Here is a 52449-nt window from a genome sequence, read left to right as displayed (position 1 = left end):
CGGCCAGAGCTCTTTCTTTCGCCGCGACTGGTGCGACCGTCGAGGAGATCTCACAGTGACGGTCGGCGACGTACACACCCGAGAGCGCAACGGCGTGTGGGAAAACATTGTCGAGGGTGAACTCGACCGGAAGTGGGTGTTCACGGACGCGTCTCAAGCCATCGCGAACGGAGAACGCGTCGCGAAGGACCTCCGCTCGTCGCACCTCGTCCACTCGTCGGAAGATTCAGACACGCAGGGGGTGGAGGTTCCTCCCTACGTGCAAGGCGCATGAGCCGTCGAGCAAGAAGCCCGGGAGGGCGCTCACCAATTTCAGCCGGAGCTCGCGATGGAAGCCTTATCTCAAGTTTGCCGCGATGACCGTCACCGGCATGGTGGTGATGTACTGGGCGATGTTCGCTGGAATCTGGGAACTGGGGCATATCCCCTCAGCGAAAGCCGGATCTTCGTGACGCTCACCATGGGCGGGACGGTGGTGCTGATGTGTCAATCAGTCAGACACAACGCGAGGAGATCCTGGACATGCTCTGGCTGATCGACGACATCCGCGCGAACGGACCGGCCCGCACCGAATCTGATGCCATCGAACGTGAGGCACCGGCATTCGCTCGCGCAGTGGAGCGGTCGCGGGACGGAGGAGATGCCGATGTGGTTCGATGACTGGCCCGGGGTGGCCCGGGTGGTTCTTGTGGGACTGGCGTCCTACGTGAGCGTTGTGGCGCTTATCCGCCTCGCCGGAAAACGCGCGCTCACGCAGCTGAATGCGTTCGACCTCGTCGTCACGGTCGCACTCGGTTCCACCCTTGCGACCATCCTCCTGTCGTCCGATGTCGCGTTCGTCGAGGGAGCAGTCGCGCTCGCGCTCCTCCTGGCACTTCAGGTGATTGTGGCGTTCGCAACCAAACGGTTTCCGGCTCTTCGGCGCGTGGTCACCGCGAAGCCAGCCCAGCTCGTGCGGGACGGTGTCATCGACGACGATGCCCTCCGACGACATCGCGTCGCGCGCGCCGATGTCCTTCAGGCGATCCGGTCGAGCGGACATGGCGACGTCTCGTCCGTCGGTGCGGTGACCCTTGAAAGCAATGGCACCATCAGCGTCATCTCACGCGCGAACATCGGGAACGCCTCAGCACTGGATGACGTCAAACCATCACACGGTGAACGGCCCCCTGCGCAATCCGGGCCGAAGTAAGAGCAGGAGCTGACGCCCTCCCCCATCTCGCCGAACGGTTGTGATTATCGGCCGCCGTGATTGCATTATTCGATGACCTCGCACTTCTCGTCAGACGGCCGGACGATTCGACTTCTGCTGGGGTCAGACGAGGTCGTCATCCGCCGGAAGTACGAGGTGGCGAGCATCCTGAACGACATCCTCGTCGCTGGGTGGTTCGTCGTCGGCAGCGTCCTCTTCTTCTGTGACGACACCAAGACGGCCGGCACCTGGTTCTTCCTGCTTGGCAGCATCCAGTTGTTGATTCGTCCCATCATCCGACTTACACGCCACGTGCACCTGCGCCGCTTCGACCGCAGCAGAGCGCACGACACGACCGCGGACTACTGAAACACGGTTGACTATCGCTATGACCGTGTCCTCCCCTACCACCCTCGCGCTCCTCCGGCGGCTCATGCGCACCGTGTGGGTCCGGGCGGTCGTCTTCACTGTGGCGGCGATGCTGTTCGCCCTCGCCGCCGGTGTCGTCGGATCCGTCATCCCCTTCGAACTTCGCGTCGAACTTGGGCAGAACTCGGTCGACTCCCTCCTGCAGATCATTGCGACCGCCATGCTGACGGCGACGACGTTCTCGATCACGGCGATGGTGACGGCGTACTCGTCGGCCACCACCATCGCCACGCCCCGGTCGACGAAACTTCTCATCGCCGACCCGACATCGCAGAACGCGCTGTCGACCTTCGTGGGCGCATTCGTCTTCGCGCTCGTCGGCATCATCGCCCTGTCGACGGGGTACTACACCGAGCAGGGACGTACGATCCTCTTCTTCGGGACCCTCGTCGTTATCACGGTCATCGTCGTCACGCTCCTCCGCTGGATTGGCCACCTCGCGCGATTCGGCCGGATGGCCGATGTGATCGACCGGGTCGAGGATTCCGCCACGCGCAACCTCACCGAATTCGCGAAGCACCCGACCTACGGCGCCCATGAGCTCAGGAGCGTACCCGCCGACGCCACCCCCGTCACCGCACTCGACGGCGAATACGTGCTCAACGTTGACGTGGCGGCTCTCGATACCTTGGCCGAGAAGCACAACTGCAAGATCTACGTCACCGCAATTCCCGGCACGGTCGCCGATGTCCGGCATCCGCTCGTGCACATCCGCGGGAACGTCACCGACGACGTCGACAGCGGGGTTCGGAGCGCGTTCATCCTGGGCCGCCACCGGGATTACGACCAGGACCCGCGCCTCGGCGTGATCGCCCTGGCCGAGATCGGCAGTCGGGCTCTGTCCCCCTCGACGAACGACCCGGGCACCGCCATCGAGGTCATCGCCGCTTTGCAACGGGTGCTGACCGCCGCGCTCCAGGCACGGGAGCAGAACCGTGGCGTCGAGTACCCGCGTGTGTGGATCGCACGACCGACCGTCGACGAACTGGTGACGGATGCCTTCCGCCCCCTCGCGCGCGACGGCGCGAACTTCGTTGAGGTGCAGATACGGCTGCAGAAGTGCCTGGAGGCTTTGCGCGACACGGCGCCCGACGAGGCAGTCGCGTTCCGCCGGATGGCCGACGACGCGTTCAGGCGTACGGCGTCGGGGCTCAGCAGATCCGACCGGCATGCGGTGCGGTCGGCGCTTCCGTAACCCCCCCTAATACACCTTCCTCGCCGTTGACGACAGCATCTTGTTCGTTGACGCTGCGAGGCGGCGACTGGAGCTGATGACCGAGACATCTTCGAACACCCCCCGGATTTCGCTCCCCGGGTCTGTCGCCCTCGGGACCGGTGTCATGATCGGCGCGGGCATCTTCGCCCTGGTCGGTCAGGTTGCCGGACTAGCCGGTGCGTGGTTTCCCCTCGCGCTCCTGGCCGGTGGTGTCGTCGCTGCGCTCAGCGCGTACTCGTACGCACGGTACTCGGCTGTCAACCCGAGTTCCGGTGGCATCGCGATGCTCCTGAAAGATGCCTACGGTCCCGGGGTCGTCGCGGGTTCCTTCTCGATGTTCATGTACGTGTCCATGGTCGTCGCCGAGAGCCTGCTCGCTCGCACCTTCGGGACATACTTGCTCACACCGTTCGACCTGCAGGATTCCACCTTCCTCGTGGCAGTGTGCGGGGTGGCCGCCATTCTCGCGGCCGCAGGGGTAAACCTGATCGGCAACCGCGTCGTGGAGGCCTCAGCCCTCACTACCGCCCTTCTGAAGATCGTCGGCCTCGGCGTCCTGGCTATCGGAGGTCTGTTAGCAGCATGGCTGGGCAGCGGCGCCTCTACCGCGGGTGGGAACGAAGGAGCTTCTGTCGACCCGCTGGCGGCTGTGGGGAGCGTCGCGCTCTGCGTCCTGGCCTATAAGGGCTTCACCACGATCACCAATCAGGGTGATGACCTTCGTGAACCGAAGAAGAATCTCCCCCGCTCCATCTACCTGTCCCTCGCCGTCTGCGCGGTGCTCTACCTGCTGATCGCGCTGTCCGTCGAGGCGAGTATCGGCGCGGAGGGTGCCGCTCGTGCGCGGGACTACGCGCTCGCTGAAGCGGCGAATCCCCTGTTCGACCGGTGGGGTGTCTGGCTCACCGTAGCGGTCGCAGTGATCGCAACGCTGTCGGGCCTGCTCGCCAGCCTCTACTCTGTCTCCCGCCTCTACGGGATGCTGCAGGAGATGCACCAAGCGCCGCGCCTCCCCTGCGCCATCACCCATCAGCCCCTGCTGATCACCGCGGCCGCAGCGCTGCTCCTCACCTTGATCTTCGACTTGTCGCAGATCGCTTCGCTGGGCGTCTTCCTCTACCTCACGATGGACATCGTGGTGCAGTGGGGAATGCTCCGGCGCCTGCGCGAAAAGACAAGAACACGTTCCTGGCCACCACTGGCGACAATCGCCGTCAATCTCGTCGTCCTCATCCCCTTCACCATCGTGAAGGTCCGTGACGACCCCATTGCCGTGGCAGCGGCCGCCGCCATCGCCGGTGTGGTTGTGATCGCACAGACCGTTGCCGTCCGGCGTCGGCGCCGGGCGACCGCTGCCGACGGTGAGAGACCGAGATGACGGGAGCGCACGTCGACGATCGAACCGGCTCGGTCGCTGCGGTTCGAAAAGGCGGAGGGTTCGTGAAAGTCAGCCGATAATGGGTCGCTCGCTCGCGTACGTGTACATCACGTTGCGGTGCCGGACGGCCAGTGCGGCGGCGAGGCCGATCGGTCCGATCCGGCCGGCCAGCATGAGCACCGACAGCAGGTACTTGCCGAAGGGGTCGAGTTCAGCCGACAGTCCCACCGAGAGTCCGCAGGTCGCAAAGGCCGAGATGACTTCGAAGAGGATGCGGTCCAGCGGTGCGTCGTGCGTCAGAGTGAGCAGCGTGGTCGCCGTCAACACGAGGGAAGCGCCCAGGAACGTCACACTAATCGCGACCCGGAGGATGCTGTCGGGAATCGTGCGCCGCGCCACCCGGACATCCTTGGTCCCGCGTGCCTCCGCGACGATCGCGAGGAAGAGGACGGCCAGAGTCGTGACCTTGATTCCGCCCGCGGTGGACGCGGATCCGCCGCCCACGAACATGAGCGCGTCACTGAGCAGCAAAGTGGTCGTCGTCGACGCCGCCGACTCCGTGATGGCGAAACCGCCCGATCGCATCATCGTCGAAGCGAACAGGCCGTGGAAGATTCTCTCCCCCGGCGACATTCCGCCGACCGTAGCCGGATTCGACCACTCGAACACGGTCCACGCCACCGCACCGACGAGCATCAGGATGACCGTGGTCGACAGAGTGAGCTTGGCGTGGAGGGTCCAGCGGGAGTGGTCCCATCGGTTCTTGATCAGGGTGAGGAACACGGGGAACCCGAAGGAGCCGACGAAGACACCGACCATGATCGGGACGAGCACGAACAGGTTGCCCTCGTAGACGCCGAGACCGCCCACATGCGTCGTGAAGCCGGCGTTGTTGAAGGACGAGACCGCGTAGAAGACCGCGTGCCAGATGCCCTCCGCCCATCCCTCCGCGACGATGAAGGGCGGGGCGAGCACGACGGCGAGGACGCCCTGCACGCTCAGCGTCGTCACCACGACGATCGTCAGCAGGTTCCGCACCTCGCCGAGCTCGGGGGCACCGATGTTCTGTTGCGCGAAGACCCGTCCCCCGAGTCCCAGCTTGCGGGTCACAGCGCGCGCGAGCAGGAGAGCCAGCGTGATGACGCCGAGTCCGCCGACCTCGATGGCCACGAGGATGACACCGAGCCCGAACGGCGACCACACGGCGGCCGTGTCCACCGTGGTCAAGCCGGTGACGGTGATGGCGGACACCGCTGTGAACACGGCGTCCTGCACGGAGATCGACCGGCCTTCGACGGTCGCGATCGGCAGTGCGAGCAACGACGAGAAGACGGCTGCCGCGGCGACGAAGATGGCGACCGCGGCCTGGGCCGGGGAGCGTCTGAGGAAGGCCTCGACAGTTCGGAGGCTGGACCTGGCCCGCCCTCGGGCGAGCGCCGCGTCGCTGCGCGGATCCGGACCGAGAGTCATGGGTGCTCACGGTAGCCCACCCCTCCGCCCTCGCATAGTTCTCTCGGCCCCGTCGAATAGAATGGCCGCGGCGCGTCGGGAAGTCTGGTCGACATCTCTGTCTCTCGACCCCTCAAAGGAATCCCTATGACGGCGCCCAGCTCTGTCCGCACCGACCTGCGCGCCCCCCGGTGGCGCGGCTATGCCGAAGCGGCGAGGGTGTCCGCGATTCTTCGCAAGGAGGCCGTTGGGGGCGCGCTCCTCGTCGTCGCAGCGGTCGGGGCCATCGTGTGGGCCAACTCACCGGCATCCGACAGCTACTTCGCGTTGCGCGACTTCCGCTTCGGCTACGAGCCCTGGCACCTCGAGCTCTCTCTGGGCGCGTGGGCGGCCGACGGGCTCCTAGCAATCTTCTTCTTCCTCGTGGGTCTGGAACTGAAGCGCGAACTCGTCGTCGGCGACCTGCGACGCGTCAGCACGGCTGTCGTGCCGGTCACCGCCGCGATCGGCGGCGTGGCCGTGCCGGCGCTGATCTATGTGGCGGTCGTCCGCGGCCAGGAGGGACTGGCCCAGGGTTGGGCGATCCCCACCGCAACCGACATCGCCTTCGCCGTCGCGGTGCTCGCTCTCGTCGGTTCGCACCTTCCCAGCCCCCTCCGCATCTTCCTGCTGACCCTCGCCGTCGTGGACGACCTCCTCGCCATCGGCATCATCGCGATCTTCTACACCGAAGAGATCGCAATCGTGCCGCTGCTCGTGGCGGCCGGTGTCGTCGCCGTCTACGGATTCGTCGCGCAGCGCTACCGGTCACTGTTCGCGAACCGCCCCTTCGCCGCCTGGCTCGTGCTGCTCCCGATCGGATCCGTCGCGTGGGCGTTCCTGCACGCGTCCGGCGTGCACGCCACCATCGCGGGCGTCGCCCTCGCCTTCACGATCCCGGTCAAGCCCGCGCGCGGCGCGACCGACGGCCCTCGTGCCACCGACCTGGCGCACGAGTTCGAGCACCGGTTCCGTCCGCTGTCCGCCGGCTTCGCTGTTCCGGTGTTCGCGTTCTTCGCCGCCGGTGTGGCCGTCGGCGGCGCGGACGGCATCCTCCGGGCCGCGACCGATCCGGTCGCGCTCGGCATCGTCGCGGGACTCGTGCTCGGCAAGCCCATCGGTATCCTCCTCGCGGTGCGCACCCTGACCCTCGTGACGAAGATCCGCCTGCACCCTGCGCTGCGATGGGTTGACATGCTCGGCGTGGCGCTGCTGGCGGGTATCGGCTTCACAGTGTCGCTGCTCATCGCCGAGCTCAGCTTCCCGGCCGGGTCGACCGAGGGCGACGACGCCAAGGTCGCGATCATGGTCGCGTCGGTCATCGCCGCTCTGATCGCTTCGGTCATCCTGGTCGCCCGCAATCGTCGCTACCGCCAGATCCAGGCGGAAGAGACGATCGATGAGGATGCCGACGGCACGCCGGACATCTACCAGGACGCGCCTCGCGCGAAATCGAGGACGGCGGAGTAGGGTCTGTCGCGCAACGAATGGTGAGCCGGGAAGTCTGGTCGGCAGCGGTCGGACGACCGTTCCCTTCGAATGAAAGCTTGTGATGGAACATTCGGTCCTCACTCTCGGCGACACCGATACCTCCGTGGCCCGGGGAATCACGGCGCTGACCAATGCTCAGTACGCTCTGGACGGACACGGCAGCGAGCGTCCTCGTGCAGTGCTCGCCTTCGCGGATCTGCGAGACCACACTCGGCAGAGCGGGAAGGTCAGGCTCCGCGCCATCGCTTCCCTGGCGGCCGTCGAGACGAAACGGCATACCGGCATCCGTCATCTCGTCTTCGCCGTCATGCTGGCTCCGCGCCACGTATCCGCGTTCGATCGCATCGCCTTATCGCTGGGCGCGCGCGTCCACGCCGACCTCGAGCGCGACAACGCGCGCGATGTCGAGGTCACCTTCCTCAATGTCAGTGAGTGCGGCGACGTGTCCACCCTCACCGAGCGTCTGTTGGATCGGTGCGATGACCCGGTGGGCCAGCACGGCGTCGTGGTCCTCGACTGGGACGACATCAAGGACCACTCCATCCGCCGGGCCGCCCGGGATCAGTACCTCTAGCCTGCATGCGTGCCGCGGGAGTTCCCGAGTTGCGACGCCGACCGTAGGCGCGATCCGCAGGGTGTTTCGCCTACGCCGTCAGTGTCATCGACCCTCATCCTTGTCTCCTGCTCTCCACTGTGGCCGTCGAGTTGACGCGACGTGTCGAACGTGATTCGGGGCATAGTGGGAGCGTGGTCGGCAGCAGTGACGTGGTCCCTGACGTGAGGCTTGATCTTTGCTGTTGCCCTGACCTCGCTCATCATCGTGCTCACGTGGGCCGACGCTCGCGCGGTCTTGGCAAAAGACGAGCGCCCGGGCATAGGGCGCTTGCTGTTGACACTGCTAGTGATCGTGGCTGCCCTGGTGATCTACGTCTCCGCGCTCGCGGACAATCCGATCACGTCCGGGCTACCTGGCGGGACCACGGCAGGTGGAGTAGCAGTTCTCATCGCCGCTGCGTTCCTTTCGATCGTGGGTCCCCGGCTCGGCCTTGAACGCACCAGATGACGAGCTGAACGGCCGGTGCAACCACCCGCGGCGCCATTGCAGCCGCGCTGGCGCCATTGTCGAGGGCGTTTCGGCGGAAGCGGGAACGTCGGACCAACACCGCCCGCGAGGACGGTAGGAGCGGTGTGGGGGTTGAGGGGATGCGGTGGCGTCGCGCCGGCTTGATTAGGGATCTGCCGCCGGGCTGGGACCACCAGCGGCGAAGAGTTTGCGGATGCGACCTGTCAGCTAGCTCTGCCCAGCGGGGCGTACGCGAGGTTCACAAATAGTGTTGCGCCGGACCGTTGCGGCCGCAGGTAATACGCGTCGGCCGCGATCGCTTCTGTGTAGACGATCCGGATGTTTGGATCAGCTCGCTCGGCAGCGTCTATCGCGCGTTGCACGGCTTCCGTCATCTCTACCCCCTTATCGAGGAAGCAGCCGTGCCCCCAAACACGGACTGCTCCTCCGCCCTCCCGCACCACGATTGTTTACCCTTTCACAAGCTTTGTCCACCAAAAGGGGGACAAAGCTCCAGGGCCTACCGTACGGTTGACGGGCCTTGACAGAGCGTTCCTTGACAGAGCGTTGTCGCGCTCGGTGTCCACACCCATGGGATCTCGCAACGACGACGGCCGGCGCGACTCGAGGGCGGTGCGCGGACCATTCCGTGGTTGAGATCAGGACTAGTCCAGTTGCTCGAGGATGTACTCCGTGAAGCCCGGGACGGTAAACGAGAGCCGGCCGCGTCTGCTTGCATCGATGATGCCCTTGCTCAGAAGGCGGTCCCGCGGCACGGAGATCGCCTGCGTGGTCTTTCCCATTCGCGCCGCGACGTCCTCCCGTTTCACGTCGACACCTCCCAGCGACGCGATGGCACTGAGCAGTTCCCGCTGTCCCTTCGACGAGTTGCGCCATCGGGCGGCGAAGAGCGATCGCATCTTCTCATTGACGTAGCTCATGCCTTCGTCGAGGTGTTCAATCGTGATCCGCTGCCCGGGGTCTGGACGTCCCGCGGCAACCCACGCTCCCTCCCCCACCAGCTGCACCTTGTAGGGATAACCCTGGGCCGCAGCAACACCAGCGGCAATCGCCGGCTGGTCCCACACAACTCCGATGTCCGCCGCTGGCCGATGAAGCGCCGTTGCGGCCCCCCCTGCATCGATCCCGGAAAGCTCGACGAAGTCGAATCGTTCGCTGAAGGTCACTGCGTTCGTGATGTGATCCTGACTACCCGGAAGCCCCACGGTGAACAGCCCGGCAGCTGGGGGGCTCTTCGCGCTCGCGAGTTCTTGCCAGGCGACGGAGATCGTTCGGAGGCTCTGTTTGTCAGCCGCCTGGATCTCGTCAACGAGGATCACCAGGCCGGCCTCTCCCGCGTCCCGCATCGCGTCCGTGACGTCGGAGACGACGTTCATGAAGACTTTCCCCGCCGCGGATGCGCCTCGCTGTTCGGGTTTGATCGTGACTCCCGCCTGGACCGGCCCCCCGCCGATGGTGACCGTGGCGCTATCGACGAGGTTGGTGAGCTCGGCTAGGCGCTTGGTCTTCGGCAGCAGTTTTCGTAGCTCATCGAGGATGGAAGCGGCGAGGCTCTCGCCCTCGACAGCGGTCACCCAGACGGTGCTGATGTCGTACCGTTCAAAAAGCCGCTCAGCTTCTCGCAACAGGGATGTTTTGCCCACGCCCCGAGCCGCGTAATCGACGCGGACGCTCCCGACGAATTGCCCGAGGTTCGCGATGAGTTGCGCGCGTTCTTCATAGAACGCAAGTTGCGCGGCCCGTCCGGGCACGGCCTTCGCGACAACCCCTGGTGTGTATGGGCTCGGCTGCATTGTTGCTCCGTGGCTCGGCCTTATATAACTCACTGAAGTATAACGCTGCGCCATGCACGCTGAGATCAGGAGGCCGCATCGGCAAAGCAGGCCCCATCCGGCCCTTTCTATCGACCAAGCCCACCGCGGTCTCGCTGCCGCGCCGACACGCGGCCTTTCCGAGCCGCTGCGGTCGACGTGGACCTGCTGGCAACGGCTTCGCGCGGGCTTCGCGCGTTCCCGGCGTCCGCGAGCACCCGTCCGCGTACCTCTTCGTCCGACGCAGTTCCCTCGAGCGATCGCGCGAACTCTGCACGGCGCTCCGCGCTGTCGTAGAAACCGACGGCCTGCCCTCGTTCGCCTGCGGCTTCCCATTCTTGGCTGGCCGACTCGGACGCGGCAGTCGGGTCCTCGGTCTCGTAGGCGCGGTCGGCGGCGTCCGCGTCGCGGTCGCGCGCTCCAGCGGAAGAGAGAAGGATCTGGCTGACGGTGAGCTCCTCACCGGACCGACGCTGCTCCTCGCGCGCCTGCGCGCGGTCGGCCTCGGCGCGGCGGAGAGCGTCAGCCACCGCCGCGGGGTCGGCGCCGGCGGCGTCGACGTCGATGCCGTACCGGTCCTGCACTTCGCGGCGGATGGTCTCGTTAGCGCGGGCCGCAACGTCGTCGTGGTCCCGCCACGCGACGGCGGCTTCTCGGGCGTCGGCAATGTCGCGGACGTCCGCGCGGTCCCACCAGGACGGCTGGTCGACGACCGCGAGCTGTCCGCGCACGGCCGCCCGCTCGGCGTCGAGCCTGCTCTGCAGCTCCCGTGCTTCCTGGCTGGCTGTGGCTTCCCGTTGCCGGTTCCATTCCTCGCGCAGGCGAGCGAACCGCTCCCCGAACTGCGAGGCGACCGTCAGCGCGATCCGCAGGGAGTTGTCGAACGTCTCGCCTACGCCGTCTGTGTCATCGACCATGATCGTGGTCTCCTTCTCTTCCGTTGTGGCCGCCCTGCTGACGCGACGTGTCGGACGTGGTTCGAGGCCGGGGGGTCAGTGTGTTCGGCAACGGTGAACGGGTGCCGGGCGCGGCGAGTCCGCGCTGAGCGCGACGCACCGCTTCCTCTTCCGGGGCGAGCGTCGCCGTGGTCGCGGGCGCCGCGGCTGTGCGTGCGTCGGCGGGCATCCGCTCACCGATCGCCTCAAGAGTGCGTCGCAGGGACTCACTCATCTGTTCTGCGCGGCGGGCATCGCCCGCCGCCTTGTGTGCGTCGATCAGCGCGACCGACAGGCGGCCGAGTTGACGGAACAAGATCGCTTCGGCGGCGGGGCCTTCGCCGCCTACTGCGGCTTGCATCAGTACCATTGCGGCGCCCGACGCTGAGCCCATACGGACGGGCTTGGGCCCCGACTGGTGGGCACGGATGTGAGCACTGCGCGACAACTCTCGGGCCGTCTCCGCGAGCGGCCCTGGTGTTGCCTCGACGCGCTGTGACCACGCGGCGAATGCGCCGGCGGTCTCTCGCGCGACGTGTGCCCACATGGCTCGGTCCGTCGCCGGTACCTCTCGCAGCTGTGCCCTGAGCTCGCGCAACTCCCGGCCGTACTGTTCCCACAGTTTCGGGTCGGGAGTGTGCTCTTCGCGGCCAGGAGCGACCGGACGGTACTGCCACGGGTTCTTGCTCGTGGCACGCCACTCGTCGACGGCTCCCTGCGCCGTCTGTGGGCTGTCCGGCCAGCCCTCCCGCAGGCGCGGGAGGGTGAGGTCGCGGGCAAGTCGCCCTCCACCGAACCAGACCGGCGGCTCGTCTCCGGCGGGTCGCAGAGCGACGGAGTAGCCGGCAACGACGTCGTCGCGGCCGGCTGCGAACCGCGGGCGGATGAGGACACCGGCACGGCGCATTCGACGCACGAACTCGCCTTCGTCGACGGATGCCGTCGCTGCGGCGCGGACGGTCCGCTCGAGCCGGTGCGCGTCGACTTCGACCGCACCGGTGCGTGCCGCCCGCGCGGTTTCGGCGGGCTTCACGCCACGCTCACCCATGCCCCGCTCGCGAGAGTCCACGGGCATCAGACCGTGCTCGACCTCAAGCGTCCGACACAACTCCTGAGCGCGCTTGTAGTCGTTGTGAGTCGTCGCTTTCGTGCCGTCCTCACGCACAAGTGAAACGGCGATGTGGACGTGGTCGTTGCCGTTCTTGGAGAGACCGTGACGAACCGCAACCCACCGGCACGGTGCCTTCCCGGATGCCTCCGTGAAGCCCATGCGGTCCACGAACTGCTGCGCGATCGTGCCCCACTGCTCGTCGCTGAGCTGACCTTCTTCGGCGCGCAGCGACAGTGAGCAGTGCCACACATCTGCGGCCACACGGTCGTTGTGAACCTCGCCGGTCTCGGGGTCAGCGACCCGCACCTGACGGGTCACTTCGACACCGTAAGCAACGCGCGGTGTGTCGAGAGCGACACCGATCTCGCGCGCCGCCGCGGCATCGAGAACCGCGTACCCGTGGCGCGCCATGATCGCGTGATCGCCCGCAACAAGATGCTGCTCCGTGTGCTCGTTGGCGCGCCCCTCCCCCGCAAGGTAGGTCATCAGACCGACGATGCGGGATCCGCGAGTGATGTTCGGAATCATGCGCCCGCGAGCTTCCGGATCGTGTCGTCGATCCGGGCGCTCAGCACCCGGTACTCCGCCACGACACTCTCCGCCTCGGCAGGAAACCGACCCTCGGTGTTGGCGTACCGTGCGAGCTGATTGACGTTGTTTGCGACGGATCCCATCGTCCGCGACAACGCGAACAACTCCGCGATGAGCTGTTTCTGATCGGTGCTGGTCTGAACGTTCGCATTCATGCCCGCCTCGACCAGAAACCGCGGCACGGTGACCCCCGCGACTACGGCGCGAGCGCGCAGCTTCGCGTCCTCGTCGGCGTTGGTCTTGACCACGTAGCGACCCGCGTCACGCGGCGTCGCGGAGTTCGCACGACGCTGCCGGCCGAACAGCTTCCGCTCGTTCTGCTCCGGCATGATCACGTCCTCTCGGCCCAGCGCAGCGAACCCGCCAAATAGCGGGGACCATACGACCAGTATGCCGACCGCGCCGCCGGGAGTCCAGAGTTAGGTTACCTAACTCTATAGCTTGCTCTGCCAGCGGCTCCGCCACGCGAAGAACGTAGTGGAGCGTCGGTGATCCCGCTAGAGGGCAAACTGCCCGTGGATCGACTCTTGATCTGCTCGATAGAGTCGGTCGCATGAGCGACGTGAACGTGAATCCAGATGAAGCCGCACAACGCGCACGCGAGCTGATCGAAGCAGACGTCAACGCGAAGGTTGACGCCGTGCGCGAGCTGGTCGCTGCGGTGAACGAGGCAGATGCCGCGGAGGCACGCCTGAACGACGCGACAGCCGCCCATGACCGCGCCTGGAAAGCGGCTCTTGCCGCCGGATGGAGCGAGAAGGATCTGCGCGCTACGGGTGCGCGCGCACCCGGTCAGGCCTCGCGCAAACCTCGCTCGAAGCGGCGCACGGTCGTCGCTGACTTCGGTTCTTCTGAGTAGCAGCCTTCGGCCGCAGTACCTCCAAACGGTCCCCTCCGCGCTTTGCGCGACGGGGACCGTTTGCATGGGGCAACTTCGTTGCCTTTCGGCCGTTGGATGGTACGCGCTGTAGTCGCTCCGGCAAGGGCTTTCGCGGCATATCCTCCCTCGCTGCGCTCAGTCCGGTATTCCACGGACCCTTGCCTGCGCTCCCCCACCGCAGTGTTTCGACTTTCGCCGAAAGGCAATGAGGTGTGAAAGGGAGAACTGCGATGAAGAATGAACCGCTCACCGTGTACTCGAACGAGGGGTGTGTGCAGTGCACGGCCACGATGCGCGCACTCGAAGCCGCCGGGATCGAGTTCGAGGTCGTCGACCTGTCGACCGATCGCGAGGCTCTGGCGAGGCTCAAGGCGGCCGGGTTCCTGCAGGCGCCGGTCGTGGAAACGGTCGATCAGTCGTGGTCGGGTTTCCGTCCCGACAAGATCGACGACGTCGCCAAGAAGCGAGCTGCACGATGAGCGCGGGCACGGTCGTCGACACTCCGCTGCTGCTGACGCCGGCGGAGGCTGCGGAGGCGCTGCGAGTCGACGTGTCCGAACTTCGGACGATGCGCGCCACGGGCTCTGGCCCGGACTTTCACGATGTGGGCCGTGGGCTCATTCGGTACGTGCGAGAGAGCGTTGAAGCGTTTGCTGAGCGCGCTGCCGCTTAGAGCTCGTGCCCGCGGTCCTGTGATCCCTCGCGCGCTCGACGCGGGCGGGACTGAGCTGCGGGGCGTTCGGTCCGACTCTGCGCCGGGACGGGAAAGCTGGCTCGGATGAGTCGGTGCATCTCGTCGCGCTCGTGTGCGTCGATCGGCGTACGCAACGCGCGTTCGACTACGAGCTCGTGTACTCGTCGCTGCACTTCCGCGTCGATGTTGAAGGGTGTGGCACCGCGCAGCTGTCGCGCGACCGAGTCCATGCGGACGTCCTCGGTGATCTGCTCGAGCTGTTTGACGGGAAGCCTCTGCCGGGCGGCATCTACGATTGCGCGGGCGCGCGCCTCACGGTCCCGTGCGTCGGCCTTCTCGATAGCGCTGGCTGCCAGATACCGGGCGCGGAACTCGACGGCCGCGCGGTGTCCAGGTAGAGCCTCGAAGGACTCAGCCCGAATCCGAATCTGATCGTTGATCCGCCTGTGACGTGCAAAGAACGCGTCAGCGGCGGCCTCGTTCTTGCGACGGTCCGCCGCGTAGGTCTTATGGATCTTCCGCGGCGGGAGTCCGAGCTTTGTCAGCCGGCGGCGCAGCTGCGCCGCTTCGCGGCCTCGCTTTCGTTCGCGCTCGAGGTTCTGCTGGTACCAGCGCCTGAACTGGTCAGGGTCCGCTTCGCGACGGCGCGCAGCGTCGGCGCGCTCTCGTTCGCGAGTCAGCTCCGGGTATCGGTCACGGTGCGCCTGGGAGCGGCGCCGAGCGCCCTCGGCCGCACGCTCGGGATGCCGTTCCTTGTAGCGCGCCTGATACTCGCGCACCTTCTCGGGATGCTCCTGCCGGAACTTGCGCTGACGCGCCCGCTCCTGCTCTCGATGCTCGGCATACCAGCGTCGGCCTTTCTCCCGCCGCGCCTCAGCCGCTCGCTTGCGAGCCCACCGCCGGCGTTCCGAGAGGCGATTAAGTTCGCGGTGTCGCTCGAGGTTGTTGGCGCGCCAGGCTCTTCGCAGCGCGGCAACGTGCTCCTTGTTCGCCTCGCGCCAACGCCGGTCCTGGGCACGCTTACGTGCGGCGGCGTCCTCGGAAGCGTCGTCGGAGCTCAGGAGTTCTCTCCCCCGTCAGGCACCAGTCCGAACACGTACTCGATCAGTGCTTCGCGGTGATTCGTCGGGTCGATGATCGTCCGCGCGACCAGGTCGCGCAGCGCCGCAATGTCGGCGGGCTCGAGCTCGCCGGCATCGGACAGCACGAAGTCGACGTCGTCACCGATCGAGTAGTCCGCATCGTCCGCATGGATCTCCGGGTAGTAGGCCATGGCGAGGACACCTGTGGACTGGACCACCTGGTCTGCTGCGTCACGGTTCATCGTGTGGTCTCACTCTCTTTCGTCGTCGTCTGTTGAAGCTGTTCGCGGTAGTACCGGTCGAGAGCGCGAGCGACGCTAGATGCGCCGACGCCTAGCGTGCGCCCGATCTTCGCGACGCTGTCACCGTTGTCGCGCATCTGCACCGCGGCCGCGGTGCGCTCGTCAGTCATGACCGAGGGCCGGCCTCCGACCCGCCCTTGGCTGCGCGCGTGCTCGAGGCCGCGGCGAGTGTTGTCTCGGATCGTCGAAACCCGCAACTGCGCGAGAACGGCCATGATGCCCACGATCGCCTCCCCCATCGGCGTCGACGTGTCGACGTCGAGGAATGGCTCGGTAAGGCTGCGCAGGCGGATGCCGCGGCGGGCGAGATCCCGGATGAGCTCGATCGCCATGACCTCGCTGCCGGCGACACGGTCGAGAGCGCGAACGACAAGGGTGTCCCCCGGTCGGAGATAGTCGAGGCAAGCGATCCACTGCGGGCGATCGCTCACGCGACTCGATTCGCCGTGGTCGACGAACACCCGACCAGCGCCGGCTGCGCGCAGCTCGGCCTCCTGGGCGGCGGGGTTCTGATCCCTCGTCGAAACACGGGCATAGCCGACGATGTTCACACGCCACTCCCCCGGTATCCGCCGTCGCTCGTCGACGGGTTCACCGAAAACGGTAGCGCACAGGTTTCGGGGCGTTTGGGTTTCGGTGGGGGTTTTCGGTGGATCTGTGATCTTTCATCCGGTGTGGCGGCGTTCTGCGCAGTGCAAGTGACGGGGTTGTCTGGCGGGTTGTTAGTGATTGCTCACTCAGATGCCTGCCGGGTAGGGGAAGTCATTTGGGTCGTGCCATTGTTTGTCGGCAAGCATGGTTCTGCGGTGACAGGGATCGCGATCTGCACGGTGCTCGGCAAGGTAATCGCCGCGGGATGGATGAGATGCATGTGGCACTCCTAACTACGGAGGGGCGGGTTGTCGCGGTCTATGTGGTGGCGTGGTGGGTCGCCAAGGCGTCCGCGAGGTGTCTTTTCGCTCGTCCGTAACGGCTGCGAGCGGTTGAATCGGGGAGCCCCATGATTTGGGCTGTCTCGGAAATGCTGAACCCGTCCCAGTGCACCAGTCGAACGATCTCGGCTAAGTCGGGGCTGAGTTTGGAGAGCGCTGCGCGGACGTCGAGGACGTCTTCGGACACGGGGTCGACTTCGGGGGCTGAGTAGACGACGTGACGCAGCCGCTCGGTCAGGAGGGTCCGTCGTCGTTGCCCGCGCGTGGTGTTGAGAACGACGTTGCGGGCGACTCCGAACATCCATAGACGTGCTCCGTCATCGTCGTCCGGTATCGAGGAGGCTCGACGCCACACTGTGGTCATGGTTTCCGAGAGAGCGTCTTGCGCGTCATCGGCACCGACCCGACGTTCCAGGTATCTCAAGAGGCTGCGCGCATTGTTCTCGAGCAGGGTGATGACGCGGTTTGAGCGATTTGGCCGGGCGGTCACCTGATTTTGTCCCCGCAGTCAGATTGAGCGGCGAATGAGAGGTTGCTGCCTGCGACGGGGTCGACCACTCCGGTGTCTTCGAGGTGGTCCCAGATCACGTTGGTAATCGCACCCCAGACAGCGTCGTAGTACAACTGGTCTTGCGAGTACAGCTGCGTCGCTGGAGTAACCACATCTCCGTCAGGACCCTGCGTCACGACGTCGCGCGCTTTCATGCGAGCGAGCTCCGCATCCACGTCAGCGAGCGCCAGCACATCGGTATCTTTCAGGAACGCGGCAACAGCCTCTTCCTCAGCAGCCGTGCCAGTGCCGGGCCGAACGATGGTGCGGAATTCGCATGACAGGCCGCTGGGCAGTGTGAACCGAGAAACCGTGTCAGGTTTCTCGAACGCCGAGAACCAGTTTGTGAACGTCGCGGCGGCGGCCGTGCCTGCCCCGCCCAAGACGATCGCGGCAACCGCCCCCAGCACGGCAAGTCTCGGCACAGAACGACGTGTGTCAGCCTTCGGCGGGCGGGTGGCTGAGCGCACCATCAGCCGGAGGGTCGCATCGTCAACGTCGTCAGAGAGGGGTGTGGGTGGAGATGCGAGGCGAAGGAGAACATCGACGTTCTCTTCGTTGCCCAGCTCGCTGGGTTGGTCAATCATTCTGTGAGCTCCTGTCTATAAAGGTCCTTCCCTACACACATGTCCGCAAGAGCCTCCACCGACGACGTGATTCTCATCAATTTTGCTCGTCTCGGAAAGCTGAAGCTAAAAGAGACACCCGAGGGAACGTCGCCATTGCATGCTGGAGGCACGTCGTGACGCGGATCGCGCTGTCCCACAATGGTGTCTCGCCGTATTTTGTCTCGTCTCTAGCGTTGGATGGGGTTTGCGAGTCACAATGGCGGCGTGAGGCTTCTGGGATACACGCGGGTGAGTACGACAACGCAGGATGCGCAGCTACAACGGGACGCGCTAGTCGCTGCGGGGGTGCAGCCTCGCGACGTGTTCGCGGACGTGACCTCAGGCAGTAAGAGCGCAATCACTCGGCCCGGCATGAAGCGCCTGCTCGAGTACGCCCAGGACGGCGACACCGTGGTGGTGTGGCGGGTGGACCGGCTGGGACGCTCCCTGATCGATGTGCTCAACACCGTCACCCTTCTGAGAGAGAAGGGTGTGCAGGTGCGATCGGTGTCGGACGGGATCGACCCGTCCACCTCGACCGGCCGCCTCATGCTGAACATGCTCGCCACGCTGGCCGAATACGAGCGGGAACTGATCGTTGAGCGCGTCAATGCCGGTATCGCCGCCGCCCGCTCCAACGGCACCCGGTTCGGCCGCCCACCCGTGAAGCCCGAGGACATAGGCGAAAAGCTCGCGATCGTTGCGGACGCGCGCCGAAAGGGCCGCACCGCAGCTGAAGCGGCGCGTTTGGTGGGGTGGAGTCGAGCCACGCTATATCGGCACCAGGCCGCGGTAACCGCGGTGGAGTCCACCAGGATGTAGGTCTCGGATGGACGCGAGCGAGCGGTGGCAAGTTCTTCGGCTGCACGTCGAGGACGGGATACCGCTCGCCGCTCTCGCTCGCGAGACGGGGATAGGTCTGCGGACCCTGGAACGCTGGCATCACCGCTACAAGAGCGACGGCACCCCCACCCCACCCGCACCCGCAGCAATCGCCACCCGGCGCGTCGCAGCTGCCCTCGTCACGTTCACTGAACGACTCGCTCTGACCAGGCCCCGACCATCAATCGCGACCCTCCATCGACTCGTAGCGACCGAGGCTGGCCGGACGCACCAGCCGGCACCGTCCTACGCCACCGTCAGGAGAATCGTCGCCGCACTCGACCCAGCGATGGTCACCCTGGCGTTGGAAGGGCCGGCGTCGTACCGGGACCGGCACGAACTCGTTCTGCGTCGACGAGCCGATCGACCCAACGCGATTTGGCAGGCCGACCACACCCAGCTCGACATTCTCACCATTGGCGCGCAGCCCGCGAAGCCGGATCGGCCGTGGCTAACGGTGATCCTCGACGACTACTCCCGCGCCATCTGTGGCTACACCGTGTTCCTCGGATCCCCCTCTGCGATGAACACGGCACTCGCGCTGAGGCAAGCGATCTGGCGCAAACCCGACCCGACATGGGTCATGTGCGGCATCCCCGACATCCTGCACGTCGATCACGGCTCCGACTTCACCAGCCGCCACCTCGAACACACCGCCATCGCCCTGCGAATCCGCATCATCCATTCGACCGTCGGTCGCCCCCAAGGCCGCGGCAAGATCGAGCGGTTCTTCAGAACCGTCAACACCGAACTGCTCGCTGCCCTGCCCGGGCACATCGCCTCCGGCGCACGCCAGCCAGCACCCACCTTGACCCTGCCGGAACTTGACCTCGCACTCGGCTCCTTCATCACCGCGTACAACCATCGGACTCACCGAGAGCTTGGCGCATCGCCGCGGGACACGTGGGTGAGCGAAGGCTGGCTGCCGCGAATGCCTGAAAGTTTGGACCAGCTCGACGGGCTCCTCCTCACCGTCCCGAAACTGCGAACGGTGCAACGCGACGGCATCCACTTCCAAGGCCTGCGCTACCTCGCGCCCACTCTGGCTCCGTTTGTGGGACACACCGTCACCATCCGCTATGACCCTCGCGATCTATCCGAGATCCGTGTCTACGACCACGACACCTTCGTCTGTATCGCCGTCGACGAGGCGCACCCCAACGATCGGCTCAGCCTCAACGACATCGAACGCGCCCGCCGAGCCCGCCGCCACCAACTGCGCAAGGCCATCAACGACCGCATTCCGACAACCGCCATACGCACAGACCCGAACGACGCATCCCCCGCAATCCACCGACGTCGGCAACTTCGCACCTACGAGGAGGAATGATGCCCAGCACCTTCATCATCACCAAAGAACACCGCCGTTTCGTGGAGTTCGCCAACGCCGTCCGTACCGAGCACACCATCGGCATCTGTCACGGCGACGCCGGAGTCGGCAAGACCAACTCCGCCCGCCGATACGCCCACTGGGACACCCTCGGCCCGTACCTCGAACACCCACCACCGCGATCCGACGACGACGCCCGCCACAGCGCGCACGCCAACCGATCTCGTACCGTGTTTTACACCCCCGACGTGCTCAACAAGCCCCGCGAGCTCATCTACCAGATCGAGCGCTGGTGCGTGCGCGTCGGCGTCTGTATCGACGACCACCAGCTCAGCCTTGGCAAAGTCGATAACAGCAGCAAGGACGTCACACGCTGGGTCGAACTGCTCATCATCGACGAAGCCGAGCGACTCACCCCCACCGGACTCGAACTCATCCGCGACCACCACGACCGCACCCACGTCGCAGTCATCCTCATCGGCATGCCCGGCATCGACCAACGCTTCCGCCACTACCCCCAGCTCTACAGCCGCCTCGGCTTCGCCCACCGCTACCGCGCCCTCGGCCGCGACGAACTCCTCTTCGTCCTCGACCGCCACTGGAAACGGTTCGGCAAAGCTCTCGATCCCGACGACTTCACCGACGCCCAAGCCATCGCCGCCATCGAACGCATCACCCGCGGCAACTTCCGCCTCCTCGAACGCCTCTTCCCCCAAATCCAACGAGTCCTACGCATCAACCAACTCGAAACCATCACCGACGACGTGATCGAAGCCGCCGCCAGCGTCCTCGTCACCGGCTAATGCCGCCAACCCGCTGAACAGAACGCCGCCACATTGGAAGAACAGTCACAGGATCCATCCTCGGCGTGTCGAGGTCGGCGGGCACCCCCTGGCCGAGCGCACCGAAAACGATCGTTTTCGGCTAGGCCAGTAGCCGTTGCGATCAATCCCACTGAGGAGATTTGAAGAGGCGCGGAGGCAACGGGTGGCACAGAATGGGGGACGTGTCAGGGACGTCGTGGTTTTCACTGCCGCCTGAGTCGGTTGACGCCTATGCGCGCCACTGGCTCGACTTCCAGTCCGGCTCAGTCGACTTCGATGACGAGATGGACGAACCGCTGGACGCGATTCTCGCCGGCCAGCTCGCAAGCTCCGATCCGCAGCGCGCGCTCGACGTCGTGGTCCGGATCCTCGACCTGATCCGCGACGACCCGAGTGGAAATCTTGGCCAGCACACCGGCATCCTCGCCGCGGGACTGACCGAGGACATCATCCGCTGCCATGGAGAACTTGTAATCGAACGAATCGAGGCGATCGCTCACGCACGTCGGGACTTCGCTGATGTTCTCGGAGGTGTCTGGATGGTCACCAGCGACGATGTCTGGCGCCGTATCCGGGCAGTCGCGACTCCCGTCGAGACCGGTCCCAACTCTGATCAGCGACCACGATTGCGCAGTCACCGACGACAGCTGAGGGCGACACCGCTCCATCGGCGCCGCTAACCAGATAGCTTTCGGGGTCGGGCTCTTCCCTCGTCGACGGCGCACCGGAAACGTCCGCCAGAGCTCAGTTCCGGCCAACCTTTCTGGGAGACCGTCCTTTCCCTCCGCGCGTAGCGGGCCGAAAACGATCGTTTCCGGCGGGCCGGCCCTCACCCGATTCGGACTCGCGCTCCGCCGACAGGTCTCTCCCGCAGCATGGTTAGCAAGACGTGGCAGTCCTACGTTCCATAGATGATTGGGTACAGCTACGTCAGGGCGTGCTCAGAGGGGCGCTCCGAGTTCTTCGTAGGGCGACCGCGGCCACGCTTCTTCACGCCGGCGCGGTCGAGGAGACCGCGCACCCGCTGAATGCTGTAGCCGGTGTCCGTCGCGAGTTGTTGGATGCTGGCGCCACGCTCGTATTCGTCGGCGAGGATCGCACCTATCCGGTGGGCTAGCCAATCGCTCGTTCGTTCGTGAGGCTCTAGCTGCGGCACCCGCTCGATCCCGCCGCCGCCGTAGCCTCGGTGAACCTGCCCCTTTGGGGTGACCTCCTGATCCGCTTCGTTGCCCCATGCGCTCCAACCCTCGCGTGCGTATCGGGCGAACAGTTCTAGGTATGGGCCAGGGCTGCATGACTCGATGAGGTCGTATTGCTCGTCTGGCTTGCGGCTGTGCTCTCGCTTCCGCGTCTCGATCATGTTCACCGTTGACCGGGCAGGTGCCAGGGTCCGCATCGACCCCTTGACGCCGAACAGGATCGGTTCGGTTACGTTTCGGAAGTAGAAGCCGACGCCTCGTCCGTCTGGTCCGCCATCCTTGCGTCGCTTCGCCCACACGATGTTGCTGACGTACCGGAACCCCCACGCCTGCAGAACCTCGATCCCCTCGAGTAGGAGGGCGTTGGGAACCCAGAGGTAGAGGTGTGCGTTCTTTGAGGTCACATCTCCGACCGGCAGCGCCTTGATGTCGTCGAGATCCATCGTTCCGTAGCGATCCAACCGGCGATGTTCTGGAGCCACCTTCCCTGTTCGGTTAGCGAAACGCCACGGCGGGTCAGCCAGGACTGTCTGGAAGCCGCCGTCCACAGTGGGAAGAGGGGCGATGTCGGGGAGGTCTGCCATGCTGTCGATCGTGGGCACACTGAGATCCTACGCCCTAAAGATCTAAAGCGCGGGCATTGGATCTTTATATTTCGGCCGGCGAGCGCCAGTTTGCTGCGTCAGTTGTCGGAGTCGTCGTCCGTCAGCAGCTCCGGCGCGATCGATGGAGAGTGCACCAGCCCCATGCGGTGCCCGAGTCTTTCGGGTGTCTCACCTGCACCAACGGAGTTGGCCAGTTCAACAATCGCCGAGTCGAGATCGTCCGGCCACCGGTAGAGACGATCAGTGATAGCTATGGCGAGGATCGGGCATCCGCCACCGTCGCCCCGCTTCACTCTGGGGACCAGCTTCTCGAAGTTTGACGTGGTGCTCGTTCCGAGTGGGTCGTTCGGGGTTTTGGTGAGGCGACGCCGCCAATCCTCTGACCAGCCTGCACCGCTGGCGATCTCCTTGCTCCGCGCAATGGTCTCGATCCACAGTTCCCGCATCCCCGTCACGGTGCGCGTAAGGATGATCCCGGCGTCTAGGGCGCCCCCGTCGTAGAGGGCGCGGAAGTTTCCGAAATCTCGATCGAGGTTCCCATCCTTCGGGTTCCACTCAACATCCAGCCCGATGCGACCCCGGACGTTGTCGATCTTGTGCCCGCCATATTCGTTTTGGCTGACTCGGCGGTACCTCGTCGTTTCCCCCGCCGCTCGATACGGCTCAAGCGTGAGGGTGGTCGTCAGTTCCTGGTCGTAGCGACCTTCCCGCCACCCCAGCTCCCGGAACGCTTCATCAAGCTCAAGTGAGATGAGGTGCTTCGATCCGCCCGGGCGCACGATCCGATCGACATCGAAACTGAAGTGCGACAGCACGGCGCAGAGTTGCTCGAACTCCTCCGGGTGCGTAGAAGCAATGAGCGTCGCAGCGTTGCGGGTTTCAGCGAACTCATACCGATCAAGGAGGTGCGACGGCATTACAGCGCGCCAGGATTCGGTGAGCTCCACGCGACTACCGTATGCCACGGGTCGGCTGCCTCACGTGATAGTCAGCTGGCTGCAGAGGTATCGATCTCTCTAGCGCAGGTGCACCCTGTGGTCGGAGGTGTCAGCTCCAGCTTCGATGAACGCGCCACTCCCCCGGGCCGCCGTACACGTCAAACACGATCGACTCTCCGGTCTCGTTCGTGGCCTGGAACCGCCAGCCGAACAATCCGCGGCGTTCGCCGACGTCGTCGGGGTCGACGGACCACACTGAGCCTCGGAGTCGCGTGGGCGTGTCTGTCACCGTCCACCTCCGCCCCGCGTAATACATGCGCGCCGGCGTCTCGTCGACGAGCCAGAGTGTGACCTCCGTGGCGGTGGCGGTGTGGGTCATGGCATCCGAGAATAGAACATAAGTTCGATATTGGGTAGCGTGTCACCTTCGGGAGGAGGTCGCCGTGGGGACGAACAAGCGGTACGCCGCGGCGGTCGATCACCGGATGGATACGCGGATCCTCGAGCGGATCGCTGCGGAGGCCGGCCCCCTGCAGTCGCTCTCGAGCGCTGAGCTGCGGTTAGACGTGGAACCGGTGACGATCGACCCGCGGCCGAAGCCGGCGACGGCGTGGGTGCGCTTCGGCGCGACGCCGGCGCTCGTCGACGCGGAGGTCTGCCGGTGGACGGCGGATGCCTGCGCGATCAGGTTCCGCGTGGGAGAGACGGAGATGAAGGCGTGGGTGTGGGCCTCGGCGGTCACGCCGGCCTCTCCTGGCGGGCGCTGAGCGCCCTGTGGATGGTTTCTGCGGAGCCGCCGGCTTCCTGGTTGCCTGGCGTCGTGGATGACGACGAGTGGCCGGGATTCTCCCCTACCTGTGAGCGCTGTCTGGTGCAGCTGCAGCCGTCGTGGAACCCGCCGACTCCTCCGGTGTGGCGGTGCCCGGATTGCGGCTTGGTGCGCGTGTTCTAGCCGATCTGTCGCACGAAAAGGACGACTTCTTCTACTGGGATCCTCGACCGCAGCTGCTCGATCGCGACGCCGGAGGACGGCGCCTCGAGCTCCACGCGCGTGGCCTCGTCGACGTCGCGGGGGCGGTGTGCGAGTTCCCAGAGCATGTGTCCATTCTCCCGGCACAGCGCTGCCCCCGGCCGGGGAGAGAGGTCGGCCGGGGGCAGCGCTGGCGCCTGGGCAACTATCTCGTGGCGCGCACCTCGCAGTCCGACTCGCCTTCCGCGATGAACAGACTTTCAATAGAGACGTCCCAGTGCTTGTAGCGGCCGGATGCCTCGAGCTCGCGCTCGAGCATGCTCGTAAACGAGGTCGTCGCGCTGCCCACGTGGGGCAGGAACGGGCCATAGTAGACCGCTCTCTCGTCGCCCTCGTTCGTGAGCATGACAGCTCGGACGATGACAGCTGTGGCAGTGCGCGTGGTCATGGATGCATTCCTCCAGTGGCTCGATTCGCCGGTGGGCGGCGAGGTCGTCGCCCACCTTCTCAGGGATCGGGGACGTTACTGCTGCTGGTCGTCGCGCGCGTTGCGGGTGATCGTGGCGGTGGCGCGGGTGAGGTCGGCGCCGATGCTGTCGGCGTCGATGACGCGGCCGTACTGCTTGTTGCCCTCGTCGCCCCAGCTGGTGGTGTGCTCGCGTCCGATGACGATGACGGCGTCCCCTCGGTGGAGTGAGGCGGCGGCGTTCTGGCCGAGCTCGAACCGCGCTTCGACGAAGTGTGTGGTGGGGGTGTCGTGGGGCTGGTACTTGCCCTGTCGGTACTCCCCCGTGTTCTCGATGACGCGGAGCTTGGTGATCTGGATGGTTCCCGCCTGCACAACTTCGGGATCGGCTGCCAGGTTTCCGGTGATGGTGCGGATGGACATGGTCGTTCTCCTTCTCAGTGGGTTGCGATGCGGTTGATGTGGTCGGGACGGAACCCGGACCAGTGATCCTCGTCGGTGACGACGACCACGGGTGCTTCGGTGTAGCCGAGGTCATCGACGACGTAGGCGCGGGCATCCTCGTTGTCTCGGATGTTCACCTCTTCGTACTCGATTCCCTTGCTAGTGAGCACGTTCTTGGTCAGTGTGCAGCGCGCGCAGCTGGGGCCTGTGGTGTAGACCGTGATCCGCTCAGCCATTGCTCTGCCCTTCCCTCAACCAACCGTTTTTCTTTGCCTGCCGGCAATCGAGGGATTTACGGCGAGCGGAGCGGGAGGGAGCAACGGACGTGGAATACCGGAGTGAGCGCAGCGAGGGAGGATATGCCGCGAAAGCCGTTGGCCCGACGTGGAGCCGACGTATCCTCGACAGCCGGACAGGTCAAAGACTGCGGGATATGGTGCGGGCCGCGTAGCGGCGCCTCTTGAGCGCCGGTGTCCGTGCCGGTGGGAACAGCCCGTAGGGCGGCGTGCTTTCACGGTGATATCACTCTGAAAGCGAGCCACGGCGAGCGTCAGCCTTTGTGCTCGGCCCGTATGACCTCGAGGCCGCGCTGCAGCGCGCGGAGCGCGGTCTTCTGCTGGGTGCGGTCCTCGAGCTTTGCGACTTCTGCGAGCAGGGCGGGAAGCTCGGGGTTCTTGCTCCATCGGAGCAGGAAGGTCTTGGACGTGCCCTCGGGCCACTCCCCCGCGCTGGTCGCCCGCGGCGCGGGCCGGGATGCCGGCTGCGCATTGGGTGCCGGTGCCGGCCCCTCAACCTTCTGTGTGGGTGCGTCGGCGGCTGCGCCGAACGCTTCGATCTTGGCGGGGTCGACGGGGGTGCGCTTCTTGATCGCCATTAGGACACCAACTCTGCTGCGAGGGCCTGGATCTCGTTCTTGGCTTTGGGGTTGTTCCACTCGACGACGCCGAGACCTTCCCCGGCCACGTCGCGGTATGCCTTGCGCTCGTAGATGACGGTGTCGAGGGGACGGATGCGTGGGTAGTCGGCCAGGTACTCCTCCGCGTCGTGGCGTTCGGTGATGCTCGGGTTCGCCGGCACCTGCGTGATGAGCCCTCGCACATCGAGGCTCGGGTTGAGGTCGACGGCCTGGTCGATCACTTCGCTCATGTGGCCGAGGGTGTCGAGGTCGAACTGGCTGGGGCGGACGACGACGACGAGGGTGTCTGCGGCGACCATGCCGGTGCGCATCTCCCTGCTGTCCTTGCCGGCGACGTCGACCACGACGACGTCGTAGCGGCCGGCGAGGTCCTGCAGGGTCTGGTTGATGTTGCCGAGCTTCTCGACGCACGCGATCGCAGGCGTGTGCCGCTGTTCTTCGCGGTCGGCGTGCCAGCGAGCGGCGGAGCGCTGCGGATCGGCGTCGACGAGGCACACGTCCTTGCCCTGCCGGGCGAACTCGACGGCGAGGTTGACGGCGATGGTCGTTTTGCCGGGGCCGCCCTTCTGACTCCCGATGAGGATGATCATGGTTTCACTCTACTTTCAGTGTGATATCGCAGCGGTATTGAAGTGCTGTCGATCTGATACCGGTTTCATAGTGAAACCGTAGTGATATCACCATGACACCAGGGCAGCGCGCTATCAAGTCGCTTTCATAGTGATATCAGCGGGGGAGTGCGAGGGGATCGCCCCTCGCCGGCCGGCCGACCGGAGGGAGGCCGGCGCGAGCTGGGGTACGGAGGGGCGACCGAGGTCGCCCCTCCGCCTGCCACTGGGGGTCGTCGGCCGTGAGGGTGTCCACGAAGGTCACGTGATCGGGGCCGTCGACGGTGGCTGTGTGCGCGAGCGTGTAGCCGCGCTGGGCGTAGTAGTCGAGCTCCTGGGCGCGGTAGGCGATCTGTCGCCCTTGGGCGACGACGTCGCTGGTCTTGCTGACGCGGTTCTCGATGACGACGATTCGCTGACTCATCGTGCGACCTCCTCGGCCGTAGCGTCTGCGGTGCGGTGATCCTGAATCTCAGCGTAGGCGACGCGGTCGGTCCAGCTGTAGCCGGTTTCGACGCTGACGGTCTTGGTGTTCACGCGGGCCACGCGCCGCCAGTGGCCGCGGATCTTCACGGCGTCGCCCTTACGGACGGTGGCGGGGGAGTAGCCGGTGGCCTTGCCGGTTGCGATCTGGTCGGCTCGCACCTGCTCCCAGTAGGCGAGCTGGTCGCGCAGCTCGTCGAGCTGCGGCGCGTAGTGCGCTGCTCGCTTCGCCTTCTGCTCTGCGGTTGCTGGGCGGTATCCGGTCTCGGAGTCGTAGACGTCGTCCTCGATGCGCCGCTCGACGCGCCGGATATCGGCGGCGATCTTCTCGATGCGGTTGGCGACGGTCACGGGGTTGTAGCGCGCGTCTGTCGTCACCGCGGCCGCGTTGGCGCGTCTGACGGCTTCTTCTGCCTCGTGGTGGGCGTCGATGCCGCGTCGGGCGCTGTTGTGCGCCCTTGTCGATCGCGTTCCGGTGGCGGCTCTCGGAGTGGTGGCCGACCTTGATCGGCTCGCCGCCTTCGGGGAGGCGTGCCACGTCGCGCATGTGCGCGTCCCAGAGCGCGTCGGCGGTGGCTGTCTTGCGGTCGGCCTTGGCGTCGAGCGCGTCGACGCGGTCCGCCTGGCGTGCGATCTTGCCGGCCTCGACCTCGGCGGTGCTCCGGCTGGTGCGGTCGATCTGCAGGGGCGCGAGGGGGAAGCCTGCGGCTTCAAGCGCGGCGGCGGTGCGGGTGATGATGTGGTCCTGGGGGAGCCGGTCGCGGCTGTTAGGGACGTACCACGCGCCGATGCTTCGCCCCCAGCGCCAGCGGTTGGCCTTGAGGATTTCGGCGGTGCCGTCGCCCTTGGCGGTCCCTTCGATGATGGTCCCGGCCTCGTGCGTGTGCGTGATCGTGAGCATGTTGGGTTCTCTCTCCCTCTCGTTTTTTTGCCGTGAAGGCGACTTGTCGCCGCGAGGGAGCGCCAACCGGAGTGCAAGTGACCGTGGAATACCGGACTGAGCGCAGCGAGGGAGGATATGCCGCGAAAGCACTTGTGCGGAGGGCGGCCGACCGGATGCTGCCGAAGGCTTCACGGCAAAAAATGGACGCCCGTAGGGCGCGCTGTCCGGCCCCTGGCCGGTCCTATCAGCGCTATGCCGCTAGCTTCATGAACGTGGCCGCGTCGAAGAACGAACTACTCACGAGAAAACAGCGCAGAAGAATGAAAGAGGATCTGAAGAACGAGATCCTGCGGGAGCTCGCTGAAGCTGAAAATCGCGAGAATGCGACGTATCCCCGGTTGAGCAGGGGTGGGGTACTCATCACGACCGCTACGGCCGCTCTAGGGGTCGTCCTGTCTCTATTGCTGCCCCGAGAGTCTGACCCATCGGGCTTGGTCGTCGTGGGCGCTGTGCTGGCCGGTTTCGGCGCATTGCTCAGCGCGGCGACCCACAACCGCAATCGCGACTCCGACCTCATCGCGGACCACATGGGAAAGCTGGCGATCGTCCTGGGCCTTGCATCAGCAATCACGGTTGCGCTGCTTGAGGCGACTCCGGAGGTCCAGACTCTCGCGGGGTGGGCGGGCGGGATTGCAGCTGCGGTGGCTGGCGTCGTGATCGTCGTACGGCTTTGTAGCGTGCACTTCAAACGCTGATATCAGTTAGATATCGGGGGAGTGCGAGGGGATCACCCCTCGCTGACGGTGCACCCTGTGATCGCGCCGGCCTTCGCCTCGTGGATCGCGTCGATGTATTCGCCCATGATGGTGTGCTCCTCGAACGGGCTGAGGTCGTCGTCCCACCCTTCGCCGTTGTCGTGGTCTGCCCAGAGGGCGGCGAGCTCGACGTCGGTGTTGGCGGTGAGGGTGTGGCCGGTGTCGGTGGTGAGGGTGAGCATGGTTCGCCTCCTGGGGGAGTGGCGGGGGCCGCTGTGCGGCCCCCGCGCGCTTCAGTCCTGGGTGTCGGTCTCGGTTGCGTCTGAGGGATCGCGGGTAACGATCTGCTCGACGTCGCTGAGCCCGTATCCCCATGCGGCGAGTTGGGTGAAGTAGTCCCGGTCGGTGTGGGACGGTGAGCGCCAAGTCTGCTTGCTGGTGATGCTCTCGACGGCTCCGAGGATGATCGCGAGGGCGACGTGGGTGGCCTTCGCGTGGTTCTGCTCGACGAGGGTGGCGAGTTTGTCGGCCTCGAAGTAGCCGGAGGGCTCCAATCCGAGGAGTTCGTGTGCGAGCCGGTTCCCGTCGCGGGTCGCGGTGCTGACGGCGTTCCGGTGGATGGTGAGTCCTCGGGCGATCACCGCGGCGGTGTCTTTAGGGAGCGTCTTTCGTGCGAGGAACGTGGTCAGCCATTCGCGGCGCACGACCTCGGCGGATGCCCATGCCTTGTTGTTGGCGATCAGGGTCCTGCGTTCGGCTTTCTGCTCGTCGGTCATGGGGCCGCTGTTGGCTCCTGCGCCGCTGTCCTTGCGGAATCCGGCGCTCTTGTAGTCGCGGAGGTAGTACGTCGTGGACGGCTCGCCGCGGTAGTTGACGCGGACGGATGCGAACCGCTCTTCAAGGTTCTCGATGTGCTCGACGGTGACGCGGTCGCCGTCGAGGGTGACGAGGTCGCGGATCGCGGTGTATTCGGTGTCGTAGTAGCCGGGTTCCTGGGGGAGTACGGTGTAGCCGCGTTCGGTCAGGTCGGCCTCGGCGGTGGCCTTGATCTGTGCGCGTTCCCGCTCGTCGCGGGCGCGCTGTACGGCGTGCTCGAACTGGCTGGGGTTGGTGGTGGCGACCTCAATCAGGGTGGCGCGAGCGTCGGCGTCGTCGTCGAACTCGATGAGTACGGCGGCCTGGTCGAGGGTGAGCGGGTGCTCGGTGATCGCCGCTGTCGCGACGGGGTTCTCCGCGACGGTGAGAGCGGTCTTGACCTCTTTGGCCTTGGTGCCGGTGCGCTTGGCGATTGCGGTGACGCTCATGCCCTCGAATGCGAGTTGCTGGAACGCGGCGGCTCGGTCGCCTTCGGTGAGTGCTTCGCGCTGGTCGTTCTCGACCATCTGCTGAATGATCCGCTCGGCGGTGGCTTCTGCGGCCTCGACGACGTAGACGGGGATCGTGCTCAGTCCTGCCTCCCGGGCAGCGAGGGTGCGCCGCTGACCGGCGCGGACCAGGACGTTGCCGTGGTCGTCGCGTCGGGCGAGGACGGGCGTGAGGACGCCGTTCTCCCGGATGCTCTGCACGAAGGTTGCGGTGATGGGTGCGCTCGGGCGCACGTTGGCCTCGATGATGAGGCTCTGCGGGTCGATGTGCTCGACGGTCCCGGTGTGGGCGGTGGTCTCAGCCATGATCTTCTCTCTCCCGATCAACTGTTTTGTTCGCCTGTCTGGCAAGAGGATCGTTTGAGAGCGGAGCGGCGAGAGTGCGGGGTCGTGGAATACCGGACTGAGCACAGCGAGGGAGGATATGCCGCGAAAGCCCCGCACGGCAGCCGTGGGAGCGAACTACGATTCGGCGGCCAGGCAGACGGACAACGAGAGAACCGGCCGCGGAGCGGCTCGACCGTTCGGAGCGCAGCTCCGGGCGCCTCGGTGAGGGTCAGGCCGCGTCGAGCGTGGCCGCGGGGGAGAGGATGCCGGCTCGCACGAGCTGGAGGGCCTGTTTGTGGTCGCCTCGACCGTCAGGGCCTCGTGGGTACCGTGCGTAGTCGGGACGATCGTTCTGCGCGAACAGTGCGACGCCGGTCGTGGCTCGACGCCCTCGGCGCTTCTTGTTCGGTTTCCTCATCCACGTGAGCTCGGCGTTCCACCATTCCCATCGGGCTCGCTCGTTGCCGTAGGCAGCGCGTCGCTGCTCGAGGTAGCCGGCGACGTCGAGGGCGTCGGCGGCCTGGTCGAGGGAATCGTGATCGCCTCGAATCCATCCGGCCGGTCCGCGGTGGGCCAGTCCGTGCGAGGAAAGGCGGTCGAGAGCTTTCCTGATCCGCTGGGCGTCGAGGCCGGTGGTCGTGCGGAGCTCGTCGACGGTGGCGATCGCGTCAGGGTGCAGTGCGGCGTAGATGATCCCTGCGGTGCGGCCGAGGCTGCGGGGTGCAGCGAAGGTGTCGTGGCGGAGGGGGCGCAGTCGGTTGTGGAGGTGGCTCAGCCAGTGGGCGCGTGTCGGGGTGGGAGGGTGGCCGGCGGGGCGTGCAGGCACTTGTGTCCGGTCGTGAGGGTGGTTCTCTGTGGAGAACTTCTGGGAGAGGCGGTAGCGCTGTCCGTGGGGTCCTTCGGGATCTCCGACGCGGACGATCCACGCTGACTCAGGGTCGTCGGTGACGGGCTGGGAGAGCCGCTGCAGGGCGGTGTGCACGGTGGTGCGTCCGTAGCCGGTGTCGGCGGAGAGGCGCCGGACGTCGGTCTCGACGGTCAGCTGCGCGGACTGCGCGATGTAGAGGCAGAGGGCGTCGAGGACGGCGCGGGTGCTGTGCGTCCCGGTGTGGCGTCGTGCCGCCGATGAGGCGCGGTCCGCGCCCCAAAGCCCCGGCATGGCGTCTGCGCGCTCCTGGGCGCGTTCTACGGCCGCGACGGCACGGTTGGAGCGGGCGAGGTAGTCGGCGTCGTCGCCGGCACCGTTGAGGGGGTGTGAGGCGACGTAGCGGACGGCGTTGTTCCATGCGTTCGTGAGCGTGCGGGCGCGGCCTGTCGCGGTGCGTGGCGTGCGTTCCTGGCCTCGCTTGGTTCGCATGGTGCGGACGTGCTCGAACGCGGGGGAGTCGACCAGCTCGAGGACGTCGGCGTACCGCCAGCGGGAGTGCGCGCAGCCGGCGAGGACGGATGCCAGTGTGTAGGACGCATCCGCCGCCGGGGTCTCGTCGATGAGTGCGGCCACTCGCGGGCTGAGGGCGCGCTTGGGGCCCGCGATGTAGGGGTGGCCGTCCTGGTCGACGGCCATGCCGTGCAGGGCTGCGAGCTCCACGGTGGGAAGTTCGGCGCCGGCGTCGACGAGGAATGCGGCGAGGTCGGTGACCGCTTCGGGCGGGACGGGCTGCGTGGTGAACGGTGCGAGCGGCCCGAGGGCCACGGATACACCGCCGAGGCGGTGGGGGGCTCCGGGCGGCCGCACGCATCCTGTGGCGGGGTTGAGCAGGGGAGTGGGGTCGAGGGAGGGGAGCAGCTGTGTGGCGAGCAGGGCGAGGTCGCGGACGGCTGCGCCGTCGACGGCCGCTGCGAGGCCGATCCAGACGTGACGGCCGCCGGTGGGGCCGGATTCGCAGACGAGGTGCGGCACATTGAGTTCATCGAGCCAGAGGGAGAGTCTGCCGGCGTCGTAGGGCGCATTACCGCGGCTGCTGTCGAGGTCGAAGCAGAGGTACTTGTACGTGCGGCTGTCGGCCGACAGGTACATGGCCCAGGTGGTCCGTGGGGGCATCGCGTTCACGGACCAGTCGCGGCTGTAGTCGTTCAGGATCTCGCCGCTCGCGTCCTGCGCTGCTGCGCGCACGACGTCGCGCAGCGTGAGGGCGCGGGTGGTCGCCCACGCGGAGGCCCGATCGGGCTCCGACACGCGGGTGTGTGCGAGGGAAACGCTGGCGCCGAGGTGCGCGCTTGGTATAGTCAGTCCCAACTCCTTCTGGGAACGACGAAGCCTCCGGCTTCACCGGACTTGGAATGTGGAAGCTCTCGAGTCGTGAGTTTGGCGACCTGGACTCAGAGCAACGAATCCTTGAGGGGCCCGCCGGAAACGGCGGGCTCTTTCGTTTATGCGGCGGCGGAACTGGCCTCCCGGGGGATATCGAGTTCGGCCGCGCGATTGCGCGGGGGCTTGGGGGCGTACTGCGGCATGTTGAGCTGTTCGGCGGCGAGAAGAAGCAGGTAGTCGCCGTAGCTCAGCCCCTCCTTGTCGGCGTTCTCTTTGAGAATCGCGCCGAAGGTGACGGGAGGCTTCGCCAGGATCGCGTCGCGCTCGCCCTTGCTGGGGCGGCCAATGCCGTTGCGTGCCATGCCTCGAACGCTAACCGCGTTTGCGTTAACGAAATGTGAGGCGGGGCGGCGTGTCGGAGTCATTCGGCGTCCTCACCGCTGGGGCGCTGATTGCTCGTCTCGTCGAGGAGTTCGCGCAGGCGCCACTTGTGCACGATCCAGCGGTTTCCGACGAAGGAGCCGGGGATGTGCCCCTGCTCGAGCCAGATGTAGATGGTGCCTTTGTACTTGACGCGGAATAGCTGCATCAGGTCGCGGTAGCTGAGCTCGTCGGGGTAGTCCGCCAGGACGTCGACGGGCTCGCCGGCTGGGATGGGTCGGTTGCTCGTGGCCGCTAGCCATGCGCGGATCTCGGCCTTGAACATGACCCATGAATCAGCGATCCGGTGGCCGGGGATGATGCCGTCGCGCAGGCGTGCGCGCACGGCGGGAGCGCCAGTGCGGATGATCTTGGCGACGTCCGCAGTGGTGAGGGTGTCGGGGAACTGCGCCCAGTAGTCCTCTTCGCTCAACGGGGGGTGGTCCTCATAGTTGTTCCGATCGGGTTCGGAAGGTGGAGCTGTTGAGGGACCAGTATTCCAAGCGGCGACGCTCATGCGAGGTTTCCGTCCTCGACGCCTGAGAGCGTGATCGTCAGCCGGACGTCACCGAGAACGGCGACGTCGCCGCTCTGCAGCCGGTACGGCTTCCACGGCGTGAGCTCCACGGTCACGGCACCGGTGCGTTCGATGAGTGTGCCGTTCGCGGCTGCCTGGTCAGTCGCCCAGAGCGCGCCCTCGTCCCATTCGAGGCGCAGATGAGTGCGGGAGACCTGGCGGGTGCCGTCGTCGGTGGTGAGTAGGAGCTCGACGGCCTCACCGGGCTGAGGGGCAGGCCGCCGGCCGATGAGCGCCGTGGTCGTGAAGGCCCCGGACTCGCCCGTGCTGGCGTGGATGCGTGCGGTCGGGACGGCGGGGCGCTTGCGCTCCGAGAGTCGCGTGTAGGGGTCCGGCTCGTCGTATTCGTCCGGTGCCTTCGGCGCCGCCCACGCGGATGCCACCTGCTCCGCAGGCGGGGTCGGTGGCACCGGTCCTCGCGGGATCTGCTGCGTCGGTGTTGCCGCGGTGGTGGGCGCCTTCCTGGGGCGCGCGCGGCGGGCGGCGGCGTGTGGATCTTCAATGACGTTGCCGGTCGGTTCGACGGCGACGTTCCACTCGCCGTCGGGGTCGACGATCTTCATGCGGACGGGTCGGCGCAGCTCGACGGCGATTGTCGTCGCATAGCTGATGACCGCCTGTCGGGTGTTGGTGAACTCCGCGGAGGGGAAGTCGTCGTGACGACCGGCGACGTTTGCGTGGGCGCTTCCGTCAGCGGCGACGGTGACGTGGATGACGGGGTAGTGCGGGACTGCGGTCATCACTGCCTCTCACACGATGAGGGCGGGCAAAGCTCCATGCCGAACAGCTCGTAGAACTCTTCAGGGTGGACGAAGCCGGCGTAGCGGGCAGGCGACCCGAGCGAAACGGCGTCGGGCAGGGAGAGCACTGCTTGGTCGGTGCTGCCGATCTGGTTGATACGGAAGTCGAGGTGGCATCCGCTGGATGGTCCCTCGTTGCCGACGAGGGCGATCGGCTGCCCTGCGGTGACGGTGTCCCCGACGTCGACGGAGACCTGATCCATCCTCATGTGGAGGTACGACACGCTCCATCCCTCGGGCGCTTTGACTGTGAGTTGGTATCCGGCTTTGTAGGTGACGGTGCCGGCGCTGATGGAGTAGATCTGGTCGCCGCAGGGGTTGGGCCAGTGCTGCAGGTCGACGGCGGCGTGCCAGGAAGGTGCGCCGGGGACGTTGATGCTGCGAGGGCCGAAGCCGGAGGTCATGTTGTAGCCCTTGGAGAGGGGGAACTGGATGGCTCCGGTGCCTGTGCATCCCCCGCCTCCGGCGAGGGCGGTGACGACCTGGTTGGCAGGGTCGAAGAACTTCTCGTAGTGGAACGGGTCGGCGTTGCGCTGCACTTTGTGCGCGGCGATGCTCGGCTCGAGTGACGTCCAGTTGTCGACGGCGGCGAGCCGGGTGAGGAACTGGGTGGCGGCGTAGGTGGGGTCCATCACCTGCTCTTTGGTTCCCCAGTTGCCGATGCACCACTGCTGCTGGAACAGCCCGAGGGAGCACGTGGGTGTCCCGTCCGGGTTGGTGACGCCGTTGACGTCGTCACCGAAGTCGATGTTGCGCAGCGAGCTCTCACCCATTGCGGTCATCACGGCGATCACCTGAGCCTGCCGATCCAGGCCGAGCGGAACGGCGGCGTTCATGATGAGCGCGGCGTTCTGCAGCTGCTCCCCGGAGTAGCCGGCGACGGGTTCCTCGGGCACGTTGTCGGGGTCGGCGGTGCCGACACCGCCGCTGCAGGCGGCGGACGCGCTACCGCCGGTCATGAACAGCAGGACGAGAGCGAAGATGCTCACCACGACGATGATCGGCGTGCCGATGATCAGCGCGCCGGTGAGGTTCTTCGTCCCTTGTGCCATGTCAGCCGTCTGCTGGTCGGATCCGGTCTGCCAGCCACGCCGATTCGGCGTTCGGGCGGCTGAGGCTCACGTTGTAGTTGCCCGCGTCGGTTGGCAGCTGGACGATCAGCGCGACCTCCGTGGAGGCGGGGAGGATGATGCCCGGTCCTGTGACTTTCCGGACGGGAATGCGAGAGGGGTCGGTGTCCTCATATGCGGCTGCGCCGGTCTGGGTGAGGTACGGGTACAGACCGTTGATCCACTCCTGGTAGGGGAGTTCGGGTTGTGCGTAGGCGGTCAGAGCGGCCGTGGCCGCGTCGACTGCGGCGGCCTGGCTGTCGCTCTCAGCCTCTGGGACGGGCGCGACGGTAGCGCCCGTGTCACTCGGTGGGGTGGGATTGACGGGATTGGTGCTCGTGGGGGTGGGAGCCGTCGACTGCGTCGGCTCCGGCTGTGGAGGGTTGCTTACGCAACCGGTCACGGCCAGCGCAGCGACAAGAGACAGTGCGGCGCCAAGCGCCCGCTGCGTGCTCCGAGGGGTGACAGTCACGCGCCCAGCGTACCGTTTGCGCAGGCTGTAACAAATGTTTATCGACGGTTCTACGATCTTCTGGGTAGGATTACGTCATTGAATATTCGCCGCCAGTGTGGACAGTGCGCCATGCGGGACGGAGTTCGACAAGAGGATAGATGAAGCCCTGACGAGAGCGGAGCGAGCATGACGAACGAGAACCGGTGGATCACGGGGCCCGATCGGGCCGCTGATCCCGAGCCGGAAACTCCCGCAACTCCCACGCGCCGCACGGCAAGGACCGGCCCCGCCGCACCGCAGGCCGGCGTCCCCGTTCCTGACACGGCGGACAGGCTGCCGCGTTGGTCTCAGGCATGGCCCGCGAAGGTGTGGTGGCTCGGCGTCCACGGTGGAGCCGGCGAGTCGACTCTGGCCGCGCTCGCGCAGGACACTCGGGCTGCTCAACACGGGTGGCCGATCGCAGACCCGCCCAACATCGCAACGAACGTCGTCCTCGTCGCCCGCTCCAACTACCAAGGCCTGACGGCCGCGCAGCGTGCCGCGACCGAATGGGCATCCGGCGCACTGGGCAAATCGGTGACTCTTGCCGGCCTGGTGCTCATCGCGGATGCCCCCGGCCGGCTCCCCAAGCCTCTGCGCGACCTGCAGCAGGTCGTCGGCGGTGGCCTGCCCCGCGTATGGACGCTGCCGTGGGTCGACGCCTGGCGGCTCGGCCCTGCGGGCCCTTCGACCCCTCTACCCAAGGCATTCCGCGAGCTGTTCGCGGAACTGCATTTGAACCCGAGCAGCCCTGCTCACAACTGAAAGGACCACCATGTCGCTCTCGCAGCTCGGACACGACGTCGTCTACTACGCGCTCGCACTCCCGGACCCGGAACCCGTTGCGCCTCCTGGATTCGAGGCCGTAGGCACGATCCTCGGGTGGGCAAAGTGGGTGGGTCTGATCGCCGCGGTTCTCGCGCTGATCTTCGTGGCCGTCCTCTTCATGTTCAACTCCCGCCGCGGTGAAGGCGGCGAGCACATCAAGACGTTCGTATCGATCCTGATCGGCGTCATGATCATCGGCGCCGCAACCGCGCTCGTCGGCTTCATCTCCGGCGCATAACCACCCTCGGGGGAGACTCAAGTGAGCACGGACACTCCTAGCCCGTTCCGCAGCCGCGGCTTCATAGTCGCGGCTGCCGTGGTGGGTCTGATCGCGGTGATAGCGGTGGTCGCTCTCATCACCGGCCTGTTGAACGGCAATGACGACGCGGCACCGCCCACGCCCACCTCTACGCCCACAGAGTCGACAACGCCGGTGGCGGACGACGACCCCAGCGTCTGCGGCCTCACCGCGGTCGAGGATTCGAGCTCTCTGACCGCGGCGCCCACGAACACGTGGGAGCTCGTGGGCACGATGGCCGCCCCGACAGAAGCCGAGGTCGGCCCTGGTGCCGTTGACGACGGCCTCCGCTCGTGCTTCGCCCGCACAGCGGAAGGGGCACTGTTCGCGGCCGTCAACTTCGTCGCTACGGGGACGGACGCCAACCTCGGTCCGCGTCTCATCGACCTTGTCGCACCCGGACCGGGTCGCGACGCGCTTGAGGCTCAGGACTCGGCAGGCAGCTCGTCCAGCCTTCGCGCTCAGGTCGCTGGCTTCAAGGTGGCGGCCTACAGCGCCGACAGCGCCACTATCGACCTGGCCTTGAACTACTCGGACGGCTCGCTTGTCAGCGTGCCGCTCAAGCTGCAGTGGACGGAAGGCGATTGGAAGGTCGAAATGACCGCCTCGGGCGATCTTCCTCTCACCCCTGCGGGTCTGCAGAACCTCGGTGGATACATCCCCTGGTCGGGAGCCTGACCCATGGCTGCTCCGGCCGAATGCGAATGGTGGGATCTCGTCTGCAAGGGCGGCAACGCCGTAGGCGACGTCGTGTCGAAGGCGTCGAACGACGCGATTCAGGAACTCATGAATCGCACTCTCGAAGGTTTCGGTGCCGCGGTTGCGAGCATGGGCAGCATGTGGGTGCAGGTTCCCACTCCGGTGCTGACGGCCGGCGACGGCTCGACGACCGGGGGCGGCACGCCGCCGGGGAGCGAAGCGTTCGGCACGATCCTCAACTACGTCACGTACATCGGTCTGACGGTTGCCGTCCTCTCCCTCATCGCGCTCGGTGCGCTCGTCACGGTGCGCCTCCGTCGCGGTGAGGGCATTCGCAGTGTCGGAGCTCTGGGAGTCATCTTCTTCGCCGTGATGCTCATTTCGGGGGCTTCTGCGCTCGTGGGCGGCCTCCTGAGCTCTTCCGCGCCGGACGGCTCGTCGTCGGCGGTCGGGTTCCTGCAGAACTCGCTCTGGTTTTACGTCGGGGGGCTTGCCGTCCTCTCGGTCATCATCGGCGGCATCCGCATGGCATGGGAGCAACGAGCCAAGCCGGGTAAAGACGTGGTCCAATCGCTGCTTACGCTTTTAGCCGTCTCGGGTGGGGGCCTCGCATTCTTGACTCTGGCGGTAACGGCCGCCGACGCCTTCTCGGTCTGGGTGCTGAACAACGCCACAGATTGCGACGTCTCTGCCGGCGGGGCATCACAGTGTTTCGGGACCAACGTCGCGGCAATGCTCGCGCTCACCGCCTCTTCACCCATCGGCATCATCGGCGTCCTCGTTCTCGCAGCGATCGCGATGTTGATGGTGTTCGTGCAGGTAGCGCTCATGGTGGTTCGCGGTGGGCTGCTAGTCATCCTCGCCGGGATACTCCCTTTGGCTACAAGCTTCACCGTCACTCAGATGGGCCGTCAGTGGTTCGGTCGCGTTATCGGCTGGACGATCGCTTTCGTTCTCTACAAGCCCGCCGCGGCGCTCATCTATGCCGCGGCGTTCCAACTCGTCGGAACTGACGCCTTCCTAGACGACGGTGGAGGACTTTGGTCGATTCTGACCGGCATGGCCTTGATGCTCATGGCGCTCGTCGCTCTGCCGGCACTGCTGCGTTTCGTCGCTCCCATGACCAGCGCCGTCGCGGGCGGCGGGGGCGCCGGTATGGCACTGGCAGGCGCCGCTGGCGCGATCGGCGGCGATATTGCCACCGGCGCGATTCGTCGTCTGTCCAGCTCGTCTAACTCGTCCTCTGGTGGCGGCGGAGGTTCCCCCTCGAACGGTCCGGGATCTGCCCCCACCGGTTCGGGGAACGGCGCCGGACCTCGAGCGACACCAACGGCCGGATCGAACAGCGCTGCCAGTGGTGCCGCGCCGACCGGTGGGAAAGCCGCCGCAGGCGCCGCGTCAGGCGGGGGCGGCGCCGCCGCGGGTGGCGGTGCCGCTGCTGGTGGCGGTGGCGCTGCGGGCGCCGGCCCTGCTGGCGCTGCGGTCCTCGTGGCCGAGGCCGGTGTGAAGGCAGCGAAGGGTGCGGCAACAGCAACCAAGCGGGCTGCGCAATCCGCCGCCGACGATTCGACCAATGGCCCCTCAGGGGCGCAGTAAGCGAGGCGATCGGACATGACCATGACGAGCGAGACAGCATCCAACGCGCCGCGTAGCTACGGCAACTGGACGAAGCCGACCACCGCGGGGCTCCTCGGGCTGAGCGCGCTCGGCACGGGGATCCTCTTCACGGGCGCCGGTTTCGCCGTGGTCGTGACGATGGTCTCCAACATCGGCAACGGCGTCATCACAGGACTGATCTTCGGGCTGTTCCTGCTGACGGTGGCGGCGAAGGACAAGCACGGACGGAGCCTGCTGTCGCGGGCCGCAACAAGGGTGGGATGGATGTTCACGAAGTCGAAGGGCGCACACCTCTACCGCTCAGGCCCCCTTGGTCGAGCCGAATGGGGAACCGTGCAGCTGCCGGGCCTCGCGGCCGGATCGCGCCTCACTGAATGGCGCGACTCTTACAACCGGCCGTTCGCCCTCGTTCAAATCCCGTCGACGTCGCACTACACGGTCGTCATCGGCACGGAGCCTGACGGCGCCGCGCTCGTCGACCGTGAGCAGATCGACGCGTGGGTTGCCGAGTGGGGCATGTGGCTTGCCGGTCTCGGGAACGAGCCCGGCATCGAAGCCGTCTCGGTGACCATTGAGACGGCCCCGGACTCCGGCACGCGGCTACGACGCGAGGTTGCCAGCCGCATCGACGACGACGCGCCTGGGTTCGCGAAGCAGCTGCTCGAGAACCTGGTGGATCAGTACCCCGCGGGTTCCGCGACGATTCGCGCCTATGTGGCGCTCACCTTCAACGCGGCTTCTCGCGTAGGTGGGCGCAAGCGAAGCCCTGAGGATATGGGGCGCGAACTCGCATCCCGCCTGCCTGGCCTCACGCAGGGGCTGACAGCGACCGGCGCGGGCACGTCCCGCCCTCTCACGGCTCAGCAACTGTGCGAAGTGATCCGCGTGGCCTACGACCCCGCGGCGGCACGTCTCATCGACGAGGCGAACGCGGCCGGCGAACCGCCCGAGCTCTACTGGCCTGAGGTTGGCCCTACGGCGCATCAGGCGGGGTGGGACACCTACCGTCACGACTCCGCGCTGTCTGTGACCTGGATGATGAGCGGCGCCCCGCGCGGCAACGTGCCCTCGAGCATCCTGTCCCGCCTGCTCGCCCCGCACCGCGATATCGCACGGAAGCGGGTGACTCTGCTGTATCGGCCGATCGACCCGGCCAGGGCTGCGGCAATCGTCGAAGCGGACGTCCGCGCGTCCGCGTTCAACCTCTCCAGCTCCGACAAGCCCACGGCTCGGAATCTGACCAGTGCGCGTGCCGCTGTGGCGACGGCGGCTGAGGAGGCCGCAGGCGCGGGCCTCGTCCAGTTCGGGATGCTCGTCACGGCGACCGTGCTCGACGCCTCCCAAGAGGCGGACGCGAGGGCGGCGATCGACAACCTCTCCGCTACCGCGCGCCTCCGTCTGCGCCTGGTGCACGGCTCGCAGGACTCCGCTTTCGCGGCGGCGCTGCCCCTCGGTCTCGTCCTGCCGAAGCACCTGCAGGTACCCAACGAGGTTAGGGAGCAGCTGTAATGCCCGCACTCGATGACCAGCGCCGCCGCCGGCCTCAGAAGCGCAAGCCGCAAGAGCTCACTCCGACCGCGAAGAACGCGCGCACGGAGAAGGACAAGAAACCCGCGATCAAGCGTCCCGGCCCCCGTGGGTGGCTGGGACGTGGCCGCGGTGAGGTGAACGTCGTCGCCCCCGTCGACGAGTGGCGCGGGACGACCATTCAGGTGTGTGGCCTGCACCCGTTCTCGGTCGGCAGCGGCACACCGATGATCGGTGTCCCGATGGGATTGCAACTGTTCACGGGCGCGACGGTGTGCGCGGATCCCATTTCCTGGTTCCAGGACGCGGATCTCATCAACAACCCGTCGATGTTCGTCCTCGGGCTGCCGGGTCTCGGCAAGTCGACGTACACGCGCCGCACCGCGGCCGGTCTCGCGGGCCTGGGGACGCTGCCCCTGGTGCTCGGCGACTTGAAGCCGGACTACGTCGACATGATCCGCGCTCTAGGCGGGCAGGTCATCACCCTCGGCCGCGGTCGCGGGCACCTGAACATCCTCGACCCGGGCGAGGCATTCGAGGCTGCCGAACGGCTCCGCGAAGCGGGCAAGGAGAAGGAGCGCGCGCAGGTCCTCGCGGACGCTCACGGCCGCCGGCACACGATGGTGTCGGCGCTGCTGACGATTCTCCGCAAGGAACCGCCCACCGACCGTGAAGAGTCGATCATCGACCGCGCTCTCCGCGTGCTCGACGAGCACCACGACGGTGTCCCTGTTCTGGGCGATCTGCTGCGAGTCATCCAGGAGGCACCGCAGGAGGTCCGTGACGTCGCCCTCGATCGTGGTGACCTCGGCCGCTACAAGGCGATCACCGAGAACCTCGAGGCATCCCTGATCAGTCTCACCTCGGGCGGTCGCCTCGGTGAGACCTTCGCCCACGCCACCGACGTTCCGATGCTGCGTGACCGTCCTGTCGTCTACGACGTCTCGTCGATCGACGATTCGGACACCGATATGCAGGCGGCGATCCTGCTCGCCTGCTGGTCGGCGGGGTTCGGCACAGTGAACGTCGCGAACGCTCTCGCGGATGCTGGGCTCGAGCCGCGCCGGCACTACTTCGTCATCCTCGACGAGCTGTGGCGTGCCCTGCGGGCCGGGCGAGGCATGGTCGACCGTGTCGACGCGCTCACCCGCCTGAACCGTCAGCGCGGCGTGGGTCTCGCAATGATTTCGCACACCATGAGTGATCTTCTGGCCCTGCCTAGTGAGGACGACCGGATGAAGGCTCGCGGCTTCGTCGAGCGCTCCGGGATGGTCGTGTGCGGTGGGCTCCCGGTGGCTGAGATGCCGCAGCTGACGACAGCGGTACCGCTGTCTCACGCGGAGCAAGAGCTTCTGACGTCCTGGCAGGACCCCGGCACATGGGAGTCCGGCCCCGGATCGGAACCTCCCGGACGGGGGAAGTTCCTCATCAAGGTCGGCGGTCACCCCGGCATCCCGATCAAGGTAGAGCTCGTCGAGGCAGAGCGCTCGATCAACGACACCAACAAGCTCTGGCACGCGACGGCCGCGTTCCCCGAACCGGACGAGTCGAACCCGATGATCGGCCTCGACGACGCCGCCCACGCGGCGCAAGAGGTCCCCGATGACCTGGAAGAGGGCGCCGCGTGAGCGCGACCAACAAGCGCGGCCAGGGCGTCGACGGGTCGACGATCGCACTCCTGATCGCGGTGGTGACCGTCTTTCTGGTGCTCGGAGTCGTGTGGGGCGCCGTCGCGCTCGGCTCACAGCTCGACGGCGTCAACGAGGGCCAGACCTCGGACCCCTTCGAGGTGTTCTTCGGCGTGCTCCGAGGCAAGGTCGTCTGGCCGGCATCCGCCACCTGGATCGTGACGGTGCTCGGCGGCGCCGTTCTCGCTCTCGGCGCCCTCGTCGCTGTCGCGGCTGCTCGAGCACGGGGGCGCCGGTCGTCTGTCGACGCCGCCGCGACGCACATGGGCAAGGGCCGGCAGCTGCACTCCCTCTCCGCCTCAGGCGCCCGCCAGACCGCGCAGCGTCTCGGCGTCCGCGACTGGGTCGGTGTCCTCATCGGCATCACCGTCGCCGGCAGGCAACGCATCTACGCCACACCCGAGGACATGATCACGCTGATCGCCGGCCCACGAATCGGTAAGTCCACCGCATACGTCATCCCCGCGATCGCGGACGCTCCCGGTGCTGTGCTGACGACGTCGAACAAGCGCGATGTCCTGGACGCCACTCGCGAGCTCCGTGCCACCAAGGGGCAGGTGTGGGCCTTCGACCCGCAGAGCATCGCCCTCGAGGCTCCCACCTGGTGGTGGAACCCGCTCAGCTACGTGACCGACGACGTGAAGGCCGCGAAACTGGCAGCGCACTTCGCCTCGGGCTCACGCTCGGGCGACAGCCGCGGGGATGCGTACTTCGACAACGCCGGTCAGGATCTCCTGGCCGGCTTCCTGCTCGCCGCAGCGCTCGAGGGCATGCCGATCACGACCGCCTTCACCTGGACAACCACGCCCGGCGATGATGAGCCGGTCCGGATCCTCCGCCGACACGGGTACGAGCAAATGGCGGATGCCGTCTCCGGGCAGGTCAACGGCGAGTCCCGCCGTCGCGACAGTGTCTACGGCACCGCCGCCCAAATGGCGTCGTGCCTCAAGGTGCGCGCGATCGCGCAATGGGTGACCCCCCAGGGCGGTCTCGATTCGCGGCCGCAGTTCGACCCGCACGCGTTCGTGCGCTCCAACGACACCCTCTACAGCCTCTCCAAGGAGGGCCGCGGCACCGCCGGCCCGCTGGTAACCGCACTGACGGCCGCAACCGTCGAAGCGGCCGAGGAGTACGCAACCATGCAACCGGGCGGGCGCCTGCAGGTGCCGATGCTCGGTGTTCTCGACGAGGCTGCCAACGTGTGCCGCTGGCACGACCTCCCCGACCTTTACAGCCACTACGGATCCCGGGGAATCGTCCTGATGACGATTCTGCAGTCCTGGTCTCAGGGCGTGCAGGTGTGGGGGCGCGACGGGATGCGCAAGCTGTGGAGCGCCTCGAACGTCGCCGTCTACGGCGGCGGCGTGAAGGAACCGGAGTTCCTGAACGAGCTCTCGCAGATGATCGGTGACTACGACCGCCGCACGACCTCCACGAGTGTCGGCCGCGGCACCCGGTCTACCTCCCATGGGGTGCAACGCGAACGCACCCTCGACGTCGCGGATCTCGGCGCACTGCCGCGCGGCCGCGCGGTGGTGTTCGCCTCCGGCGCCCCCGCAACCCTCGTCGAGACGATCCCGTGGATGAACGGACCGCACGCGGCCGCGTTGCGCGCGTCGATCGCCGCGCACGATCCCTCGCACAGCACGCCCGCCACAGTCGCCCCTGCTCGAGCTGCCGTGATCGAAGAAAGCGAGCCGCGCGATGAGTGACCTGCTCGATGACTTCCGCGACGACGACGTCGACGAGCCGACACCTGAGCTGGTCTACGGCTCCGTCGACGATTTCGTGCGGGAGTACCTGCGCCACATGTACACGCGCCCTGTCGGTCCCGGAAACGCCCGCTACCGGTGGGCGGCGGACTGGTGGCGCTACCCGGAGGCGGTCGCCCGCCTCGAAAGTCTGTGGCGGTCCTGGGAGCACCTGCGGCTAGACCCGGCGACCGGCGCGAGCGTCTGGTGGCGTGACCACGCAGACCACCACATGCATCTGCTGCTCAGCCCCGACGGACCCTTCGCGAAGTCGAAGGACTCGTGCGAACCCGGTGAGCCACTGCCCTACACGATGCCTCCCGAGAATTGGTTTCCCGATGTGAGACTGACTTCGTGAGTGACCGATCGCTACTCCCCGGGCTGAGCGAGCGGTGGGGCCCCGCGGAACGTGGGCCTTCTGCGGGCGGCGCCTCGGCGCGCAGCCCGCAGAAGCAGGAGTGCTGGTGCGTCGGAGCACTATGGCGCAGCTTGGACGTGCACTGAGCGCAACGCCGATAATCAGCCTTATATCGCCGAGCACCCCACCAAGCTGATTAGTTGGAGTGCACGCCGGCGAGGTGTGCCGCTGATTTCGTTTCGATGAAGTCGCATAGTGCTGCGGACATCTCGAGTTCGGCTGCCATGGTGTCGACCTGCGCGCTGCTCATGACGGCTTCTTGTTCGCGGGGTTCGAAGTGTATGCGCCATCTGCGGTCGCCGACGGCGACCGGCTCGATGTAGACGCTGGTGGTGCCGCCACCGAGGGGGAAGACGATGAGTCCCGTGTCTCCTCCGAGGGTGCCGTCTTGGGGGATGACCCTGGCGAGACCGCCAAGCGCGTGGTCAGCGGTGAACTCAGTGAGCCAGGTTTCGAGGAGAGCGCGGCTACGGTACGGCATCGAAACGGCGGTCCTTTTCTTACAGACGAACAACTAAGCGTGAGAGTACCAATTCCAGTTCTCAGGTTGCCGCTCAGGTCGTGCGCCGAAGCCATGCGCAAGATCGGAGATCCGCATCGGGGCGGTCGCCGCCTACTTGACAGCTGTGCCTGCGGCAAGGCCCACAGCGTCGGCGGGGCTGGGCCCTACCGTCGTTGGTGGGCTGCAGCAGCTCGGGTGGTTCCGCCGATGACTTGGGCGGCGGAACCACCTTCCATGCCCGGTGAGTAGGCTCTGGGTCGTGGGTCGCTTCCAGTACCACGCGTCAGCGCGCGTCATCTTCACCGATGATGTGCTTGCTCACCTGCAGGCCGTGGTGGGGGTGAAGCTGCGGCGCGGAGAGGCATTCATGCTGACGTGGCGAAACGACGCTTCCCTGGGCGATGGGAAGACCAGCATCTGGGTGAACGCAGCCAGCACGCTCGTCTTCAAATTCAGAGCCAAGCAGCGACCGCCGGTAAACAGAGAGAGCGTAGAGCGCATGGTCCTTGAAGCGAGCCAGCCGGGCGGCCTTTACATTTCCAGGGACTTCACCACTGGCGCGGATTCCGGGGAGGCGGAGACCGGGCTGTGAGTGGGTTCCTGTCGCTGCTTCCTCGCCCTGTCAAGGCGCCTGATGCTTCGGAATCGGGTTCGTACGATGCCGCGATGAGCGAGCCGCACTCGATCATCCGCACGGTCATCACGATCAACGATGACCGATTCGAGCTCGCACAGGGGGAGACGGTGCACCGGTTGCTGGGTCGTGTCCGTGCCGCCGTGCTCTCCGGCGGAGACGTCGTCGAACTGGCCCTGTTGGGTGACCGTCTGATTCACGTCTCGATCACGGCCGCGTCGCGTGTGGTCGTCAGCGCAGAGCCTGTGCGACTCGACTCGGACTCTTCGCTTGCTTTCGACATCAGGTATGACGTCGACCCTGATCTCGGCCTTGGCTACATCTAAGCCGGCGCCAGGCGGACGCGCCGAGTGGTGAGGACGAGGCTCAGCGGTCGACGTCAGTCGGCCGCTGTTGCTGTCGCCTCCGCTGCCGGTTCGTAGTGCCCCAGCGATCGCTCCTGCAGAAAGGCGCACAGCTCGGCAGCGATCTGGAGTTCGTGCGTCAGCGCGTTGAGCTCGAAGCTGGTCAGCTCGATGGTGTCGTTGGATGGCTCGATGAACACGTGCCAGCTGAGCTCGTCGCCCGAGTCGCGAGGTTCGATCCACACCGCGTTGGGCGCATTCTCCAGCGGGATGAGCACCAACCCCGTGTCCTCGCCGTCGGAGCCATCTTGCACCGCGACCCGGATCTCGTCGCCAGCGGTCCGGGCTTCGACGAAGTCGGCAACCCAGCTCTCGAGGGTCTCTTTGCTGTGGAAGGCCATGCGCATGCTCCTTGAATGTGGCGGTCCGGAGTCGGTGTCGTCGTGCGGCGGAGGAGGGGTCTCGGTCACTGTTCGACCGACATCGACAACTCGCTGTCAGCGGTCGACGGGATTTTGGTCTTGTGAGGGCTCGGGGACCAGTTTCAGTCCTCCGGGCGAGTTTGCTGTCGACATCAGCTGCTTCAGCCACGCCTGGTTCAGCGGCTCGGACTGTCGGTTGTCGAACCGGATGTCCCAGCTGGTCGACGCGCTCACCCACTTGGCGACGCGACCGCTGCCCAGGCTCACGTCGATCGGCCACGTGAACACGAAGGGCTCGTGACGGCGGAGCTTGGTCACGATCACGGCTTCAAGGTGTGCGAGAACGCGGTCATCGAGTTTGATGACGTCCGTACCGATGGTCAACCGTCCCACGGCTGCTACTCCTTTCCGACGCCGGCGTGGGTCGAAACGACCGGCGAGAACTATTCAGGGGAGGGGCAGGGGTTCCGTGTGGGAGGACGACCGCTGCTCCAGGTATGCACAGAGTTCCGCCGCGGTGTCGAGTTCCGCGGTGAGCGCGCGGGAGCTGTCCTGCAAGACCACCTTGATGAGGTCGCCGTCGCCGCGGGGAGTGAGAATTCCGCGAGCCACCCTTGCAGTGTGGCGTGGCTGTGAAACGACGTTCCGGATGTGCTCGCCAGTCCGGAACCATCACGAGCGGGATCCGGAGCAGGTGCTGCCGACGCCGTCGACAGCGTCGCAGGGTTCCGGGCGTGATCGTTCAGAGAGGTGCCGTTCATCGTGGCGTCTTCCTGGAAGGGCAAAAGGGTTTCGAAATGGTGCGGAAGGGCTTTGCATCGTTTCGTTCTGGGCGTCGAGACGGCGCGGGGCTGGCACTAGCTTACGGTGTAAGCATGCGTATTGGCGTACCCGAATGTGACCATGAACCCAGGAATACGGGGGAGGATCGAGGTGGAGGCTTCACATGACCAAGCAGTCCGACACCACGTCCAACAAACTCACCCGCGAGGTGATCATCGACGCGGCCCTGGAGCTGGTTGATCAGTCCGGGCCGCAGGGATTGTCGATGCGCAGCCTCGGCCAACGACTAGGCGTTGAAGCGATGTCGCTGTACCGACACGTACACGGAAAAGAAGACCTCCTCGAAGGCGTCGTCGCCTCGCTCCTGGCAGACCTCGCCGCCACGATGGACGACGAGCTCGACCAGCACTGGCAGGCATTCCTTCAGAAGCTCGCGCACACGATCCGGGACATCGCCGTGGAACACCCCAAGGCATTCCCGCTGATCGCGACCCGCCATCCCGCCGCCCCGTGGCTTCGTCCACCGCTTCGCAGCGTGGAAGTCGTCAATACGTTCCTTCGTGCGCTCATCGCTCAAGGGTTCACGGACGCCCAGGCCGTCAGCGCGTACCGCGCCTTCACCAGCTTCCTCCTCGGCCAGCTGCTCCTAGAAACAACCATCCGCGGAGCACAGTTCGGCCCCGACGACGTCCCGCTCGACGAAGGCGGCGCATCTATCCCGAACCAGGACGGCCGCGCGACGCTCGACGACGTACCCGAGGTCCGGCGCCTCCGCTCACTGCTGAGCGAGGATCGCAGCAAGGAAGAGTTCGAAATCGCGCTCGAGCTTCTGCTGGACCGACTCGACGGGGAACTGTCTCAATAGCACCACCAGGCGAGTCGTCACCGGCGCAACCACTGCTCGTACCGAGCAGCAGCCCACCGGAACTTCGACAACGCGTGCCGCATCTCCATGTCGAGGGGAAGTGCGTCGATCGCAGCATCCACCGGCAGGCTGCGCTCGGCCAACAGTGACTCGAACGCGGTACGCGCCGTGCTCTTCTCGATGAGGAGAGCGGCGAACTCGATATCCGCCCACTTCGCGACAGACAACCCTCCGTTGCAGCCGGCACTGAGGACGCGGCGCCCGGTCAGGACGTATTCGCGGGCAACACCCGACTCATCTCCCCGTCGAGCGGCCCACCTGGAGAAAGTACCGGGCGTCCATGCCCGGATTCTGAGCAGCACGGCGGGCGACCCCGCAGCCCTAGCGTCGACGCGACCCTGGTCACTACGATGCGCCCCGACGGCGCCGCACAAGCTACCGGTGCCGCGGAAGAAGCACGAGGAGCACTGCGCATATCCCGGTCAACACCGCCCCGGGAAAGATGACGCCCCAGTTCCACTGCACGTCTTGAGGGCCATCGGGGCCGAAGATCCCGTACCAGGTGAAGAACAGGCCAAGGGTCAGCCCCCCGAGTAGCGCGACGGTCACAGAGATCGACCTGACCCTGTCCAGCACAAACCCCCTGCCCGCCTGTAGCGACGATCGTGTTGCCGAGTCGCTAGCCTCGGCAACGCTGCAGCCTACCCGCGTGGGCGCCCCCCACCTATGTCAATCCCCGTTCATGAGCAGCACGACGTGGCCCATGCTTACGCAGTAAGGCGGTCTCGCGCCGGCATCACACGGCGCACCATGGCTGGGGCTACTGCCCAGGAAAGAACTGTGTGGCGCCGGTCCGGGTGTGGGCCGGCGCCACCATGAACGGAGCCCACGCGATGACCTCACACGGACGAGCAGTGATCGTCCTGATCGCCGGGTTCGTAGCCGCAGCAGTCGGCATCTACTGCTGGATCGTTCCCGATGCTGTCAGCTGAGCAGAAGGTCCGCTACCGCGACAGGAACATCGTCGAACGATGCTTCAACCGCCTCAAGCAATGGCGGGGCATCGCGATGAGGTCGGACAAGACCGCCCGCTGCTACCGCGCCGCGATCGCTCTCGCCGCCACGCTGATCTGGATCAAATCAGACTTGACACACGGCCTAGGCCGATTGACAGCACGGTGAGTGCGAGCCAGTCGCGACGGGTGGGTGCCGGTGCGGCGACGTCTGCGGCGGTCATGACACCACAGCGCCGAGTGCAACGCCGCCGTCTTTCGTGGCGTGCGGCGGTCCGTCGACGATCCGACCGTCGATGATGGTGACCACGCCGTGCATTTGGGGCAGGTGCACGAGGTCGTGGGTGACGAGCAGCGTGGAGGTGTTCCGCTCTGCCGTGAGTCGCAAAATGAGCTCGATGATGGCGGCGCCGCGGTCTTGATCCAGGGCGCTCGTGGGCTCGTCGACCAGCAGAACGCTGGGCTTGTTCATCAGCGCCCGCGCGATGTTCACACGCTGGCGCTGCCCGCCGGAGAGTTGGTGCGGGCGCTTGCCGGTGTGAGCGGTGAGGCCCACCGCATCCAGAAGCTCGTCGGCGCGCTCTGCCACAACCCGACGGCGACGACGACTGTGTGGCGCGCCCAGCTCGTTCATCACGGTGAGCTGCTCGCGCGCGGTGAGCGAGGGGATCAGGTTCGGCTGCTGAAAGACGATGCCGATCTTGTCGCGCCGCAGCTCCGTCGCCTCGCCGCCATCGAGGCCTGTGGCATCGACGTTGTCGATGAGCACCTGGCCCGAATCGGGTCGGATCAATGTCGCCGCGACGGCGAGCAGGCTCGACTTGCCCGAACCGCTGGGCCCGGTGATGCCGGTGACGGTGCCGGGGTGCGCGGTGAGCGTGACATGGTCGACGGCAGTGACGCGGGTTTCGCCGTCGGGGAAGGTCAGGGTGATGTCGTTCAGGCGGATCATCGGTTGCTCCCGAGTGCGGTGAGGGGGTCGGCAGAGGTGACGGAGCGCAGGGCGAAGGCGGCTCCGGCGAGCCCCAGGGCGATCATGATCGCGCCGGGCAACACCGTCGTGATCGGGCTGAGCAGGAAAGGCAGAACTGTTCCCGCGAGCGCACCGAAGAGCGCTACGACACCGACACCGATACCGATTCCGAGGACGAGTACGACGAGGGCCTGCCCGAGCGCGTCGCGCACCAGCGAGGTAGTGCTGGCGCCGAGGGCCTTCAGTACGGCGATGTCGCCCTTGCGCTGGATGGTCCAGACGGTGAAGAACGCGCCGATTACGAGGCCCGAGATGCCGAACAGCATGGCGACCATCAGCAGCAACGATCCGATCTCGGACCTGAAGGCGCTCAGGGCGGTCAGCGAGCCGAGGTTTGTCTGCGAGACCGTCTGGTTCGCGGTGTCCGCAGCGGCCCAGTCGGGACTTCCGCTGATGGCCAGCACGGTGGCGTATGCGTCGGGGTTGCCCGTCGCCGCCGAGTAGGCCTGCCAGTCGTGCAGGCTCATGGTGACGACGGGTGTGTGGCTGTACCAGTCGTCACCGCCGATGCTCTCGACCGTGTAGGTGACGCCGGCGATCGTGACGTCGTCACCTACCTCCACGTCCAGGTCTTTCGCCGCGGGGGCAGACAACCCCAGGCGGCCGTTCTCGGTGGGAGCGTCAGTTGCGTAGCCCGATTCGACGCCGAAGACAGCGATGGCGATCCGCCTGTCGCCGGCCTCCGCGCGAGTCTGCGTGATCCCGATCGGCTGCACGTCGGTGACGCCGTCTGTGGATTCCCAGTCGGTGGCCTGCTGCTCGGTGACGGCCGAGTCGGCGAAGCTGACCGAGTCGCCGACAGTGGGCGCGGAGAAGACGATGCGGTCGCCGGGCATCTCCAGCACGGCGGAGATGTTCTGGGTGGCGAGCCCGCCGGTGAGTCCGCTGAGGAACCCGACGAGAATGGTGATGAGGGCAACCACGGAGCCGATCAGGATGAATCGGCCGCGGGCGAAACGCAGGTCGCGGAGCGCGACGAACATGTGAGGTCCTTTCTGCCGCTGATGCGGTGATACCTCCACTCTCGCCATTCGACTCCTTTCGATCATCGGCCGTCCGGACGGCCATTCCCGACCGAACGAGGGGTCCGGGAATCGTTCTTTCGGACGATGTGCGCGGCGGTGGCCCGCGTAGGATTCGGACCATGCAGCACACTGCGCTCACCCCCGTTTTTGTGGGTCTGCGCACGGGACTGCACGGGCTGTTCGTGGCGCTCACGGCGCTCGTGATCGTGCGCGCCGTTGTGGCGCCGACCGATTCCGAGATCGCTGTCATCTCTCTCGCCCTCGTGCTGTTGGGCACCTACGGGGCGGGCGGAGTCGCCGCAAGGGCAACGAGCCGACTGCGTGCGGCGGGCGTTGTGTGGCTCACGGCTCTCACGATCGAGTGGGTCGTGTTGCTGTGGCTCACCCCCGACGCTGCGTACCTCGTCTTCCCGCTGTTCTTCCTCTATCTGCACGTGGTCGGGAGCTGGTGGGGCACGATCGCGATCATCGTCTCGACGGCGATCGCGATCTGCGCCCTCGGCATCCACGGAGAATGGACCGTGGGCGGGATCGTCGGCCCGATCGTCGGCGCGGCGGTCGCGCTGCTCATTGGGCTCGGGTAC

At 66.3% G+C, this 52449-nt stretch carries 66 protein-coding genes and 3 pseudogenes (1 of these 69 only partly in view); 31 read left to right on the top strand and 38 right to left on the bottom strand.

Going from position 1 to position 52449, the window contains the following annotated elements; genetic code table 11:
- The 7 genes from ACPEH0_RS14250 to ACPEH0_RS14220 form a co-directional block, all read left to right on the top strand.
- A protein-coding gene (locus tag ACPEH0_RS14250; protein ID WP_366214665.1) for a CBS domain-containing protein crosses the window boundary here: on the top strand, positions 1 to 59 show its 3' end. It extends 334 nt beyond the left edge of the window; 59 of the gene's 393 nt are visible here — the last part of the coding sequence; its start codon lies off the left edge, out of view; it ends in the stop codon at positions 57 to 59.
- Positions 56 to 274, top strand: a complete 219-nt coding sequence (locus ACPEH0_RS14245) for a hypothetical protein (protein WP_365539322.1) — start codon at positions 56 to 58, stop codon at positions 272 to 274. Before ACPEH0_RS14250 ends, ACPEH0_RS14245 begins: the two co-directional genes overlap by 4 nt.
- A gap of 248 nt (positions 275 to 522) precedes the next feature.
- Positions 523 to 660 carry a hypothetical protein gene (locus ACPEH0_RS14240; RefSeq protein WP_365539325.1) on the top strand — a complete coding sequence of 46 codons (138 nt, stop codon included), beginning with the start codon at positions 523 to 525 and terminating at the stop codon, positions 658 to 660.
- On the top strand, positions 647 to 1192 hold the full coding sequence (locus ACPEH0_RS14235; protein WP_365539328.1) for a DUF421 domain-containing protein: 546 nt from the start codon (positions 647 to 649) through the stop codon (positions 1190 to 1192). The genes ACPEH0_RS14240 and ACPEH0_RS14235 overlap by 14 nt, the downstream gene beginning before the upstream one ends.
- A gap of 72 nt (positions 1193 to 1264) precedes the next feature.
- Positions 1265 to 1561 (top strand): YrhK family protein, encoded by a 297-nt coding sequence (locus ACPEH0_RS14230; protein WP_365539331.1) that lies wholly within the window; start codon positions 1265 to 1267, stop codon positions 1559 to 1561.
- A 19-nt stretch (positions 1562 to 1580) separates the two neighbouring features.
- Positions 1581 to 2816: a DUF2254 domain-containing protein gene (locus ACPEH0_RS14225; RefSeq protein WP_366214666.1), complete on the top strand. Its 1236-nt coding sequence runs from the start codon at positions 1581 to 1583 to the stop codon at positions 2814 to 2816.
- A 76-nt stretch (positions 2817 to 2892) separates the two neighbouring features.
- Positions 2893 to 4215 (top strand): APC family permease, encoded by a 1323-nt coding sequence (locus ACPEH0_RS14220; RefSeq protein WP_365539418.1) that lies wholly within the window; start codon positions 2893 to 2895, stop codon positions 4213 to 4215.
- 69 nt (positions 4216 to 4284) lie between these two features.
- Here ACPEH0_RS14220 and ACPEH0_RS14215 read toward each other — a convergent pair whose 3' ends face one another.
- A complete protein-coding gene (locus ACPEH0_RS14215) occupies positions 4285 to 5685 on the bottom strand; it encodes a TrkH family potassium uptake protein (protein ID WP_366214667.1) in 1401 nt (466 codons plus the stop codon).
- Positions 5686 to 5811: 126 nt separating this feature from the next.
- On the opposite strand from ACPEH0_RS14215, the gene nhaA reads away from it, so the two are divergent.
- Together nhaA and ACPEH0_RS14205 are read left to right on the top strand one after the other, a co-directional pair.
- Entirely contained in the window at positions 5812 to 7173 is a 1362-nt protein-coding gene (gene nhaA, locus ACPEH0_RS14210; protein ID WP_366214668.1) for a Na+/H+ antiporter NhaA, read from the top strand.
- Positions 7174 to 7255: 82 nt separating this feature from the next.
- A complete protein-coding gene (locus ACPEH0_RS14205) occupies positions 7256 to 7768 on the top strand; it encodes a hypothetical protein (protein ID WP_366214669.1) in 513 nt (170 codons plus the stop codon).
- Positions 7769 to 8922: 1154 nt separating this feature from the next.
- Here the strand turns inward: ACPEH0_RS14205 and ACPEH0_RS14200 are convergent.
- The 4 genes from ACPEH0_RS14200 to ACPEH0_RS14185 form a co-directional block, all read right to left on the bottom strand.
- Complete coding sequence (locus tag ACPEH0_RS14200; protein ID WP_366214670.1) at positions 8923 to 10071, bottom strand: AAA family ATPase; 1149 nt, start codon at positions 10069 to 10071, stop codon at positions 8923 to 8925.
- Positions 10072 to 10178: 107 nt separating this feature from the next.
- A complete protein-coding gene (locus ACPEH0_RS14195) occupies positions 10179 to 11006 on the bottom strand; it encodes a hypothetical protein (protein ID WP_366214671.1) in 828 nt (275 codons plus the stop codon).
- Positions 10996 to 12621, bottom strand: a complete 1626-nt coding sequence (locus tag ACPEH0_RS14190; RefSeq protein WP_366214672.1) for a relaxase/mobilization nuclease domain-containing protein — start codon at positions 12619 to 12621, stop codon at positions 10996 to 10998. Before ACPEH0_RS14190 ends, ACPEH0_RS14195 begins: the two co-directional genes overlap by 11 nt.
- A 38-nt stretch (positions 12622 to 12659) precedes the next feature.
- Positions 12660 to 13055: a plasmid mobilization protein gene (locus tag ACPEH0_RS14185; protein ID WP_366214680.1), complete on the bottom strand. Its 396-nt coding sequence runs from the start codon at positions 13053 to 13055 to the stop codon at positions 12660 to 12662.
- A gap of 224 nt (positions 13056 to 13279) precedes the next feature.
- On the opposite strand from ACPEH0_RS14185, the gene ACPEH0_RS14180 reads away from it, so the two are divergent.
- The 3 genes from ACPEH0_RS14180 (at position 13280) to ACPEH0_RS14170 (ending at position 14279) form a co-directional block, all read left to right on the top strand.
- Positions 13280 to 13585, top strand: coding sequence for a hypothetical protein (locus ACPEH0_RS14180; RefSeq protein WP_366214673.1), 306 nt, complete (start codon positions 13280 to 13282; stop codon positions 13583 to 13585).
- A gap of 251 nt (positions 13586 to 13836) precedes the next feature.
- Positions 13837 to 14085, top strand: a complete 249-nt coding sequence (gene nrdH, locus ACPEH0_RS14175; protein ID WP_366214674.1) for a glutaredoxin-like protein NrdH — start codon at positions 13837 to 13839, stop codon at positions 14083 to 14085.
- Complete coding sequence (locus tag ACPEH0_RS14170) at positions 14082 to 14279, top strand: helix-turn-helix domain-containing protein (RefSeq protein ID WP_121061282.1); 198 nt, start codon at positions 14082 to 14084, stop codon at positions 14277 to 14279. The genes nrdH and ACPEH0_RS14170 overlap by 4 nt, the downstream gene beginning before the upstream one ends.
- Here ACPEH0_RS14170 and ACPEH0_RS14165 read toward each other — a convergent pair.
- The 5 genes from ACPEH0_RS14165 to ACPEH0_RS14145 all read right to left on the bottom strand — a co-directional run bounded on the left by ACPEH0_RS14165 (position 14276) and on the right by ACPEH0_RS14145 (position 17753).
- Positions 14276 to 15079, bottom strand: coding sequence for a hypothetical protein (locus tag ACPEH0_RS14165; RefSeq protein WP_366214675.1), 804 nt, complete (start codon positions 15077 to 15079; stop codon positions 14276 to 14278). The two genes, ACPEH0_RS14170 and ACPEH0_RS14165, sit on opposite strands and share 4 nt — an antisense overlap.
- A 278-nt stretch (positions 15080 to 15357) precedes the next feature.
- The gene (locus tag ACPEH0_RS14160; protein ID WP_121061278.1) at positions 15358 to 15624 is read right to left on the bottom strand and encodes a hypothetical protein; all 267 of its coding nucleotides are present in this window, start codon (positions 15622 to 15624) and stop codon (positions 15358 to 15360) included.
- Complete coding sequence (locus ACPEH0_RS14155) at positions 15621 to 16235, bottom strand: recombinase family protein (RefSeq protein ID WP_366214676.1); 615 nt, start codon at positions 16233 to 16235, stop codon at positions 15621 to 15623. The genes ACPEH0_RS14160 and ACPEH0_RS14155 overlap by 4 nt, the downstream gene beginning before the upstream one ends.
- 358 nt (positions 16236 to 16593) lie before the next feature.
- Entirely contained in the window at positions 16594 to 17106 is a 513-nt protein-coding gene (locus ACPEH0_RS14150) for an RNA polymerase sigma factor (RefSeq protein WP_366214630.1), read from the bottom strand.
- Positions 17103 to 17753, bottom strand: coding sequence for a hypothetical protein (locus tag ACPEH0_RS14145; RefSeq protein ID WP_366214631.1), 651 nt, complete (start codon positions 17751 to 17753; stop codon positions 17103 to 17105). The genes ACPEH0_RS14150 and ACPEH0_RS14145 overlap by 4 nt, the downstream gene beginning before the upstream one ends.
- A 246-nt stretch (positions 17754 to 17999) precedes the next feature.
- Between ACPEH0_RS14145 and ACPEH0_RS14140 the strand changes: the two genes are divergently transcribed.
- From ACPEH0_RS14140 to ACPEH0_RS14130, 3 genes are read left to right on the top strand one after another with little or no spacing between them, the layout of a single operon-like run.
- Entirely contained in the window at positions 18000 to 18596 is a 597-nt protein-coding gene (locus tag ACPEH0_RS14140; RefSeq protein WP_366214632.1) for a recombinase family protein, read from the top strand.
- Between the two features lie 7 nt (positions 18597 to 18603).
- A complete protein-coding gene (locus tag ACPEH0_RS14135) occupies positions 18604 to 19986 on the top strand; it encodes a Mu transposase C-terminal domain-containing protein (protein ID WP_359921434.1) in 1383 nt (460 codons plus the stop codon).
- The gene (locus ACPEH0_RS14130; RefSeq protein ID WP_359921437.1) at positions 19986 to 20789 is read left to right on the top strand and encodes an AAA family ATPase; all 804 of its coding nucleotides are present in this window, start codon (positions 19986 to 19988) and stop codon (positions 20787 to 20789) included. The genes ACPEH0_RS14135 and ACPEH0_RS14130 overlap by 1 nt, the downstream gene beginning before the upstream one ends.
- A 284-nt stretch (positions 20790 to 21073) precedes the next feature.
- Here ACPEH0_RS14130 and ACPEH0_RS14125 read toward each other — a convergent pair whose 3' ends face one another.
- The gene (locus ACPEH0_RS14125) at positions 21074 to 21271 is read right to left on the bottom strand and encodes a hypothetical protein (RefSeq protein ID WP_366214681.1); all 198 of its coding nucleotides are present in this window, start codon (positions 21269 to 21271) and stop codon (positions 21074 to 21076) included.
- On the opposite strand from ACPEH0_RS14125, the gene ACPEH0_RS14120 reads away from it, so the two are divergent.
- The gene (locus ACPEH0_RS14120; RefSeq protein ID WP_423719494.1) at positions 21176 to 21490 is read left to right on the top strand and encodes a DUF6869 domain-containing protein; all 315 of its coding nucleotides are present in this window, start codon (positions 21176 to 21178) and stop codon (positions 21488 to 21490) included. The two genes, ACPEH0_RS14125 and ACPEH0_RS14120, sit on opposite strands and share 96 nt — an antisense overlap.
- 245 nt (positions 21491 to 21735) lie before the next feature.
- On the opposite strand, the gene ACPEH0_RS14115 is transcribed toward ACPEH0_RS14120, so the two are convergent.
- The 3 genes from ACPEH0_RS14115 to ACPEH0_RS14105 form a co-directional block, all read right to left on the bottom strand.
- Positions 21736 to 22611: an MT-A70 family methyltransferase gene (locus ACPEH0_RS14115; protein ID WP_253035047.1), complete on the bottom strand. Its 876-nt coding sequence runs from the start codon at positions 22609 to 22611 to the stop codon at positions 21736 to 21738.
- An 80-nt stretch (positions 22612 to 22691) separates the two neighbouring features.
- On the bottom strand, positions 22692 to 23561 hold the full coding sequence (locus tag ACPEH0_RS14110; protein WP_253035048.1) for a BglII/BstYI family type II restriction endonuclease: 870 nt from the start codon (positions 23559 to 23561) through the stop codon (positions 22692 to 22694).
- A gap of 100 nt (positions 23562 to 23661) precedes the next feature.
- Positions 23662 to 23931: a hypothetical protein gene (locus tag ACPEH0_RS14105; RefSeq protein ID WP_365539575.1), complete on the bottom strand. Its 270-nt coding sequence runs from the start codon at positions 23929 to 23931 to the stop codon at positions 23662 to 23664.
- Between the two features lie 64 nt (positions 23932 to 23995).
- Here ACPEH0_RS14105 and ACPEH0_RS14100 point away from each other — a divergent pair, with 64 nt between their 5' ends.
- The gene (locus ACPEH0_RS14100; protein ID WP_366214634.1) at positions 23996 to 24319 is read left to right on the top strand and encodes a hypothetical protein; all 324 of its coding nucleotides are present in this window, start codon (positions 23996 to 23998) and stop codon (positions 24317 to 24319) included.
- Between the two features lie 181 nt (positions 24320 to 24500).
- Here the strand turns inward: ACPEH0_RS14100 and ACPEH0_RS14095 are convergent, their stop codons facing one another.
- The 9 genes and pseudogenes from ACPEH0_RS14095 to ACPEH0_RS14055 all read right to left on the bottom strand — a co-directional run.
- Complete coding sequence (locus tag ACPEH0_RS14095; protein WP_366214635.1) at positions 24501 to 24650, bottom strand: hypothetical protein; 150 nt, start codon at positions 24648 to 24650, stop codon at positions 24501 to 24503.
- A 77-nt stretch (positions 24651 to 24727) separates the two neighbouring features.
- Positions 24728 to 24970: a hypothetical protein gene (locus tag ACPEH0_RS14090; protein ID WP_253035051.1), complete on the bottom strand. Its 243-nt coding sequence runs from the start codon at positions 24968 to 24970 to the stop codon at positions 24728 to 24730.
- Between the two features lie 75 nt (positions 24971 to 25045).
- Positions 25046 to 25411: a single-stranded DNA-binding protein gene (locus ACPEH0_RS14085; RefSeq protein ID WP_366214636.1), complete on the bottom strand. Its 366-nt coding sequence runs from the start codon at positions 25409 to 25411 to the stop codon at positions 25046 to 25048.
- Between the two features lie 14 nt (positions 25412 to 25425).
- Entirely contained in the window at positions 25426 to 25668 is a 243-nt protein-coding gene (locus ACPEH0_RS14080; protein WP_366214637.1) for a glutaredoxin domain-containing protein, read from the bottom strand.
- A 314-nt stretch (positions 25669 to 25982) separates the two neighbouring features.
- The gene (locus ACPEH0_RS14075; protein ID WP_366214638.1) at positions 25983 to 26306 is read right to left on the bottom strand and encodes a hypothetical protein; all 324 of its coding nucleotides are present in this window, start codon (positions 26304 to 26306) and stop codon (positions 25983 to 25985) included.
- Positions 26306 to 26938, bottom strand: coding sequence for an AAA family ATPase (locus tag ACPEH0_RS14070; protein ID WP_366214639.1), 633 nt, complete (start codon positions 26936 to 26938; stop codon positions 26306 to 26308). Before ACPEH0_RS14070 ends, ACPEH0_RS14075 begins: the two co-directional genes overlap by 1 nt.
- Positions 26939 to 27074: 136 nt before the next feature.
- On the bottom strand, positions 27075 to 27380 hold the full coding sequence (locus tag ACPEH0_RS14065; RefSeq protein WP_366214640.1) for a hypothetical protein: 306 nt from the start codon (positions 27378 to 27380) through the stop codon (positions 27075 to 27077).
- Positions 27377 to 27817, bottom strand: a complete 441-nt coding sequence (locus ACPEH0_RS14060; RefSeq protein ID WP_423719495.1) for a hypothetical protein — start codon at positions 27815 to 27817, stop codon at positions 27377 to 27379. The genes ACPEH0_RS14065 and ACPEH0_RS14060 overlap by 4 nt, the downstream gene beginning before the upstream one ends.
- 133 nt (positions 27818 to 27950) lie before the next feature.
- Positions 27951 to 28340 (bottom strand): annotated as a pseudogene (locus tag ACPEH0_RS14055) (hypothetical protein); the annotation flags it as partial.
- Positions 28341 to 28594: 254 nt separating this feature from the next.
- Here ACPEH0_RS14055 and ACPEH0_RS14050 point away from each other — a divergent pair.
- Positions 28595 to 29077, top strand: a complete 483-nt coding sequence (locus ACPEH0_RS14050) for a hypothetical protein (protein ID WP_366214641.1) — start codon at positions 28595 to 28597, stop codon at positions 29075 to 29077.
- Between the two features lie 32 nt (positions 29078 to 29109).
- Here ACPEH0_RS14050 and ACPEH0_RS14045 read toward each other — a convergent pair whose 3' ends face one another.
- The 8 genes from ACPEH0_RS14045 to ACPEH0_RS14010 all read right to left on the bottom strand — a co-directional run bounded on the left by ACPEH0_RS14045 (position 29110) and on the right by ACPEH0_RS14010 (position 36397).
- Complete coding sequence (locus ACPEH0_RS14045; RefSeq protein WP_366214642.1) at positions 29110 to 29319, bottom strand: hypothetical protein; 210 nt, start codon at positions 29317 to 29319, stop codon at positions 29110 to 29112.
- Between the two features lie 51 nt (positions 29320 to 29370).
- The gene (locus tag ACPEH0_RS14040; protein WP_366214643.1) at positions 29371 to 30747 is read right to left on the bottom strand and encodes a ParB/RepB/Spo0J family partition protein; all 1377 of its coding nucleotides are present in this window, start codon (positions 30745 to 30747) and stop codon (positions 29371 to 29373) included.
- 250 nt (positions 30748 to 30997) lie between these two features.
- Positions 30998 to 32944, bottom strand: a complete 1947-nt coding sequence (locus ACPEH0_RS14035) for a hypothetical protein (protein WP_366214645.1) — start codon at positions 32942 to 32944, stop codon at positions 30998 to 31000.
- 194 nt (positions 32945 to 33138) lie between these two features.
- Positions 33139 to 33381, bottom strand: coding sequence for a hypothetical protein (locus ACPEH0_RS14030; RefSeq protein WP_121061251.1), 243 nt, complete (start codon positions 33379 to 33381; stop codon positions 33139 to 33141).
- 59 nt (positions 33382 to 33440) lie between these two features.
- Complete coding sequence (locus ACPEH0_RS14025; protein ID WP_121061248.1) at positions 33441 to 33872, bottom strand: helix-turn-helix domain-containing protein; 432 nt, start codon at positions 33870 to 33872, stop codon at positions 33441 to 33443.
- Positions 33873 to 33952: 80 nt separating this feature from the next.
- On the bottom strand, positions 33953 to 34756 hold the full coding sequence (locus tag ACPEH0_RS14020) for an FHA domain-containing protein (RefSeq protein ID WP_366214646.1): 804 nt from the start codon (positions 34754 to 34756) through the stop codon (positions 33953 to 33955).
- Positions 34756 to 35868, bottom strand: a complete 1113-nt coding sequence (locus tag ACPEH0_RS14015; RefSeq protein ID WP_366214647.1) for a M23 family metallopeptidase — start codon at positions 35866 to 35868, stop codon at positions 34756 to 34758. Before ACPEH0_RS14015 ends, ACPEH0_RS14020 begins: the two co-directional genes overlap by 1 nt.
- 1 nt (position 35869) lies before the next feature.
- Complete coding sequence (locus ACPEH0_RS14010; RefSeq protein WP_366214648.1) at positions 35870 to 36397, bottom strand: hypothetical protein; 528 nt, start codon at positions 36395 to 36397, stop codon at positions 35870 to 35872.
- Between the two features lie 168 nt (positions 36398 to 36565).
- On the opposite strand from ACPEH0_RS14010, the gene ACPEH0_RS14005 reads away from it, so the two are divergent.
- From ACPEH0_RS14005 to ACPEH0_RS13970, 8 genes are read left to right on the top strand one after another with little or no spacing between them, the layout of a single operon-like run.
- Positions 36566 to 37183, top strand: coding sequence for a DUF6668 family protein (locus ACPEH0_RS14005; protein WP_366214649.1), 618 nt, complete (start codon positions 36566 to 36568; stop codon positions 37181 to 37183).
- A gap of 10 nt (positions 37184 to 37193) precedes the next feature.
- Positions 37194 to 37484, top strand: coding sequence for a hypothetical protein (locus tag ACPEH0_RS14000; RefSeq protein WP_359921075.1), 291 nt, complete (start codon positions 37194 to 37196; stop codon positions 37482 to 37484).
- Between the two features lie 21 nt (positions 37485 to 37505).
- Positions 37506 to 38222 carry a hypothetical protein gene (locus ACPEH0_RS13995; RefSeq protein WP_366214650.1) on the top strand — a complete coding sequence of 239 codons (717 nt, stop codon included), beginning with the start codon at positions 37506 to 37508 and terminating at the stop codon, positions 38220 to 38222.
- A gap of 3 nt (positions 38223 to 38225) precedes the next feature.
- Positions 38226 to 39839, top strand: a complete 1614-nt coding sequence (locus tag ACPEH0_RS13990) for a hypothetical protein (RefSeq protein WP_366214651.1) — start codon at positions 38226 to 38228, stop codon at positions 39837 to 39839.
- A gap of 15 nt (positions 39840 to 39854) precedes the next feature.
- Complete coding sequence (locus tag ACPEH0_RS13985; protein WP_423719490.1) at positions 39855 to 41369, top strand: SCO6880 family protein; 1515 nt, start codon at positions 39855 to 39857, stop codon at positions 41367 to 41369.
- Entirely contained in the window at positions 41369 to 43015 is a 1647-nt protein-coding gene (locus tag ACPEH0_RS13980; protein ID WP_366214652.1) for an ATP/GTP-binding protein, read from the top strand. Before ACPEH0_RS13985 ends, ACPEH0_RS13980 begins: the two co-directional genes overlap by 1 nt.
- Positions 43012 to 44787 carry a type IV secretory system conjugative DNA transfer family protein gene (locus tag ACPEH0_RS13975; RefSeq protein WP_366214653.1) on the top strand — a complete coding sequence of 592 codons (1776 nt, stop codon included), beginning with the start codon at positions 43012 to 43014 and terminating at the stop codon, positions 44785 to 44787. The genes ACPEH0_RS13980 and ACPEH0_RS13975 overlap by 4 nt, the downstream gene beginning before the upstream one ends.
- Positions 44780 to 45184, top strand: coding sequence for a DUF4913 domain-containing protein (locus ACPEH0_RS13970; RefSeq protein ID WP_253035151.1), 405 nt, complete (start codon positions 44780 to 44782; stop codon positions 45182 to 45184). The genes ACPEH0_RS13975 and ACPEH0_RS13970 overlap by 8 nt, the downstream gene beginning before the upstream one ends.
- A 196-nt stretch (positions 45185 to 45380) precedes the next feature.
- On the opposite strand, the gene ACPEH0_RS13965 is transcribed toward ACPEH0_RS13970, so the two are convergent.
- Complete coding sequence (locus ACPEH0_RS13965) at positions 45381 to 45725, bottom strand: hypothetical protein (protein WP_366214654.1); 345 nt, start codon at positions 45723 to 45725, stop codon at positions 45381 to 45383.
- A 280-nt stretch (positions 45726 to 46005) separates the two neighbouring features.
- Here ACPEH0_RS13965 and ACPEH0_RS13960 point away from each other — a divergent pair, with 280 nt between their 5' ends.
- Both ACPEH0_RS13960 and ACPEH0_RS13955 read left to right on the top strand, forming a co-directional pair.
- Positions 46006 to 46338 carry an ATP-dependent DNA ligase gene (locus ACPEH0_RS13960; RefSeq protein WP_366214655.1) on the top strand — a complete coding sequence of 111 codons (333 nt, stop codon included), beginning with the start codon at positions 46006 to 46008 and terminating at the stop codon, positions 46336 to 46338.
- Positions 46335 to 46706 (top strand): hypothetical protein, encoded by a 372-nt coding sequence (locus tag ACPEH0_RS13955; protein ID WP_366214656.1) that lies wholly within the window; start codon positions 46335 to 46337, stop codon positions 46704 to 46706. The genes ACPEH0_RS13960 and ACPEH0_RS13955 overlap by 4 nt, the downstream gene beginning before the upstream one ends.
- A 53-nt stretch (positions 46707 to 46759) precedes the next feature.
- Here the strand turns inward: ACPEH0_RS13955 and ACPEH0_RS13950 are convergent, their stop codons facing one another.
- From ACPEH0_RS13950 to ACPEH0_RS13940, 3 genes are all read right to left on the bottom strand, one after another.
- Entirely contained in the window at positions 46760 to 47125 is a 366-nt protein-coding gene (locus ACPEH0_RS13950) for a hypothetical protein (RefSeq protein WP_253035147.1), read from the bottom strand.
- A 96-nt stretch (positions 47126 to 47221) separates the two neighbouring features.
- Positions 47222 to 47539 carry a hypothetical protein gene (locus ACPEH0_RS13945; RefSeq protein WP_366214657.1) on the bottom strand — a complete coding sequence of 106 codons (318 nt, stop codon included), beginning with the start codon at positions 47537 to 47539 and terminating at the stop codon, positions 47222 to 47224.
- A 54-nt stretch (positions 47540 to 47593) separates the two neighbouring features.
- A complete protein-coding gene (locus ACPEH0_RS13940) occupies positions 47594 to 47758 on the bottom strand; it encodes a hypothetical protein (RefSeq protein ID WP_366214658.1) in 165 nt (54 codons plus the stop codon).
- A gap of 334 nt (positions 47759 to 48092) precedes the next feature.
- On the opposite strand from ACPEH0_RS13940, the gene ACPEH0_RS13935 reads away from it, so the two are divergent.
- Positions 48093 to 48794 carry a TetR/AcrR family transcriptional regulator C-terminal domain-containing protein gene (locus tag ACPEH0_RS13935; RefSeq protein ID WP_311286362.1) on the top strand — a complete coding sequence of 234 codons (702 nt, stop codon included), beginning with the start codon at positions 48093 to 48095 and terminating at the stop codon, positions 48792 to 48794.
- Positions 48795 to 48811: 17 nt separating this feature from the next.
- Here the strand turns inward: ACPEH0_RS13935 and ACPEH0_RS13930 are convergent, their stop codons facing one another.
- Positions 48812 to 49021 carry a hypothetical protein gene (locus tag ACPEH0_RS13930; RefSeq protein ID WP_253035143.1) on the bottom strand — a complete coding sequence of 70 codons (210 nt, stop codon included), beginning with the start codon at positions 49019 to 49021 and terminating at the stop codon, positions 48812 to 48814.
- Between the two features lie 778 nt (positions 49022 to 49799).
- Here ACPEH0_RS13930 and ACPEH0_RS13925 point away from each other — a divergent pair.
- Positions 49800 to 49976: pseudogene (locus ACPEH0_RS13925) on the top strand (transposase); the annotation flags it as partial.
- Positions 49977 to 50027: 51 nt separating this feature from the next.
- Here ACPEH0_RS13925 and ACPEH0_RS13920 read toward each other — a convergent pair.
- Positions 50028 to 50759 carry an ABC transporter ATP-binding protein gene (locus tag ACPEH0_RS13920; protein WP_366214659.1) on the bottom strand — a complete coding sequence of 244 codons (732 nt, stop codon included), beginning with the start codon at positions 50757 to 50759 and terminating at the stop codon, positions 50028 to 50030.
- Positions 50756 to 51823 carry an ABC transporter permease gene (locus ACPEH0_RS13915; protein ID WP_366214660.1) on the bottom strand — a complete coding sequence of 356 codons (1068 nt, stop codon included), beginning with the start codon at positions 51821 to 51823 and terminating at the stop codon, positions 50756 to 50758. Before ACPEH0_RS13915 ends, ACPEH0_RS13920 begins: the two co-directional genes overlap by 4 nt.
- Positions 51824 to 51984: 161 nt before the next feature.
- Here ACPEH0_RS13915 and ACPEH0_RS13910 point away from each other — a divergent pair.
- Positions 51985 to 52449: pseudogene (locus ACPEH0_RS13910) on the top strand (sensor histidine kinase); the annotation flags it as partial.

Origin of the sequence: Microbacterium sp. NPDC079356 (genome assembly GCF_049545465.1) — a bacterium.
GTDB classification, from domain to species: domain Bacteria; phylum Actinomycetota; class Actinomycetes; order Actinomycetales; family Microbacteriaceae; genus Microbacterium; species Microbacterium gawkjiense.
The sequence above is the reverse complement of the archived record's forward strand: the minus strand, read 5'-3'. Positions and strand labels throughout refer to the sequence as shown.

What these genes read in the sequence shown, in the direction of transcription:
- ACPEH0_RS13950 (WP_253035147.1), bottom strand. Translation starts at nt 47,125, where the DNA reads ATGGCCTTCCACAGCAAAGAGACCCTCGAGAGCTGGGTTGCCGACTTC.
- ACPEH0_RS13935 (WP_311286362.1), top strand. Translation starts at nt 48,093, where the DNA reads ATGACCAAGCAGTCCGACACCACGTCCAACAAACTCACCCGCGAGGTG.
- ACPEH0_RS14220 (WP_365539418.1), top strand. Translation starts at nt 2,893, where the DNA reads ATGACCGAGACATCTTCGAACACCCCCCGGATTTCGCTCCCCGGGTCT.
- ACPEH0_RS14145 (WP_366214631.1), bottom strand. Translation starts at nt 17,753, where the DNA reads ATGATTGACCAACCCAGCGAGCTGGGCAACGAAGAGAACGTCGATGTT.
- ACPEH0_RS14095 (WP_366214635.1), bottom strand. Translation starts at nt 24,650, where the DNA reads ATGCTCTGGGAACTCGCACACCGCCCCCGCGACGTCGACGAGGCCACG.
- ACPEH0_RS14085 (WP_366214636.1), bottom strand. Translation starts at nt 25,411, where the DNA reads ATGTCCATCCGCACCATCACCGGAAACCTGGCAGCCGATCCCGAAGTT.
- ACPEH0_RS14020 (WP_366214646.1), bottom strand. Translation starts at nt 34,756, where the DNA reads ATGACCGCAGTCCCGCACTACCCCGTCATCCACGTCACCGTCGCCGCT.
- ACPEH0_RS14230 (WP_365539331.1), top strand. Translation starts at nt 1,265, where the DNA reads ATGACCTCGCACTTCTCGTCAGACGGCCGGACGATTCGACTTCTGCTG.
- ACPEH0_RS14200 (WP_366214670.1), bottom strand. Translation starts at nt 10,071, where the DNA reads ATGCAGCCGAGCCCATACACACCAGGGGTTGTCGCGAAGGCCGTGCCC.
- ACPEH0_RS14090 (WP_253035051.1), bottom strand. Translation starts at nt 24,970, where the DNA reads ATGACCACGCGCACTGCCACAGCTGTCATCGTCCGAGCTGTCATGCTC.
- ACPEH0_RS14205 (WP_366214669.1), top strand. Translation starts at nt 7,256, where the DNA reads ATGGAACATTCGGTCCTCACTCTCGGCGACACCGATACCTCCGTGGCC.
- ACPEH0_RS14030 (WP_121061251.1), bottom strand. Translation starts at nt 33,381, where the DNA reads ATGGCACGCAACGGCATTGGCCGCCCCAGCAAGGGCGAGCGCGACGCG.
- ACPEH0_RS13920 (WP_366214659.1), bottom strand. Translation starts at nt 50,759, where the DNA reads ATGATCCGCCTGAACGACATCACCCTGACCTTCCCCGACGGCGAAACC.
- ACPEH0_RS14170 (WP_121061282.1), top strand. Translation starts at nt 14,082, where the DNA reads ATGAGCGCGGGCACGGTCGTCGACACTCCGCTGCTGCTGACGCCGGCG.
- ACPEH0_RS14065 (WP_366214640.1), bottom strand. Translation starts at nt 27,380, where the DNA reads ATGAGTCAGCGAATCGTCGTCATCGAGAACCGCGTCAGCAAGACCAGC.
- ACPEH0_RS14005 (WP_366214649.1), top strand. Translation starts at nt 36,566, where the DNA reads ATGACGAACGAGAACCGGTGGATCACGGGGCCCGATCGGGCCGCTGAT.
- ACPEH0_RS14075 (WP_366214638.1), bottom strand. Translation starts at nt 26,306, where the DNA reads ATGGCGATCAAGAAGCGCACCCCCGTCGACCCCGCCAAGATCGAAGCG.
- ACPEH0_RS13985 (WP_423719490.1), top strand. Translation starts at nt 39,855, where the DNA reads ATGACCATGACGAGCGAGACAGCATCCAACGCGCCGCGTAGCTACGGC.
- ACPEH0_RS14130 (WP_359921437.1), top strand. Translation starts at nt 19,986, where the DNA reads ATGCCCAGCACCTTCATCATCACCAAAGAACACCGCCGTTTCGTGGAG.
- ACPEH0_RS14225 (WP_366214666.1), top strand. Translation starts at nt 1,581, where the DNA reads ATGACCGTGTCCTCCCCTACCACCCTCGCGCTCCTCCGGCGGCTCATG.
- ACPEH0_RS14070 (WP_366214639.1), bottom strand. Translation starts at nt 26,938, where the DNA reads ATGATCATCCTCATCGGGAGTCAGAAGGGCGGCCCCGGCAAAACGACC.
- ACPEH0_RS14135 (WP_359921434.1), top strand. Translation starts at nt 18,604, where the DNA reads ATGGACGCGAGCGAGCGGTGGCAAGTTCTTCGGCTGCACGTCGAGGAC.
- ACPEH0_RS14000 (WP_359921075.1), top strand. Translation starts at nt 37,194, where the DNA reads ATGTCGCTCTCGCAGCTCGGACACGACGTCGTCTACTACGCGCTCGCA.
- ACPEH0_RS13980 (WP_366214652.1), top strand. Translation starts at nt 41,369, where the DNA reads ATGCCCGCACTCGATGACCAGCGCCGCCGCCGGCCTCAGAAGCGCAAG.
- ACPEH0_RS13965 (WP_366214654.1), bottom strand. Translation starts at nt 45,725, where the DNA reads ATGCCGTACCGTAGCCGCGCTCTCCTCGAAACCTGGCTCACTGAGTTC.
- nhaA (WP_366214668.1), top strand. Translation starts at nt 5,812, where the DNA reads ATGACGGCGCCCAGCTCTGTCCGCACCGACCTGCGCGCCCCCCGGTGG.
- ACPEH0_RS14040 (WP_366214643.1), bottom strand. Translation starts at nt 30,747, where the DNA reads ATGGCTGAGACCACCGCCCACACCGGGACCGTCGAGCACATCGACCCG.
- ACPEH0_RS13970 (WP_253035151.1), top strand. Translation starts at nt 44,780, where the DNA reads ATGAGTGACCTGCTCGATGACTTCCGCGACGACGACGTCGACGAGCCG.
- ACPEH0_RS14045 (WP_366214642.1), bottom strand. Translation starts at nt 29,319, where the DNA reads ATGCTCACCCTCACCACCGACACCGGCCACACCCTCACCGCCAACACC.
- ACPEH0_RS14215 (WP_366214667.1), bottom strand. Translation starts at nt 5,685, where the DNA reads ATGACTCTCGGTCCGGATCCGCGCAGCGACGCGGCGCTCGCCCGAGGG.
- ACPEH0_RS14235 (WP_365539328.1), top strand. Translation starts at nt 647, where the DNA reads ATGTGGTTCGATGACTGGCCCGGGGTGGCCCGGGTGGTTCTTGTGGGA.
- ACPEH0_RS14240 (WP_365539325.1), top strand. Translation starts at nt 523, where the DNA reads ATGCTCTGGCTGATCGACGACATCCGCGCGAACGGACCGGCCCGCACC.
- ACPEH0_RS14185 (WP_366214680.1), bottom strand. Translation starts at nt 13,055, where the DNA reads ATGCCGGAGCAGAACGAGCGGAAGCTGTTCGGCCGGCAGCGTCGTGCG.
- ACPEH0_RS14105 (WP_365539575.1), bottom strand. Translation starts at nt 23,931, where the DNA reads ATGACCCACACCGCCACCGCCACGGAGGTCACACTCTGGCTCGTCGAC.
- ACPEH0_RS14160 (WP_121061278.1), bottom strand. Translation starts at nt 15,624, where the DNA reads ATGAACCGTGACGCAGCAGACCAGGTGGTCCAGTCCACAGGTGTCCTC.
- ACPEH0_RS14180 (WP_366214673.1), top strand. Translation starts at nt 13,280, where the DNA reads ATGAGCGACGTGAACGTGAATCCAGATGAAGCCGCACAACGCGCACGC.
- ACPEH0_RS14015 (WP_366214647.1), bottom strand. Translation starts at nt 35,868, where the DNA reads ATGGCACAAGGGACGAAGAACCTCACCGGCGCGCTGATCATCGGCACG.
- ACPEH0_RS14080 (WP_366214637.1), bottom strand. Translation starts at nt 25,668, where the DNA reads ATGGCTGAGCGGATCACGGTCTACACCACAGGCCCCAGCTGCGCGCGC.
- ACPEH0_RS14195 (WP_366214671.1), bottom strand. Translation starts at nt 11,006, where the DNA reads ATGGTCGATGACACAGACGGCGTAGGCGAGACGTTCGACAACTCCCTG.
- ACPEH0_RS14190 (WP_366214672.1), bottom strand. Translation starts at nt 12,621, where the DNA reads ATGACCTACCTTGCGGGGGAGGGGCGCGCCAACGAGCACACGGAGCAG.
- nrdH (WP_366214674.1), top strand. Translation starts at nt 13,837, where the DNA reads ATGAAGAATGAACCGCTCACCGTGTACTCGAACGAGGGGTGTGTGCAG.
- ACPEH0_RS14125 (WP_366214681.1), bottom strand. Translation starts at nt 21,271, where the DNA reads ATGGCAGCGGATGATGTCCTCGGTCAGTCCCGCGGCGAGGATGCCGGT.
- ACPEH0_RS13990 (WP_366214651.1), top strand. Translation starts at nt 38,226, where the DNA reads ATGGCTGCTCCGGCCGAATGCGAATGGTGGGATCTCGTCTGCAAGGGC.
- ACPEH0_RS13915 (WP_366214660.1), bottom strand. Translation starts at nt 51,823, where the DNA reads ATGTTCGTCGCGCTCCGCGACCTGCGTTTCGCCCGCGGCCGATTCATC.